Origin of the sequence: Photorhabdus sp. P32 (assembly GCF_038085095.1) — a bacterium.
GTDB lineage: Bacteria > Pseudomonadota > Gammaproteobacteria > Enterobacterales > Enterobacteriaceae > Photorhabdus > Photorhabdus luminescens.
This window is the reverse complement of the sequence record NZ_JAZGJN010000259.1, coordinates 1-43,596: the sequence shown is the minus strand read 5'-3', so window position 1 is coordinate 43,596 and position 43,596 is coordinate 1. Positions and strand designations below refer to the sequence as shown.

Below are 43,596 nucleotides of genomic sequence, written 5' to 3'. Positions count from 1 at the left end.
ATATAAATCATAGTTTTTAAAAATAAATTATCTATATATTTACAGCAATTATTTAATATATAAATAAATTTCACATTATATCGAAACGAAAAATTATTATCAGTATTTCGTCACCATTTGCAAACATGAGTAATTAAACATTCTCTCTTGCGTTAAAGTTATATTATTATGATATTTAACGATAAAATCAAACTTTCATTATTAATGATAAAAACACTTAGCAAATAAATTATTAAATGATTAATTCAACTATAAGTTTCTAGTTTCATAATAAAATTAAAATGAATTTAATATATTTAGTAAGTAATATGGCAGTGAAACTTTTAATTTTTATATTAAATGTAATTCTGCCTATCCTTGGCGTAACACGTATATTAATTCAGCAAACTAAAATACTAAGTTACATTAGTTATGTTTAATAATTAGATTATAATTAATCATCAGAAATAACAATGCTAGTTAATGGAGTATGATAGCAATAACCAACAAGTTTATTTAAGTGATCATAAATAGCTAGATACCATGCATATTGAGCTACACCTGGCTTACGCAGCGTAGATTTTTGATAGTAAATATGTCTTTTTTCATAAACAAAATCGGATAAAGGAGCTTGTGGCAATTCAATAACATTCTCTTCCGGAGGAGTCATCTCTTTTTTAAGCTTGGGGACAACAACATTAGTTAATGTATATACAGTCGTTGGTTGAGAAATATAATCATTAGCATCTCTTTTTTCCAGGCGATATAAAAACACCTTATAGTTAAATTGAGCAGATATGCTAGAAGATTGCCATCTAACTGAATCACCTACCTTACCTGTAACTTTAAGTGAATTTGTAGCGTTTTTCTCGGGAGCATAGGCTTGATTCTCAGTGGTAATATAATATAACAAGTTATCATCAATTTTAGTCGGTTTTTTATAATCCTGGCTCAGGCGGTCAAACTTATTTAAGATAGATTGCACATCAATACAAATTAAAATATCTATACTCTTAGAGAATTCAGCAATATCATCAGTATTCATAATGTTGGCCCTATTATCTTATATTGATTTTGTAATTTACAAAACGTGAACAAAAGAGCTATGAGAAATATACCCAATTAACTCAAGGTTATCATGTATGCTTATTATAAAAGTCAATTTTTCTTTACCTGATTTCTTACCTTCTGACTCTATATAAGATTGTGTTGCAGATTCTACTCCATATTTAAATGGTGTACCGGGTAACTGCTTATCATCTTGTTCTGGGTAATTGACCTTTGTGACTTCCTGAATATATTTTATCGGTGTTATCGCTTTATAGGTATTTTCTTTAGTTTTTTTGTATAAGTTTACTGAATGTATTAATTGTTGAGTTAAAGATATTACTCTCCACCTGACAGTATCGCCGACACCCACTTTTACTATCAATTCACCCGTAGCATTATCTTCAGGTATATAAGCATTTTCATTATTAGTAATGTAATGAAAATATTTATTATCTACCATTGTAGGGTTGTCTGGATTTGTTCCCAATTTATTGTAATTACTAATAATGCTATCAACATCCACACAAATAAGAACATCTATAGTTTCATTCATTTTTGTACCCCTTCATTGGATTAAGTTGCACTAAGAGTCCTCTATCATTCTAATAATTAACTACTAAACCTGAAATAACTACTGGTATAAATCACAGTTTAGATAAGAAAATTACTTATATATTTATCAGAAATCTTTTTAGATACAGCCAAATCCTACCGATAATTTATTGTTTTAAAAAAACAATTTATATTAAATTAATATCATAATGATATTAGCTCATAAACAAATTAGTATTCTTTTTAGATATAATTGCTTGTGTTATTTAACTTAATTTCAAAGATATTAATTTTATCGATTTGAAAGTTTGACACTATAATATATACCCTATGGATTTCAAGATGCATCGCGACGGCAAGGGAGCGAATCCCCGGGAACATAGCGAACTATGTGACCGGGGTGAGTGAGTGCAGCCAACAAAGAGGCAACTTGAAAGATAACGGGTATACTCCTGGATTCATTATCAATATTCTCACACAAGACAAAACAGTACATGTCTCAGGACTTAGCTAAAGTGTGAGGGATTGTAAAAGGGATTTCCTCAAAGAGGAAATCCCTTACTTTCATTCAATTTTACTCAATGATTAAATTATCAATTGATATTCTTCGACAAGAATTGTGTATCGGGGAAATCTTCATTTAATTCATCATAATCTTTAACTTCATTTTCAAAGGTAATAATCTTATTTTGATCATTGCATTGACTATTAGACATCATATTACAATCATCGGGAATATTTCTTTCTCTTATTCCAAGCCATTCAGAAAACAGAGTCAGAAAATGCAATCCACTTCTTTGTGCCGTTATCTCTTCACGATAAGAATAATCACTGCCGGTAATAAAAAACGGCACCTGAAAACTCTGTTTATTTTCATCATCATGTGTCAGGTTTTCTTGATCGGTTCCTTTATTAACATAAGAAAGCCCATGATCTGAAAAATAAAGCATTGTCCATCTTACATGATGCTTATTAGCCTCAGATGCAATTTCAGAAAGCAGCTCATCTGTATTCGATATACTTTTTACATAACAAGAAATTTCTTCCGATTGTAAGAACAGATCATATTTTCCATTCGTTCTAACGCACGCCTGTGGGTGAGATCCCATCAGGTGAATAACAATCAGCTTTTTCTTCTTTTCTGGTATTAATGCCTGTTTAATGTAAGGCACCAATTTATCATCAGGCAAATAACGCCGGTCATCAGAATTTCCACTTTTCAGGAAGTGGACACTATCTGCCTGTTGTCCAATCAACGCAACCGGAGAATCAAAAGCACTCTTCATCCCCTGATTAGATATCCAATAAGTATAAAACCCGGCTTTTTTCGCCAACGTTATGACACTATCATTCAAATTGATCGCATTCTCACCTTTCAGAGCCAGTGAGTTAGTCAAAGATAACTGGGTAGATGCCGCTGATGAGATATAATTTGTAAATATCTTGCCATTAGCCTTGTCCAACCACGGCGTATTGTTATAAGGAAAACCATACGCATTCATAAAGTCCTTTCTAACACTTTCACCAATGACCATGATATAAGTTTCATATTTATCCTCTTTTACCACAGGCTGCCAAGAATCTTTCTGCTTTATTATTTCAGCGAACCTGATTCTTTCTGAATTAACTTCTTTATAGCTTTCAACGACATCACTAAAAAACCTAATTTCAGGTAATCCTGATGCCAATAAATTAAAATCAGGATTGAAATCGGAATTTATATACCCTTTTACCGGTGACCAGAAAGCTGATAATACAGAAAATAGTGATAAAAATATTATACTCTTTCTCTTCAGCGTTACTCTTACCTTAAAAGATAAAATCATTAATATAATAGTAGCCAACACCACTAAATAGGTAAAAATAGGTAACCCGCTGATATATTCTAACGCTTCATTTTTATTAGTATAAATTAAAGACCCTACTGAATTGACATCGGGAAAACCATAATTCAATCCTACAGGAGAATAGATCACGCCAATGAATCCAATCATGAACACCAAGATATAATATATATATTTGTTAAGGTTGGACAATAATATCAGAATTGAAAAAGCACTAAATACATATATAAACTTTAGCTGATATCCAAGGCTTAAATGGGCCAATGAAATAAAACCAAATAAGCATATCAAAGTGAACTTTTCTTGGATTTTTTTACTCAACAACATACTTACTCATTTCCTTTAAATAAATCGATAACAATAAAACACCAAAAAATTCATAACCTTCTCTTATCAATAGGAGTGGTTTTACAATAAGAAAATCTGCGGCTAGTCAGCTACCATCATGACATTCAGATTGCTACACGGAACCATTAAACTAACGCATAAAAAAACACCTTACTCATTTCATTTATCTGTAACTTTAGTTAAGGATTTCCTCAGCCAGGACAGTTATTAATCTTCAATATTTGATTAATAGTATGTAAATAATATGCGTTTTTTTTGTTAATAGCAAAAACTCTGAATATATCGATCCTGATCGTGATTTTAAACTATACTTAATGAGTAGCTTATGCACGAAGACATATATCCGAGAACAACGATAACTAACTGAAAGATAGTTAAAATATCTACCTTGAGCACTGTGTATCTCAAAGAAACATTATTCTCTTAATCGATATTCAGTAAAGAGAAAGCTAGTCAGGTCAAGTTATTGGTTGTTAAAAGCTATTATGAACATTAACCACTAAAATTGATGACCTAGCCCAAGCTTTTCATACGGCAGCGACTATGTCGATATTCCAGTAAATCCAGCCAGGAAAATTCAATAAAATATTGACAATAGACGGCACACATGGAAAGAATCATCTCAAAACCATTAGGAGATTAGTGATGAATGAAAAATTCTATCAATTAAAAATAACGCTTATAGATTCAAAACCGGCTATTTGGCGGCAATTTGTCGTTCCAGCCTCTATTTCCTTTGACAGGCTGCATGACGTGATACAGATCGTGATGGGATGGCAGGATAGTCATCTACATGAATTCCGTATTGGCAAACTGCGACTAACAGAAATGCCAGAAAGCCCATCTGATGGCAAGGAAGAAGATTTATACCGTCTAACTGACCTGATAAAACAAAAAGGGCGATCTTTTACTTATATCTATGATTTTGGCGATGGATGGGAACACGAAATCACTTTAGAAAACAGCGATTATCCGGCAAATAACCTTCCACTTCCTTTTTATTGTCTTGATGGCGCTCGCACCTGTCCCCTGGAAGATACCGGTGGGATTGACGGTTATGAAAATTTAATCGCAATACTGAATGATCCTGACCATGAAGAATATGCAGAAACACGACAATGGGTAAGCGAATTACTTGATTTGGATGAGAATGAAGGTGAGAATTTCGACTTCGAACAATTTCCCATTAACAATATTAATGCCTTTTTGGCGCTCTATTATCGCTGGTCACGGGATCGTTACCATCTCTTGTGGGATTGGGAATGAATTTCATAATGGGATAAATCTATCATCATTGGGAAAAGTTTCAGATGAGTCACTATGACAAACATTGGTGCTTGATTTGAGTTAATCTTTCTCATGGAATTGGATGATACTTAATTCGGTATCGAGTGCAGTTTCTACGGTGCTTTCAGATCAGCCCTATCAAGCTGCACTGGTATTTATATAGCGATAAAATACCATTATCATCATCCATTTGATATTAAATATAGCAACTATCACGAGAGTGATTATTATTACAGACCACTCCTAAACAAAGCACGCATATAAGATTATCTTCTCTCATCACTCCTTTCCGGCTGTATTAACCAAGGCTTAATTATTAAAACAACGATTAAATAGATAATGCCATTAATCATCATAAAAGATTGTAATAAAAGTATTTTTTAATTAAAGATTAATATAGTGAATTCGAGATAACTTGATATAGCATTGATTCCATATCGAGTTTATAACACTTTCTTACAAATTCATATTTTTGTAAATTTGAAAAAAATCCTTGCTATCTGATGAATGTTTAATTATTAATTAAAGTTCCATCATATGGACTATATTTAAAAAATTTTACCCCCCTGTTCCCCTTATTCTTGGGGATTAACTGATTGGGATTGATCTCTATCTTCCTATACCTAATAGATTTCGAGTTGCAGCGCGGCGGCAAGTGAACGAATCCCCAGAAGCATAGATAACTATGTGACTGGGGTGAATGAAAGCAGCCAACAAAGCAGCAGCTTGAAAGATGAAGAGGATATCACTCAACTCGCCATTAATTCACTCTATAAGCGCTGCTTTTATCTGTGATGGTGGGATTTTTACTACGTTATTTCTTTGGCAAAAGAATTAATTATTTCAACGTCTGGACAAAATATGACGCTAAAAAATGTAATACGACAAGGGGACAAAACCTCTCACGGCGGCTCTGTCTTAGCCAGTGACGGCAGCTTTAAGGTTTTGGGTAAAGGCGTGGCGCGGATTAACGATCCGGTGTCGTGTCCAAAATGCGGCGGATGCCAAACCATTGCAGAGGGAACCTCAACCGTGATCGGAACCAATCAACAAGGGCTCGCTCTAGAGGGCATGAAAACCTCCTGTGGCGCCGCCTTGATCGCCTCTCAAACATCTTTTCAGATAAAAACCTTATAGGACCGTGTGTTATGAATAAAAAAGAGTCTCTATTCCTACAAGAATTGCATTATATGCAGCAATTGGCGCAGGAAGCCGCAAAAGAACATCCGCACCTGGCAGATTTTTTATCTGATCCGGATGTCGGGCGAGTGATGCAGGGCTTTGCGCTGTTAATTACCCGTCTTCGCTACAAGATCGAGGATGATTTTCCTGAACTTTACTTAGGGATACTGGCACACGTCTGGCCATACGCCATGTGCCCAATCCCTCCCACGAGTATCGTTCAATTTTCACCCACCGGGAAACATCACCTGGGCGCGATAACGCTACCAGAAGGGATGCCGGTTTTTGCCGGCGAAGGAGAAGAGGAAGTCAGTTTTGAAACCTGCTGTCCTCTGCATATTGAGCCACTGATGGTGATTGATCGACAACTGAATACAACCCCAGAGTACAGTGAGATAACGCTGACACTGCAATGTTCGGAGAATATCTTAGAGTGGCGAAGCCGACCGCTACATTTCTTTCTGGGCAGCGATCGTCTGCAAGCCGCTGAATTAGCCTTATGGCTTGACTTTAATCTGTGTGATGTCTTGTTACGGACGCAGGACAAAACCATCACGCTCGATCGCTGTTACCCAGTCCCGGCATTGTGGGGAACCGAGCGGCAGGTTGCCATCCTTCCCACAATGAAAACCACGCCATACTCTATCTTGCAACTGATGGCAGAGTACTATTATCTGCCCCATGTGCATGATTTTGTGACGATTGATATCAAGAATGATTGTCCATTGGTGACGTTGAACACAGACCGAACATTCGAGCTGATTTTTCGGTTTGATGGTCATCTGATGCTAAACGATATTTCCCAAACCTTTCTGTTGGACTGCGTGCCGGTAAGACATCTGGAGCCGATGAGTGCGAATATCTCGGTAAACAGTGAAGCCAACCATTATCAAATCCCATTGGATTCGACAAAGCAACTGTTCAAGCTGAACCACGTTTACACATCCACTGAACCGAAGCTAGAGCGAGGGCAGCCATACCGCTATCTGCCGATTGAGAAATTCTCCCTAACCGCTCATTTTCTGCCGGAGGCTGAGTTTCTTTACTATTATCAGCTTAAGACGGAATGCGATATGTCGCAGAATAATCTGCAACATCTCCACTTCTTTGACTGTCATGGCGAACCAGCGAATAACCTGCCGCCACAATCCATTTTTTGTCAATTTACCGGTTATCAGACCCGGGCCTCTAACCTGGGTATCGGCGAGATTAATCTACCGGGAGAATATGCCTCGGGGCTGAAGGTGAGCAATATCACCCCAGTTTCCGCTGCCTGTCACTCAACAATGACGGAGGATCAGACAGGTAGATCGGCCTGGTCACTCATCTCTTTCCTTTCCGTATCACCCTGGATGGCTTTTCAAACCCACTCGTTAAAAGACCTGATCAAGCTATTCGATTTCTCTTCCGATCGGTCATTAAGCAAACGTATTCAGGAACATATCGACGGGATCATTCGGCTGGATAACATCCCAATAGATCGCCTCGACAAAGGGGTTCCAGTGCGGGGCCATCAACTCGTCCTGACATTGAACCCGGATTGTTATGCCAATCAGGGGGAGATGCATCAGTTCAGTCTGGTGGTGACACGCCTGATGACGCTTTTCATCAGCATGGGCGCTTTTGTGATGATGAAAGTTATTGATGGTCAGACGGGAGAAATCCTGTGGGATTTTCACCACATGATGTTCGGATTGCGTCCTTATATCTAACGTTAATCGCAAGGAGATAGTATCAATGAGCAAATTAAGCCCACTCGATTGTCTTGATTGTAAAGACATGCTGAAAAACTGGTTGGAATTTCAGTTGGTGGATGAACAGGGGAAACCCTTAGTCAATATGCCTTATCGTTTGAAAATCCGAGGAAATCCTCGGCTAGGACGTAAAGGCGTTACCGATGGCAATGGTTTATTAAGGGAAGAAGATATGCCTCCCCATCCGGTAACCCTGTATATCGGCGCCCAACCACTGGCCGACGAAATGGAACAGCGTCCGTTGCGGGAAATACGCGGTGAAGAGGCTTCGGTGGTGAAGCCAAAAGCGGAAGCCGAAGGCTATCAATATCGCTATGTGACCATCGGGCAAATTAGTGATGGGTTGCCGGAGATTAAGGATTGGAAAGATCCTAAAGACATTCCACCCCCTTATCATTTCCCGGACCCGGAACCACAAGGCTATGAGGTCTATCCGATGAATCGACGGTATGTTCTGGAAGTATGCCCTTTCCGGGCTTGGGTTTTGCTACTACATCATCAAAAAGAGTATTCCATTGTGAATGCTTATAACCAGTGCTTGATGAGCGTGCTGGCCTATGCCGATGAGGATGTTGATATTGAAGGTTCGGTTAAACATTTTTTTAACCGGCAAATGGTGGATGTTTCAACGTTTCCCTATAAAGTGGAAACATTATCGGCAACGCCTGTAGTTTACGATGTTCCGTTTAGTGAACGTTATACGCGGGTGGAATTTATTGATTCATCAAACATTGATGGGGTACAAGGTGACACCCAACTATTTTATGTAGCCAGTAAAAATGATGTGATTGTCAGTTGGCGAGGGACAGCCAGCAAGGAAGATGTCTTGACCGATGCTACGTACCAGCCTTTGGTGCTAGGTTGCGATGAAAAAGCACTGTGCAATGGGTTTATCCATAGTGGTAAGGTGCATAAAGGTTTTTGGGAAGCATTTAACCTAGTTAGCAAGTTAAGAGTTCCCAGTGATAAAGCTCAAGACGTATTTAGCGATATCATTAATTTAGCTAACAACAAAAGGTTGTTTGTTTGCGGTCATAGCTTAGGAGGAGCACTTGCATTACTACATTGCGCACAACTGAAAGAATATGATCCGTGTTTTTACAGCTATGGAATGCCTCGGGTGTTAACTGCCAGTGCAGTACGGGAACTGGCAGATATCACCCATTACCGCCATGTGAATGAAGATGACCCAATCCCTTCATTACCACCGGAAAAAAATCTGGATAACTGGCTATATGATTGTTGGGGACCGCTCGGCTATCTATTCAGCCCTGTTGAATTGTTGGATGTTACCAAAAGCGGTGAAATTTTCCTGCATCACGGGAAAATAGTGCACTTTTGTAAAATCAATCTGGTTATTGAATGGCAGGAAGAGCGTAATCCAAGCAACCATATACGGCTCAGAACCACCTTACCTACCAAAACGAAATTATATTTAATTCCGTCATTAAGCCATGAAACGGAACACAATCTAAAGAATGCCGGGGAGATTCAGAAAGGATTTTTTAAACGGATAAGTGATGCGGATAAAGCCAAATGGTTTCCGCTGAATGAGAATCCGACCGAAAAAGATGCCTTAGGCTTCCCTGAGCATCGTTCAAGGAAATATGCCTGTTACATTGGCGCACGACTGGCAGAACTGATTGCACCGGATAGATACCATTTTTTCCAGGATCAGGAACAATTATTTGAAAAAACGTTGAATGAAAGGACCGATATTGTTGCTGATATTCGGCAACGCGATGCATTATTTTTACAAATGGACCATCAACTAAAACAAACGCTAATTTGCACTCAACAAGACCAACAGGGACCGTTGGCCTTAACACACTATGCAGATAATGCTGTAGGAATTGAGGAAAATTTACCATGATAAATATTAAACAATACTTATCGGTCTTATCAGTGATTTTAATATCAGGCTGTGCTGATCCTAATGAGCCGCTTTCTCCGCCCAAAGAGAATCAGTGGATCACAGTAGAAGGGGTAGTACCAAAATATACCGAACCATATGTGTCCGCTGTGTATATATCAAAAGATTGCCTTAAATATCGTTTCGATTCCAATATGTCGCCTTTTAAGGTACCGACTTATAACGGATTACGCTTGGAGAATGTAAAGGCTGATCCTAAGACTGGTTACTTTCAAGCGAAATTACCTTTTAATGGCGGTGGCCGATGTAAGTGGAAGATTGATCGAGCTTTTGTGTCTGTGCGCTATACTGACGTCAGCCATCTGATGAAGGATGTTGTTAATGAGGGAGGCAATGGAACAGGTTTAACCGCTTTTATCAACGATGCAACCCAAACAAGTCTCAGCGAAAATACGGTATTGAATACCCTAGATTTTAGACCGGTTATTTACCCTATTCTGGAAATAGTTGAAGGGTTTCCGAAACGCTTATTCTTACGAGGTGAAGTAGGTACGCGTTTCTTCCAATTAAAATTAACTCCGGGAGCTGAATGGAAAATTATCTTTAAGCCTAAGCTGGATGAAACCAAAATACCAAAAATCACCATTACTCATGGAAAAGGCGAGTGGGTTGAATATCCTGATGGGCTTATTAAAACCGATACTCAACAAGTCGACTTCCGATACATAAAATAAGTAAATTGCAATTTCAAAAGCAATCTAGCCTTAACACGCTATATAGATAATGCTGTAGGAATTGAGGAACAGTTACCATGATAAATATCAAGAAATACTTATCTGTCTTATCCGTGATTTTAATATCAGGCTGTGCTGACCCAAATGAGCCGCTTTCTCCGCCCAAAGAAAATCAGTGGCTCACCGTAGAAGGAGTGGCACCTAAATACACACAGCCGCATGTGTCCGCAGAGTATATCTCAAAAGATTGCCTTGAATATCGTTTCGATTCCAATATGTCTCCTTTTAAGGTACCGACCTACAACGGACTTCGTCTGAAAGTGACGACTGATCCACAAACCGGTTATTTTCAGACAAAGCTACCTTTTAATGGCGGCGGCCGGTGTAAATGGAAAATTAATCGGGCCTTTGTGTCGGTGAGTTATACCGATGTCCGCCATCTGGTGAAAGATGCTATTCCGTATTCGGCAACCGGTTTAATCGCATTTATCAATGATGCAGTCCAGACGAATATTAGCGAAATGCCCGCATCGAATACGATTGATTTTAGCCCGGTTATTTACCCTGTTTTGAAAGTCGTTGAAGGTCGACCAAACAGAATATTCTTACAAGGTGAAGTATTAAAAATGCGTCCTTTTCGACTCACATTAACTTCAGGAGCTAAATGGAAAATTATTTTTAAGCCTAAACTGGATGAAACCAAAATGGCGAAAGTCACGGTGACTAATAAGAAAGGCGGCGAGTGGGTTGAATATCCGGGCGGCAAGATTGATAACGGCACTCAAGAAGTCGATTTTCGATTCATGTATGGAAACATGAAATAACGCTATCAGCGTAGCTTATTTATTTTATTTCTAATCAGATTAACAAGGCTATATCTACTAATTTCTTAAACACCAACACCATAAATAAGGAGTCCATATGAACGATGGATTACACTTTCTTTGTCATATTATCGATTTACCGGAGAAAACTTTTGCGGTCGCTGAATTTTCACTACAGGAGGAATTATCCGAATTATTTACCCTATCCTTAACGCTGGTCAGTAAACGGGCCGATATTGATCTGGAATCACTGTTATTACAATCGGTGAAATTCCGGGTGGTCTTCAACGACGTTGAGCAACGCCAAGTGAGCGGCATTATTTCACAGGCTGTATTAGGCGACACTCACGCTCACCGCACCATTTATTACCTTACCGTCCGGCCTACTCTCTGGCGGATGAACCTGAATCAGGACAGCCGGATTTATCATCAGCAAAGCGTGCCGGAAATTCTCAACAGTTTGCTGAAAAAACATTGCATCCTGTTCGATTGCCAATTGGATGAATTTCATTACACGCGCGAATATGTGACGCAGAAACGGGAATCCGATTATGACTTTTTTGTCCGGTTAGTGGCCGAAGAAGGGCTGAATTTCTGGTTTGAAGACGACAAGCTGTTTTTCAGCGACAGCCATTTAGGGATGACGGCCAATCTGCCGCTGATCTACAACCCGCAGATAGAGACGGCCACAGAAATGAACGTGATGAATCAGGTGCGTCTGGGCGTCTCCACAACCCCGATGCGAATTATTTATAAGGACTACAATCCCCAAAATCCCGCTTACCGCCTGACACACCGGGCCAATATCGATGCCCGTGTCGAAGGGCAGGAGACCCTGTTTGCGCTCTTTGAAAGCTACGGCCGCTTTCAGAAAGACGCGGAGGCAAAACCCTTCGTCCAGCGTCAGCAGCAGGCCGTCCAGAATCAACGTCAGGCCGGTAGCGGGCAAAGCAACTGTTTTAAACTGATGCCCGGTAAAATCTTTGACCTCAGCGAACACCCGGTTGATACCATGAATACCCGCTGGCAAATCGTGTCTATTCGTCATCACGGCAAGTGCCCGCAGGCATGGCAAGAAAATAGCGGAGAGTCAGGCACTTATCTGCATAACGAATTCAGTTTTATTTCGGGCTATAGAGATTGGCGAGCGCTATATCGTTACAAACCGCTGGCGGATGGCGATGAAGTGGCGACTGTGGTCGGCCCGGAAGGAGAAGAGATTTATGTCAATGAAGAGGGTTGTATCCGCATTCATTTTCACTGGGATCGTTATGATAAAGCCAACGAAAATGCCGCCTGTTGGGTACGGTTCACTCAGGGTTGGAATGGCAGTGGTTACGGTTTTATGGCTATCCCCCGTATCGGTCAGGAGGTGATTGTCTCCTACCTGAACGGCGATATTGATCGCCCGATTGTGACGGGTTGCACCTATAACAGATTAAACCGGCCGCCGCTAGATTTACCCGCCGAAAAGACCCGAACCACCTTCAAGACCCAGACTCACAAAGGGGAAGGTTTTAACGAGTTGCGCTTTGAAGATGCAAAAGATCAGGAAGAGATTTACCTGCACGGGCAGAAAGATCTGACCGCCCATATTCAGCATGATGCTTACTGGCATATTAAACACGACCATAAGCAGCGAATCGATAATAACCGCTATAGTGAAATTTCAGTGGATGATCATCAGCATATCAGAGGATCGGGGAAGTACAGCACTGATGGAGATGTTTCACACCGTATCTCAGGTAGTCAACATTTACAGACCGGGGATGCATTAGTCGCTGAAAGCGGTCAGGAAACGCATCTAAAAAGCGGTGGGAAGATTGTGTTGGAGGCGGCATCGGAAATCACTTTGCAAGCTGGCGGTCATTTTATCCGGATAACTCCCGGCGGTATTCTGACCTCGCCAAATTTATCAGTCGGGCAAGGTTCTGCCGGTACTGGCCGTGGGTTGTCTCTGCAACTGCCGGAAGGGGTTGCGCCTCTGCCCGGTGTTAAATTTCCTGCCAAACCGTTTTGTGCTGTGCTGGCTCAACAAGAAGAAAATTGGGTTATTAATAATCCGGAGGACAAATGAATACATCAATAAATTGGCAACAGTGGCTGAATATCCCTAATAAACCATCGGTTTTCTTTATGCTCAATTCGCTCGCGGAACCTGATCCGGTGGCGCTCTTTTATAGCAACGACTGGGTAGAGCAGGCTTTTCCGCTATACAGCAATACCCCGATGGATCACATGCTGGCGCAAAGTCCCTGGCTGGTTCAGCCCAAATCAGGCTGTCTGTCAACGATCGCTTATCTGCTTGATAACCATGCCCTAAGCGATAACAGTTGGGGTTGGGCTTACCGCAGTGATAAATCATGGATACAACAGCTTAATCATTGGCGTTCACGCCAGCAGGTAATTTTACAAGAGAAACCGGTGATTTTTCGCAGTATGGACCCGCGTATCCTCAGTCAATTATTACCGGCAATGATAGCCAGCGATTGGTCAGCATTTTTGACTCCGGTGAGTGAGTTGATGATCGATATGCCCGAACCGCAGATTTATTATCGGCCGGAAAATTGTGGTCAAGGCGGCAGTGAATTGCCCTTTATCCTGGGCAGTCATTTATTAGACGCCTGGCATCATTCTGATTGCGCCCTGCAAGGGATGGCATCTGCCATCAATTATAATTGCTGGGAAAACCACGGAGAATTAGCTTATAAACTGGATAATCCAGAGGGACAGTTAATGGAAGGAATTATCAATTGGTTAAAATACCGTTTAGCAAACGGGGATAATATTAGCAAGCTTACCTGTGTAGATTATTTACAAACACTGACTGATGACTCCCCTTCCCAAGGGTTTATTGAAAGCTGAGAGTTGATATCCTCCCCTGTATGAATGCATCTCAGTTTACAAGGCTTTTGTTGTTCTGACATCGACGAGTAGTTGCAGCTCTGTATTCGGACATGGGCTCCCACGTATGGGCAAAAGAAATGTCTCTGGTTGAGGTCATGACTGCGCCCGTACATTCGGCTTCTTTTTTGCAGATTTTTCCCTGCATAACCATGATGGATATTGGCGCACCTGCTCCTTATCGGCCTTCAGACCTTTATTTATGATCGTCAGATATATGGTCGCAAACCGTATCAATTTAGTGCTTGCATAATCGGGGCGTCCATATATGGTTTTACGGTTTCAAATTACACTTGGTTGTCAATCATCAGGGGGAAATTTTGGCGCTTAAAGTCACTGCCGGTAATGTAGATGATCGGGAACCTGTTCGCGAATTAACAACAGAATTAACGGGTTCTCTGTACGGCGATAAAGGTTATCTCAGTCAGGAATTGGCTGACGACTTAGCTAAAGCGGGGTTCGCTTTCATCACCCAAAAGCGCCGAAATATGAAAGCTCACCTGCAAGCTGAGTGGGATAAAATAATGTTATCAAAGCGTTTTATCATTGAAACGATTAATGGGCAATTAAAAACTATTTCTCAAATAGCGCATTCCCGCCACCGAAGTATAAAAGGCTTTCTGTTGTGCGTTTTAGATGGATTGATTGCTTACAGCTTTAAATTGAAGAAGCCATCACTGAAAGTTTTCTACTCAGAAGAAGATTTTTCAATGACGGCTTAAGCAGAATTCAGGTTAATTATGTTGATGCCTTTTTGGAATCGTTTTCATCACAACAGAATCCAAGAAGACAATACGTTGGAGGGTATTTCCGAGAGTCTTAATGCTTAAGGTTCAGTGTATGATTGATTTATAAAGTAAATTACATAAACCACAATTCAAAGTTAATAGTAAGAAACATAAAAAATAGTGGTAAAAATAAGATTATGAAAAACAAATAATTAATTTTTATTTAATTAAAAATGTGAGTAATGTCAAAAAATAAATATTTATTACAATAAAATTGTTAGCAATTTAAATTTATTTAACTACTCTTAATTTTGGCGTTAAAAATATAAAAAACCGTTATCACAAGGCGGGGGGGAATTAGCACCTAAATTATAGTGAAATATAATTAAAATAAAGTAGTGAAAATATAATGATCATCTATTTTTTGAAATGAAATTTTATTCTGAGATATTTTTAAACTAAGTTTTTTATAAAAATGTGAACCTAATTTTTGGATAATAAACAAGCATTCATGCTCTCACCTTAACAATTATAGAGAATGAAAAATGAAAAAACTATCTAAAGTCACATTAGTAAAACGAGATCATATTCCATCGATTCGCACTATTGAAGTGAATGGTGTGGAACATTGGCTAGGACACGTAAAAGATTTCATGAAAAATAACCAATTGATCGATTTTTTACCAGATGATAACCGTATATCTATGGCATGGGTTCGTCTTGAAGCAGGTGAAGAATTAGAACCACATATTCATCCAGTAGAATCAATGATTTTGCTCTGTGAAGGTTCTGCTGAATCAACAGGAGATATACAAACAGCTATGGAAGCAGGTGATGCGCTTTTAGTTCCGCCTGGTCATCTCCACGGTTTCAAAGGTGGTTATCCAGATGGTTTCTGGGGGTTATCCATTCAATTCGATTCTCGTGGCCTTTACGAGGATTTTACTGACCCTTGGGCAACTTTCCTTGCTGAGCAAGTTAATAAAAATTTGGGTACTACAATTGCGGAACAATTATTTTTTCGTAATGAGACTTATATGGAACGTTTCGATAAACATAAACTTTTTGCCTTAGTAAATCGTGGACTATTAAAAAAAACACAAGCAAAGAAAAGATTTCTCGATTGTTTCCAAGTTTGGTCTGACCATTTTCAGAAAATGGTGTTAACTCGTGCCGCAACATTACACAACGATGCTTTCGAAGAACTTACAATGTCCCATCTAGAAGAAGAACTCGGACATAATCGTGATATCAAAAATAACCGTATAGATTTTGAACCTGTATTTGATCCCGTTCTTGAAGCAGCAAGCTCATGGTTCGCTTATAAAATGATAACAGCAACTGAATTAGAAAAAGTTGTTTTAGTTCATTTGGTGGTTGAAGCCTCAGCTACTTTCTTCTACAAACATATTAAACCTGTAATGGATGATACTACTCCTAAAGCCCACTTTGACGTCCATAGTATTCTAGATGATGAACATGTACGTATGGGCTATGAATTCATATCTAACTACAATATTGAAGATGGAAAGCCTTTATTTGAGATCCAAAATAAAGGCTGGGCTATGTTAATGACAGTCATGTCACGTATCGCTGATTTAACAGTATACGAAAGTAGTGCAACAGGAGACGAATCCCAGGAGTTGGTTAATGAATCTTCAATGGGCTAAAGAAGGCACCCGAAGGGTGCCCTCCAAAATTTATACATGCAACCAGATATATGAACAAGAAATTAAAAATATTTTTCTGGGAAACTCATGGAATTATGTTGGGCTTTCTTCAGAAGTTGAAAATCTTGGTGACTATATACAAACATTTGTGGGAAATGTTCCTGTCATTTTAATCCGTGATAGAAAAGGAATATTACGTGTATTTGTAAACCGCTGTCCCCACAGAGGAGCAAAGATTTGCCATAACCCTCAGGGTAATACTAAGCTACTTGTATGTCCTTATCATGAATGGGCATTTAGTTTAGAGGGTAATTTAGTTGGGATGCCTTTTAGAAAAGGTATTAATGGAAAAGGTGGAATGTCTGAATTTTTCCATCCTGAAGAACATGGTTTGCAAGCTCTTAATGTGACTGAAAGACATGGTGCTGTATTTGCTAGTTTTTCATATGATATTGAACCATTTGAAACATATTTAGATCCTGTCATGCTTTCATACTTTGATCGTGTTTGTGATGGCAGAAAACTAAAAGTTGTTGGGAGAATGCAGCATAGAGTTAACTGTAATTGGAAACTTCAAATTGAAAATGTAAAAGATCCATTTCATGCAGCACTTCTGCATTCATTTTTTAAAAATTTCGGGATTTGGCGTTCAGATCAAAAAACTAGTGTAAAAGTTTGTTCTTCTGGTAAAAGCAGTGTATTAGTGTCAACAGCAACTTTCACCAAAGCTGAAATTAAAAAAAATGCAGAGACAAAAGCAGAGCTATCACTTTTAGATCCGAGAATCATCGAACATCAACGTGAATATGACCACGGTACAGGCGCAATTATGACTGTTTTTCCAAATCTCATCCTGCTGCAACAACTTAATTGCTTAGCTATGCGTCATGTTATCCCTGATGGTACAGATCGTTGTATTAAAATTTGGACTTTTTTTGGCTATGAAAATGAATCTGAGGAGTTGACGAAACGGAGATTATTTCAGGCAAACCTACTTGGTCCTTCAGGATTGGTTACCATAGATGATAACGAGATTTTGGCTGTAACCCAAGAAGGCGCTAAAAGCATGCCAGACTCCGAAATCATTTTAGAAGCTAGTGTTGGTGAGTCAAGTGAAGACCACATGATGACAGAAGCGGCTATCCGTGGATTTTATAAATATTACCGAGGAGTGATGAATCTTGGATAATTATAAAATTTGGCTTACTATCAATAACTTGTATAGCTTATACAACAAAAATTTAGACTCAAAAATATTAGATAACTGGCCATCATATTTTACAGATGATTGTATATATCGAATTACTTCAAAACAGAATATAGATAATGGATGGGATCTATGCTTTGTTTTTTGTGAAGGAAAGAAAATGCTCATAGATCGCGCATCCGCTTTATCTGGGTCAATTTACTTTAGAGACAGAGTACAACAAAGGATAACATCTAATATATTATTGACAAATCTCGAACACTGCGGAGAGAAAATATTAGTCAATACAACAACAATATTTACAATTCATGAAAGCATATGTGGTCAAGAAAATAGGTTACTAATAAGTGGTATAACTAAGGATATTATCGAATACAAAAGTGGCGCTGCTTTATTTAAAGAACGTCTCTGTATTTGCACAGCAGATATTATTACAGATTCAATTGTGTATCCGATCTAAGTTGCACTTTATGTAATTGAATGAGAATGAATTTTTTTACCCTACATTTCGCGTCAATTTTGGGAATTCATTTCTCCGAGAGATGTAGACATGAACACGACCATTTTTGGTTTTTAGGCTTCTTTGAGAAATTATGATCCTGAAAAGGGAAATATCAGATTAACAGTTGGTATTTACTATAAAGCACATTAAAATTATTAAATTTAATTATATTAATTGAGATTTAAATCACAATAATGAGGTGCGGAATGACGGCTTTACCATTATCAGGAATAGTTGTTGTTGATTTAACGCGGCATAGAGCTGGCCCAGTCACATCACGACTACTGGGTGACTGGGGAGCCGAAATTATCAAGATTGAGGAACCTACCGATAAAGGTGACAGTATGGGGGGTACTCGTAAAGGTTTTGATTACCAAAACCTTCATAGAAATAAAAAAAGTTTATCAGTTAATTTGAAAACAAAGCAAGGACAAGGGATTCTCCAGCGTTTGGTTCGTAAGGCTGATATAGTGCTTGAAAATTTTAGACCTGAAGTTAAGTTTCGTTTAGGTGTCGATTATGAATCTTTGAAAAAAATTAATCCTCGTATTATATGCGGCAGCATTAGCGGCTTTGGGCAAAATGGCCCTTATAGTTCTCGACCAGCTGTTGATCAAATAGTACAAGGCATGTCAGGACTTATGTCTGTGACAGGTACTCAAGAAAGCGGCGCACTCAGGACTGGTGTTGCTATTGCTGATATTAGCTCAGGCATGAATCTAGCTCAGGCAGTTTTACTGGCACTATATCATCGAGAAAAAACAGGTGAAGGACAGTGGGTATATACTTCACTTCTTGAATCAACTTTAGCTATCATGGACTTCCAAGTCGCTCGATGGCTTGCCGATGGCAAAACACCGGAGCTTATGGGTAATGACCATCCGACATTAATGCCCACTGGTGTCGTAAGAACTAAGGATAGCGAAATAAATATCGCTGCCGCAGAAGATGAAAAATTCCAAAAGTTATGTCATCTACTTGATATAGAGGAAGTTTATTTGAATCCTCAATATTCAGATATCCATAATCGTTCAAAAAACAGAAAGCAGCTTATGGATGAAATTCAAGCTGTAACACGGAAATTCGAGAGTCAACAGCTAATACAAATTCTAAACGATAATGGGATACCAAGTGGTTACATCTATGATGTAGCACAAGCTATGTCCGATCCGCAAATTCAGTATTTGAAGATGAAATGTTCTATTAAACACCCATTATTAGGTGATTTGACTCTGGTAGGTCAACCTATGCATCTAAGCGCCTTTTCTGACTTTGATACAGTACGCAATCCTGCCCCAGAACATGGGCAACATACAGAAAATTTATTAAAAAATTTCCTTGGTTTTGATAATGATGAAATTGCATCGTTTCGCAAAATAGAAGTTATCTAGAAACAATAAGATAGTAAATATATACCCTATGGATTTCAAGATGCATCGCGACGGCAAGGGAACGAATCCCCGGGAGCATAGATAACTATGTGACTGGGGTGAGCGAGCGCAGCCAACAAAGAGGCAACTTGAAAGATGACAGGTATATTTAATTAATAGAGATGAGACAATGAATGCAACGTACAGTGAAATATATAGTTTTTGGTCAATAAAATCTTTTATAAAGCTATTTTTATTATGGCTAGCTGGCGCAGGAACGCGTTTGACAATATTGGCGACTCCACCAATCATTTCTGACATCCATCACGATCTAAATCTAACTGAAACTCAAGTTGGGATTATTTCTGGATTGCCAGCAGTCTTATTTTCAGGTACCGCAATTCTCGGTTCTCTATTAATTGCAAGAACGAGCGCAATAAAGACTCTTATCATTGGTTTGCTGATTACCAGTTTAGGTTCTGCATTCCGTGGAGCAGCAAATGATATAATTATCATGTATACGGCGACAATGATAACAGGGTTGGGGGTTGCTTTTATGCAACCTGCATTACCTTCCATTGTGAAGGATTGGTTTCCAAAACATATTGTGATTGCAACGGCTATTTATGTTAATGGCCTTCTTCTTGGAGGAGAAGTTATTCCTGTTGCAGTGACAAAATCTATTTTATTACCCATGTTAGGATCTTGGCGACTTACATATGTTTTTTGGGCTGCGATAACATTAATAATTGCAATTTTCATATACCAATTAGCACCTAAAAATAAACATGAAACAATATCGATAAATAAAAATATAAAGTGGGCTCCAGAATGGAATAACATTATATTATGGAAGTTAGGATTAATGATGGGATGTGTAAATGCAGCATATTTTGCAACCAATTTTTTTATTCCACGTTACTTACATGAAGCTAATTTTGAGGATTTAACATCTATTTCTTTGGTTGCTTTAAATTTAGGACAAATCCCGGCCTCTATTATTCTTATGATAACAAGTTCCACCGTAGCAAAACTACGATATCCATATTTGATATCAGGAATAGGATTAATTGCATCTTTTAGCAGCATTATGTACTTTGGTACTGAATATATAATTATCAGTTCAGCATTCATCGGCTTTTTTTCTGCTATCGTTTTAATACTCATGTTAGGACTACCTAGTATGATTAGCGAGCCACATGAGGTACATAGATCTACTTCACTAATGTTAACAATTGGTTATACTTGTGCGGTTATAACACCAGTCATTAGTGGTTTATCATGGGATATTTCAGGAAATCCAAGTTATGTATTTCTTCCTATGATGATATGTTCAATCATCTTGTTTATTTCAGCAATAAAAAGACCAATAATAAACAAAGTTATAAAAAATAAAATTTAAAACCTGTAAGTGATAATTTTGGAGATAAAATAAAATGAGTGATAGAATTAAATATACCATACGTAAATTAACTCCATACTTTTGTGCAGAAATACGTGATATCAAACTAAATGAGCCATTAAATAAAGATATAATAAAAACCATTGAATCAGATCTTGAAGAACATGAAGTATTGGTATTTCCGGATCAAGATCTCACATCAGAAGATTTAATGCGTATAGGGAGATATTTTGGCCAGTTAACTGTACACCCTTTTGCAGAGAACAGTGAAAAAAATCCAGAATTAATAGTATTTGATTATAAGGATGGTAATCCTCCTGTATTAACAGATCGCTGGCATTCAGATGAAACATATAAACTTTGCCCCCCTATGGCTACAATGCTCTATTCAAGAATTGTTCCTGAAATAGGCGGCGATACTTGTTTTAGCAGTATGACAACTGCTTATGATTTTCTTTCAATAAAAACTCAAGATTTCATCCGAGGGTTGGAAGCTATACATGATTTTTCATCGTATAAATATCTTTTTCCAGACACAGAAGAAGGTAAAAAACTATTGCAAAAGAAAGAGTTGGAATATCCTCCAATCGCCCATCCAGTTGTTCGAATTCATCCAAAAACGAAAAAGAAAACCCTATTTGTTAACCAAAATTACACTCGTTATATCAGAAATATGGATCAACGAGATAGTGATGCGCTACTGACACAATTATTTAATACAACATCAGTACTTGAATATCAATATAGGCACCATTGGAAACCAAACATGTTAGTCATGTGGGATAATCGCTCTGTACAGCATGCTGCTGTTCATGATTACTATCCAAATCACCGATATATGGAGCGGGTGACTATCGCAGGCGATCAACCAATTAGTGAGTCGGAACCTGCAAGTGCTGAACAATTGCGTAAATTTAAAGTACCAGCATATAACCATAACGATTCACGCCGTGCTAAACGTCAATTCGAGATTGAAAGTTAGTCCTAACTTAACAAAGGGATGCTTAAAGTCCCTTTTTACTTTTCACCTGATGTATTGGTTAATAAAATGAATTCTACAATAAAGTTGAGTGTCCAAGATACAATTAGATGTGCAAAGATATCATCTTTGCACATAAAAATATTACTTTTGTGTTTAAGCATTCTTATTTTAGATGGTTTCGATACTGCGCTGATCGGTTATATTTCTCCTGCTATTGTTGATAGTTGGGGGACTTCAAAAACAGACCTTGGAATTGCGATGAGTTCAGCATTGGTTGGTTTATCTGTGGGAGCCATAACATCAGGTCCTATATCAGACAAACTAGGGCGTAAACCTGTTATTGTAATTTCTGTTTTCATGCTTGGAATTTGTAGTATTGCAACGATATTTTCTACAACTGTCTACCAATTATCATTCTGGCGTTTATTAACCGGAATAGGTATTGGAGCTGCTATGTCTAATGCCTTGACATTGATTTCTGAATACGCGCCAGAAAATAGAAAGTCACTTATGGTTAACTCTGTATTTTGTGGGTTTCCCTTTGGAGCAGCTATGGGAGGTATTATTGGTTCCTTCATGATTCCCAATTTTGGTTGGGAGAGTATGCTAGTTATTGGCGGAATTATCCCTATACTTTTAGTTGTCCCACTTATTTTCATTCTTCCAGAATCAGTTTTATTTTTGATTAATAAAAACAAATCAGAAGAAAAAATAAATAAAATTTGCAAAAAAATAGCTGGTGAAAATTATAATAAAATAGATTTCTCAAAATTAAATCTTATCGAAAAACAAAAAATAAAACCTATTAATGAAATTTTATCCCATGAATATTTATCATCAACCTTGCTTCTTTGGAACGCATATTTTATGGGATTATTAATATTCTATGTTGTCACAAATTGGATGCCTACACTTATCAAAGACTCCGGTTTTGAATTAAGTTATGCAACTATTTTAACTGCTTTATTTCCTTTAGGTGGTGGAATTGGGACGATAATATCAGGAATTATCATGGATAAGTTATCTCCTCATAAGACAGTATCATTTAACTATCTTATGACTGGTATTTTGCTCTTCTCTATAGGGTATGTGGATAATATAATCAGTTTAGGAATATTAATCCTCTTAGCCGGAACGACAATGAATAGTGCGCAAGCATCTATGGGAACAATAGCTACACTTCATTACCCTACAACCTCCAGAGCGACAGGTGTATCATGGATGCTTGGAATTGGTCGTGCAGGAGGGATATTAGGTGCGATGTTTGGAGCATGGCTAATGCAACTAGGATTAGGCTATCGAGGGATACTTATGACTTTATTCATTCCATCTGCTATTGCATCTATTGCATTACTTAGTTTACTTATAGTATTAAACAATAAAAATACTAAAACATTTTCATCATAAATTATATTGTATTTATACCCAATGGATTTCAAGATGTCCTTATTGCCAATTTCTTCGTAGATTGAAATTATATCACTTTATACATAGGTAAAAATTTTTCCTACCAAATGTGCTTTTCTGGGACCAATTTCTTTGACATAACTCCCCTTCCCAAAGGTTTATCGAACGTTGAAAGAGAAACCACAATACAATATTGCAGTTATCCCTCAACAACACCATCATCATTTCCCCGTAATAACGGGGAGCATTTCTACTCCAGCTATCATCTAAAACCTGAATCTGGTTTATCTCCATATCACACATTCCATCATAACTACTCTCGATTGCTGGAGTTGAGAGGGATAATTTAGGAGTCAGAAATTTCGGCGGTTTCGGCTTAGAATCCCTTGATGATGCTCACTATCTGTCATAGACTTATGTGCATATTTTATACGCATAGATGAGGTGTCTGATGAAAATACAATACGTCTCAACCGTAGAACGAAAACGATCCGGTAAACGTGGTACAAATGTTTATTTAACCGCTGAATTGGTAGATCAAGCCCGTGATTTAGGGATCAACTTACCAGCGACACTAGACAAAATGTTGTCCGATGTTGTTCGTAAGAAAAGAAGACAGCAATGGAAAGCTGAAAACAAAGCCGGTATCCACGCTTTCAATGAATTTGAGCGTGATGCAGGGCTATTTACCGATGATGATGAATACAGGGTTATTTAATGGTCCTTTTGTTATATTAATTTTAATCTATTTTTTAACATTAATCCAAATAAAGGGTTATCAATAACAGGGAGAACGGCAATATCGAATTTGTCTGGCTCTGGCAAAAAATCAATATCCATTAATGCAGCAAATCGTGATATTGCTAAACAGACTTCTTCAATATCGTCGGCGTAAGCCACCCTCCCAAATTCGTGTTCATCCAGTATCACAAATCGGCGATTACGCGTGTTAAACAGCACATAACCGACCACATCTGGATCTTTTTCAATTAGCCCCAATGTATCAAGTTCTTTCTGAAATTTTCTTAGTTGCTTCTTTTTCATTACAAATTTCCATTAGTTATCCGAAGCCATTCTATTACGTATCAAAGCTCGATAAACCGTTGGCCTCAATATCGAAAAAAGCTCTGCCAAATCACTGATCGAATACTGCCCGGTATCGATATGCCCAAACCTCAGATTTATTAATCTGCCTGAAAATTGTCGTCAAGATGGCAGTGAATTGCCCTTTCCCCGTAATAACGGGGAGCATTTCTACTCCAGCTATCATCTAAAACCTGAATCTGGTTTATCCCCGTCAATTCAGGGAGCTCTAAGCCTTTATGTCAATGACCTTTCCGGATGACGGTTGATCCCCGTAGATTACGGGGAACAAGTTGTAACAAATGACGATAGCTCTGTATTTAGCGGTTTACCCCCGTAGAAACAGGGAACAAGTCTATCTTCTGCCAGCTAAAACGCTAGCTGTTCGGTTTATCCCCGTCAATAACAGGGAACACGCTTCCAACCTCTAAAACACAACAGTATCAGTTTGGTTCACCCCCGTGAAACACAAGGAACACCGCTTACTACCGATTTTATCACTGTTACTGTCCGGTTTATCCCCATAGAGGCAGGGAGCATCAGGAAAGCCGATTTTCAGCGTCATTTTCACACGGTTTATCCCCGTTAATACAGGGAATACATCTTTAACTTTACAACTATTTGGAGCACTGCTAGGTCCATCCCCGTCAGTACAGGGAACATTTAGTCAACATGGTAAAACATCACTCATGCCGCGGTTTATCCCCGCAAATGCAGGGAACACTTAAATCCTCTCGTTGACAAGATACATCGAGTTTGGGTCACCCCGATAACGGAGGTCAGGAACATCCACTAACACGACATACCCGTTATCTTTCAAGTTGCCTCTTTGTTGGCTGCGCTCACTCACCCCAGTCACATAGTTCGCTATGCTCCTGGGGATTCGCTCCCTTGCCGTCGCGATGCATCTTGAAATCCATAGGGTACATCCTATCATTAATTATAGCGGTTTATCCCATTAAACACAGGGAACATATTCTGTCTGGTTCAAATGTGTACCAAAATTCAGGTTCATCCCCACAGACGTGAGGAACACGGTAATTATTTTATCCATATTTCCGTAAGTAGCGACTACTCCCTCTACTCTACAGAATGATATTCATTAGCAATATCACTTTTTACCATGCTTTTGGAATGTAACACAAACACTTAACAACCTCGAATGTGCCACCTTTACCTTTAACATCCATATCCCAATACAACAAAGAATATTGCATTACGAGCTCCGACAAAAATAAATTTCCATTACACTGATCTGATTAGCATCAATCCGCATCCCATCGCTTTAGCACGACCAAAGCCTTTTGCATACTGTTCCAAATATAGCTCACCATTGGTCACCGTCAAAAGTCCTTGGAAATCAACACTGGAAAATTGTATTTTCTGCCCCTGCTTTTTTACGCTTCGATGCTGGGTATAACCTTCAACATCCAGTAAATCATCAAACTGAATGCCCCACTGCTGCATACGACGACTATTCAACAACCAATTACGGGCAGCATTATCCATCATGGCTTTTATTTTCCCCTGCTCCGTTTCACCTTGCTGCCTTGCCAGAAACTTAGCATGCATCAAGACATCATGACGCTGACGTTTTCCAGAAGGATCGGTAATACAGATTGTTGGATTAACGCGTAATTTGAAAGCTAAACGTTGCCCCTCCTTCAATTGAGGATAAAATGCTTTCGTTTCCACCTCAAACAATGGCGACTCAGTTTGAGGTGATGTTTTAGATAAAACATAGAATACGGGTAATCCCATTATTCCCAGCTCTTCCCGAAATAAAAATTGACGTTTTTCGTCTGACGAAAACAATTTCCATAACAATTGATGAGAAGTATAAACGCCATTCGCACCCAGTTTTGCTAATATATTTGCTGTTTGACTCGATTGCCGAAGCACAACTTTAGACAAATACATCAACACCCTCCTCGACAGAAAGTTGATACATAGTACGTTGCCGGAATTGCCAACGCGCCCGATTAATCGGCTCATCCCAAGGATGGCTGATTAAGATATTTGAAGAGCTCATTTCATCTTTATTCCCCTCCCAAAAATAAGTCACAGTACCATTTGCGCCTAGCCATAATTTATCCTCTCTATCAGAATGAATCAGCGGTGGAAAAGGGATATCCAATGCTGTTTTTAATGCCGATGACGTAATGAGTTTAGGGCAGAGAGGTAAAGCAAGCGGGCAAGATTTACGTCCAAGATGCAAGATAAATACGGGTTTAAGCAAAGCATCCCGTAATTGTTCAAGCGTAAAACCAGTGTGTTCAGTTAATGTAATAGCCACGATCCAAATACCATCACAACGATAATCGCGATTAGACAGGATGGTATTCAGTTTATCTGACCTTAATTCACTTTTACGGTTCTGATGAACCACATTATTATTGTGCGTCGGCACTTGCGTCGTATGATAATCACGCATTAAAGAGCCAGGAACTGTCTGTTTAATTGCAATTAACACACTTTTTTGTAATTTTGCTAATTCAGACTCATTATCTCGTCGAATACCTAACGCTGCCCCTAATAATCCCAAAATCGCCGAGCGACCCGGATACAATTCCGTTGGCCGCTCTCCTCCAACCGCAGGTTGGCCCCAACTTGCCATCGGGCCATATAATCGGAAGACTAAATATGCTTTCATTCTGCCCCCATTACTGCACAACAAATTCAAGTAGCTCGGTCAAAGTTCCTTCCCCGGTGAATGTGTTGAATTTATAGCGGGCATCGGCACAAGTACCGTAAACCTGATCAATATTGTGCATTTGGCTTTCTAATGCATTAATTGCCGATGGCCCTTGGTCACTGTCATTAATAGGTTTTAAAAATGCGACAGATAAAGAACGAGGTTGTTGTTCGCCTTTTTCAGCGAGAGCAAAACTGGCATAAGCACGAGAAGCGAAACTATTTTGTTTACCCGCAGGCGATACTTTCACAGCGGCTTCTGTTAATGCTTTAATCGCTTTATTAGCAAGAGTTTCATCGCCATCCAAATTTCTTATTAATTGCGTTTTATTAATGCAGATATAACTGTAAAACAGCGCGGCGGCAAAACCCAATTCCCCGATATGGGCCGACCCGGTATCTTCCTTACCATCATTTAAATCATCTACCGCGGTAAAATAATCATCTTCAATAACCACACTATGCACACTAATAGCGTGAGCTACCTGACAGGCGGCCTCGACGTTAAACGCAGGACTTGAAGCTAACATCCGACCAAATAAAGCAATATCCACCGCCGCTTGCTTAGTTTTTAATAAATTAAGCTCTTCGGCTGTTGGCCCCCGGTTTTCTTCCGCCAGCATCTCAATTAACGACATGACAGATCGTTGCTCTGCCGGGCTGATATGCGCCAATTGTTCAATTTCTAAAGCATCTTTTTTCGTTTTTCCAAAAACGCCGGCAATCGTTGTAGCCAATGCTTTAGCGGATTTTTCTTTCATTCCAGCACTGACCAAAGCATCAAATACCTTAATACCAAATCGCTTGGTGCGAATACCAATATTCTCTGATAACACCTGTTCAAATAATTCAGAGGTACGCCAGTGGCGTTTTAAACTTTGAGAACTCACGCGTAAACGTTCAAAACCGCCCATTCTCGCTGTTTTAGGCCGGCCTAAATCATCTCGATTCAGATTAGATGGCGCATAGGAAGTTAATAAGTGTAATTGAATAAACTGACTCATAATAATCATCCTAAACTCAATTAATGAAAATCCGATAAATCAACCGATTTACCACTCGCTGCACGGTAATAATCCATAACCCACTTCACCTTGATACGCTTATCCGCCTTACATGGCCGTAATTGTCCATATTCAGCAAACCATTCCTCAATATCCCGCGCTAGAGCCAAAACAGAAATATTGCCTTTAACTTTCTGTAAAACTTGACGTAATCGACGTAGTAATTCGTTCGGTGTTTTAGCATTTTGTAATTGTGAAAATCTTAATTCACTGACAACCGGTTTATTTCCTCCTCCTTTCTTACCCGCCGCTACCGCCAATGTAATATCACTGTTGCTTTTAACATAAACTAATGTTGCCGCCATCGTGGCCCAATATTCTAATTTCACTGGATTATCCGATAAGCTAATTTCATCCGGCAAACTAAACCATAAATCCCGAAAACCTTCAGTTAACATAGCCATCTCAACGTTTTCACAGCGCTTTAACTGGGCTTTATAAGTAAAAGGAGCAGGAATAATACCTTTCTCCTTTAACTGCTTCGGTGACATAAACATACTTTGCCACCAACGCAACAATATGACTTCGATCTTACTGTCCATTACATTTCCTCTTGACCAGAGTGAATATGGTGATTGGTAATAAATGTGTTGATCTCTTTTAAAGCTTTTTGTCCATATAGCCCGCTGATTAGCTGTTGACGCGCTTTCATACGTTTTACCATTGAACGCTCATTACCCAATTCAGATAAAGCAACATATTCATCAAATAAATCTCTACAGAAACGACGCAAGGTATTAAGCCAATGTTTAGCCTGCTCTGGTGTCAGAAAAGGCGCCTCCAAACGTCTATTACTAATAAGTTGATGCACCACTGAAAAAAACAGGGATTCACTTTGTTGCCAAAAAGTCAGGTCAATAAAAGAAATGTCGCCTTTCACATCCGCAGGCTTTTCAAACCAAGCCGCTTTTATTTGATTTCGGCATAGCCAAATCATATTGGTTGCTAATTTTTGCAGTTCTTTGACTTGATATAGAATCTTTTCCTGCTGTTCTGGTAAGACAAAAAACAACGGCACAGTGACAGAATACCAACAACGTGCTTTCATATTATCCATATCGTAGCCAAACACCCACAGACGAGGCATTGCCCTTCGCAATTCAGCAAAATGACAACATAACGCGTAAAAATGGCTTACGACCGGCGCACAACGCTGCCCTCTCTCATGGCTGGTAAATACCAAAGCATCCCAAATTTTATACGTCACCCCTCCAGGTTGGCCTTTAATAGATAAATGTTGTGTCGATTTTTTCAGATCCCATTTATAGGGTGTTAACGGATGAGTCCAATTACCGGAATAATTGCCGCCATAGTTTTGTGTCCGGTATTCAGAAACAGTGAATGCAGAATATTTACCTGAAATTTTGCAAACATCTTCACCCTTTTCCACCACAAGACGTATACGTCTCGGCATTGCCCAATACATATGTAAGGGATGCACATCCTCAGCATAAATTTCTGTCCCTTCATTAACACTCACTTTTGTTGGCGCTAACCAGGGAAAAACCTGAGCACTGGTTAAATCAGGTTCTGAATAATGCCATTCACTTCGGCTAATAACGTTTAACCACAGTTTTTGCCATAATGTGGTATCCGTTTGTTGCGGCACTATTAACGTGGTTAATGGCCCTCCGCCTCGTAATCCTACCCGATGGCCCACTCCTCCTGACGGCGCATTAATTTGTAAGGTAAACAGCGCCAGAGCCGCCATTTCAAGAGACATCACGTCTCCGATGCCGCGCTTAACAAAATGATCCGTATTAAGTCTTAAACCATTCGCTCCCGGCGCTTCAATTAATAATCCAGCGACAGTAGTTGATTTTACTGTTTGCAGCGGATCAAAATCCTGCATAAAAAGGGGCCCTGTACCGGTAACATTGAAGGCATGCGTCACTTTATTAAAAGCTTGTTGTAATACCTTTTTATCAGGCGATGCTTCATATAGAGCATGCCATTGATATTTATCTTCTGGCGCAAAAACGGTTTGTAATAAACCAATGGCAAATTGACAAGCTGCTCCTTGAAAATCAGCTCGCGGTAAAGCAAAGTCCATAACATCATGATCACATATCGCATTAATGGACAGCACTTTTTCACTACCATCACGTAATCGAAAGGGCAACCACGGGTCCTGAACTAAGTTCATAACACCTCCTGCTTTTATCTTTCACAAAAGCCTATTGTTGAAGAATAAGTAAAATTCGGATCTTGCTCTGGCAACCAAGGTTGCAAATATCTAATTTGGTAATATCTCTGTTGCAAGGCATTGAGAGCGGGTATTAACTCTGTCGGAATTGGAGCTAATTTATTTGCATATTTATTTCTGGATAATTTAATCGTACTCAGCGACACTGAAAATTCGCCTGAATTTATCCAAGGCACCAGTTGCCTTACACCACTTTTTTTCAGTAATAACACCTCAACAGTTTCAATATCACTGTAGCGAGCATTAATATCAGCATCATCTTCATACCAATGATCAGCACTGCGATCACAATAACCATATAATTGCCACTGTAACCAAAAAGATTTAGCTTTAGTTGTCTGGCTTCGCTCCTCATTAATGAATTCATTATCTTGGTGTTTTAATACTTCAGGCGCTTGCTCATAAGCATGACCATAAACCGCTTCAATTAATTGGCGAGTTTCCGCAGGCATACGTATAGCCCCCAATTTTCTCAACACGCGCATGCTTAACCACAGACGTGCAGGCGAGCGATAAACACATTGCGTGTTACGGAAATTATAGCTTAGCCAATCTGATCCAGGTTGCTCCCGCCATTCAGGCGCGTGAACAAATAATATTGGCGCAGGGCGTGAATCTTTAATACCCCATCGATAAATACCATCGCTATCGCGAGTATGACGATGCAAACGCCCGGCTCGCTGAATAAGATCATCAATAGGACAAATATCTGAAATCATGATATCGGCATCAGTATCTAAACTTTCCTGAAATATTTGTGTGGCGATTAATGCTTTGCCCCGCCGCATTTCACCCTGACTATTTTTACCAAAAATAGTCATGACATGATTTTCAATCTCCTTTCGATGCTGAACAATAAACTGGCTATGAAATAATAAACAGCGCTCAGGTTCAGTCAGCAAACTTTGCAGTGTCTGATAAGCGTCAATAACATCATCAACGGTATTTCGTATCCAAACGACACATTGCCCTTGTACAATGGCGGCTAATACCTTTTCAACACAACTGCCAAAGCTATTTAAGAAATCAACTTTAACTTCCCGGCTAACATCTTTTCGGCTTGATAACGGTTGTTCAATAACCGGCGATATGGCATTTAAACTTATTTTTGTCGCTAAAGGAAAATTCGTTTTTTGCAATAATTGAGAACTTAGTCCACCCGCATTCAGCCAAATATCCGTTAAACGCTGACGCTGTTTAAAGGTCAATGTTGCTGTCAACAAAATGGCTGAACCACCCTGATAAAGATGCAGCGCTAATAAATTTTCCAATAAATTAAACATAAATTCATCAGCGGCATGGACTTCATCAACGATAAGCACTTTACGATTAAGCCCAAATAATCTCAGTGATTGATAACGCCTTGGTAATATCGCCAATAAAGCCTGATCAATCGCTCCGATGCCAACAGGCGCTAACAGAGCCTGTTTACGTGGATCAGCTAACCATTGATTGCACTGCGCTGAAGAAGGAATATCTGTTTTACCATAATTTCTATCTGGATAACCTAATGCTAAAACGGGCTCACGAAATTGATTATTCACCTCCCGCATACCATGAGCTAAAACGATATTGGGTTTACTGTCATCCTCTATCGATAGCATTTGCTGATAATGTTTAGCAATTCGGCTAAATATTGCATTAGAAGACGCCATTGTAGGCAAACCAAAATAAAAACCATCAGCGGCTTTTGCCTGCATCAAACGATGTGTCAGCGCAAGCGCCGCTTCTGTTTTACCTGCCCCAGTAACATCTTCCAAAATAAATAGTTGAGAAGAACTATCTACAGATATTGATTCGGCCCACTGTTGCAACGGTGTTGCGGCAAAACCGTAATATTCCTGGATAGAAATAAACGGCTTAACGACCGGCGCCTTACCTAAATTGGTCGCCATAACCGCTTTTTTTGCCATTGCTTGCGCATGTTGCCAATAATCTGCTAATGGCATAGGTTCGGATTGATAGGTAAAATAATGATTATCAGAACCAATCCAATCCGCCAATATTGCAATACCGGCAAACTGCCAACTCACTTGTTCCAATCGCCGTCGCCACTCTTTGGATTGTAATTTTTCAATGGGAAATTCAGGTTGAAATAATTCAACCAAATGATGGGCAAAGAGTGTGGCAGCATTAAGATTATGAGGCTCAATAAAATGTTTAATCGCTTTATAGTTTGTTTTATCAATGGGCTGGCCGTGATGCCCTAATACACAATCTATGAATACCATTAAGGTATCAAACATTTCTCGCTGTTCTCTTCGCTCGACACCTTCAATATTAACCAGCCTATTAAGTAACTCCGGTTTGATATTTTCCCAGAAATACAACCCTATACGATCATGACAAAAATAACGGCCGCCAGACTCTTTAGAGCAATCTGGTCGATGCAGACCGACCGCCAGACCGGGAAGTAATTTTTGAAAAGCAGATGCAAATTTACCAATATCGTGCAAAGCCAATATAAAAGAGACCATGCTTTGTAGCTGCTGGGTAGATAACGCTAGAAAATTAGCAAGATCTCTAGTTAACGATCTTTCTAAAGAGAGTAACTGCATTCCTACCGCAGCAACATCCAAACAATGGTAAGGAAGCAGATGATAATCCGCACTATCAACCTCTAAAACTCGCTTCGCCTTACCCCAGTATTGAAAATAAATTGGCATTTCCATCTGAAATCCTTACTTAAACATCTGTTTTACCTATTTTTAGAACATAATGCGAAAATTTAGATCAGAAAAATACTAGTTTCTGTTTTTTTAGGATAATTCTGTATAAAAACTCATTACCTAAACAGATGAATCTTTGGCCGACCTCTGAACATAAGCCAGAATTAAAGTGACATCATAGCGCAAGGAACAGTTTGAGCGGGTAGCCAACCTATATTCATCTATTTGATAAATAAAGGTAATTACATGTAATGTCGGTACCCGTTTTACCAAAGTTCATTTATACTGATAACCCTGCGTATATGATGTCAGGCCAAGGTGGGATGAAAATACTGGCGGGTGTTTAACGATGTCAATTACAATTATTTCGTAAATCGATTTTAATCCTCATCTTTACAAATTTAAGCCCTGATGCGACGACATAACGAAAGAACTAATTAATAGCTTTTCTAAGATAACGGCGTAATTAACCCGGAAATTTTTTATGGTCATTCGACCATTCAATAGCGAGAATACAAAGACTATCGGTGTTTTCCCTGCCATTTTTCAAATTGCGCAGGTCGGAGGCCATACCTTGCCAAAACACCTTCATGCAATCGCCGTACCAATGCTTTTACTGTGTGACGCTAAGAAGGATTACTTAAATGGATCTGAGATAGCTCGGGAAATTACCCGATCTATCCGTTACTGGATCTGATGTTTCCTCCGTAGTGATAACCTGGCAGCGACTTCGACCTTCACCCAATATCTGTACTTTCTTATTCTTCAACAAGTCACCCAACCAACATTGAACAGTCCTTCTAGGAATAAAGAGATGGAATGCTCTACCAAAAAACCTGAAACAGACATAGATTGTGATGCAACACACAAGGTCTCATAAATATCAGTTATTAAACTCATAGCGAACAATAGATTCTAGTAAAAATATGGCGCGATTATGGCTCAATTCAGATTAATCGCGCCACTTTTGTGCCACCAATATGGCGCGATTTAAAATCATCTTACTATTTCAAATAGATAGAGTAATTTTTTGTACCCGCATTATTAATCTCTCTTAGACTAATATATACTTGTTGGATATATTTAAGGATATTTACCTAAGCATAAATGTGAACACTCAAGCCATATTTATAGAAATAGAACAACAATATTGCTCTGCAATTATTAAGAAATATTAAAATAACTCCCAGTTTTTATACTAGTGTTCCTATAAATATTAATCACAAAGTTAACAATTACTCCTAATTCCAGCTTTATTAATTTTGCCATAATCTCTTTTTCCAAACCCCAAATTTAAAAAAGTTGCCTTTTTATTCGAATTGACTTATATTTAACTCATGCTAGCGACTAGGAGTATCTCCAGTCAGCAATGTTAGCCTCTACGAGCCTTTATGTAATGTTACTCTTGTACTGCCCTTCTTCATAAACCTGAAGAGGGTATGTACAGGTAGTAAATTTCAAAGAGAACGAGCCTTTTGTGAATACTCCTGATAATCCCATTATTCCTAAGAGTAAAAAAATACTTAAACTGGAAACAATTTTCAGCATCGCATTTCATGAAAAGACTAAATTAGATGATTTTTTATCCTTTAATATTAAAAGTGAATATAAAAAATTAGAATACAACGGACGTATAATTTATCATCCTTCAACTAAGCTTAAAAGTTACCACAAATTTATTAATGATTTTATTCTTTTCCATTTAAACATTAATAAAGAGGTAGTTTATTCATATAGAAAAGGAAGTAGTACTTACGAAGCAGTAAAAAAGCATTCTGATAAAAAATGGTTTTTCAACACAGACATTAATAATTTTTTCTCAAGCATCACTAAAAATTTCGCAAGAGAAGTGTTAGAAAATAACACCTCAGCGATCCCTATTATTGATATACAAGAATATTATGACAGAATATTGGAATTCATAATTGTCGATGATATATTACCAATTGGTTTTTCAACCTCACCAGCATTCAGCAATGCGTGTCTATACAAATTTGATAACAACATCCAAGATTATTGTTCAGAAAACAACTTAATTTATACTAGGTATTCTGATGACATAATAATATCATCAGATGATAAAGAAATAATTCATAGTATTTACACAACAGTATCCAGCTTCCTCAGCAAAGAGAATAATGGTAATTTTTCTTTAAATAAATACAAAACAAAGATCGTTAATAAAGGAAATAAAGTAAAACTTCTTGGTATGGTTGTGCTACCTTCCGGGAAGGTTACTGTTGATATAAAAATAAAGAAAAAAATTGAGCATTTAATTTACTTTTATATTACTGACAAAGATAAATTCAAAGATGCTATTGGTAAAGATATAGATAAAGGGATCGAGATGATTTCAGGAAACCTTAATCATATAAATACTATTGATAAAAACTATTTAAACAAGCTCAGAAAAAAATACGGCAATGTTATAATCGATATGTTTTTCCATAAGAATGTATTCTAAGATATGAACATTACAATTAATATTTCAAAAGTGCAACACATTAATGAAATGAGTTTTTCATTAGATTTAACAAAAAATAAAATTACATGTATTGTAGGAAAAAATGGTATTGGAAAAACCACATTTATAAAATCAATTAAAAATTTACAATCAGCCGATATATTCATAAAAACATCATCACGTTATATATTTAATCAAGAAAGCAGAATAGAATATTTGATAAATAATGATGTCATAACTTATATTTATAATAGTAACCTAAAAGTTATTGATACAAAATCAATTGTTCCTGAAGAAGTAAAATCTAACATATTTGTTGAATTGCCTATTCCCTATGGGGATAGATTCAATAGTTTTCCAACATTAAGTAAAATCGATACAGATTTAAGAAAGTGCATAGTTTTTCAAACCTATGAGGTTCCCTGTGAACTTATTAAAATGTTAAATTCAGTTTATAAAACTGATGTCTATAAAAACTTAAAATCTTTTAAAGTTAAAAAAAATAATTACTACTTTCGACTTAACGAAAATGGATATTATATACGGGAAGATTATTTTAGTTCAGGCGAATTTTTCATCATCAACCTTTATAGGATGATTGAATCTAAAAGAAAATGCATCATTATTGATGAAATTGATATTTCTTTAGATTCCTCAGCACAAGTAGAATTAGTAAATTTACTTAGAGAATTTTGCTATAAATATAACTTAAATATCATTTTTACAACCCACTCCTTAGCATTAATGAAAACACTTAATGATGATGAGCTTTATTATATGTATAGAGAAGGTAATAAGACCATGATATCAAAGAGATCTTATAACTTCATTAAAAGCTCTCTTTTTGCCTTTAAAGGCTGGGATAAATATATTCTAACTGAAGATGAAACTTTGCAAGATTACTTAGAATATATTATAGACAGAAATAATAACTCTTATTTTTATAAATATAAAATAATATATATTGGAGGAGCTACCAACGTTGTTAATCTTATGAAAAGGAATGAAAAAGAAGAATTTCTAACAAAACCTGAAAATGTAATTTGTGTTTTAGATGGCGATCAAGCCCATTTAAAGCACGTTTATAAGAATTCTAATGTGTATTGCATTCCATTTCAAAGTATTGAAAAAGATATCTATTCTGCTTATCAAACTGATCTAACAATTCCAAGAGTAACAGTCGACGCTACTAAAGAATTAGAAAAAAAAGTGTATAAAGCTCTTATAAAAACCTATAATAACGGTTGGTCAAAAGCTACTGTATTTAACTATTTAGATACAAAAATGCCACTTGAGAGTGAGATTTTTAAAAAAATAATCGTAGATTTTTTAAAAGCCAAATAATGCAAATTATTTATAAAAACATCAATATCATAAATGGACATTAAAATAGACACCTATCGATTTTCTATTTATACATAGAGGTATCCGTAATCCCTAACCAGATATATGAAGTCACCATATTATCATTAAAAAATCTGGAGTAAAAAGTGCGAATCTAACTAAATCTATATTCATAAATTTAATTTTTTATGATAAGAGCTACCTTTTTTCTCCAAGCTACAACCTTTTAACACAAAAGAAGAATATTCATAACATCACTATATTATATTGAACCGATCGCATATTATTTACAAACGAATACGAAACTGAACAGATACTGCAAATCTTGCGACAGAAAAAGTTTATGCTATCTATAACGATTAAATACCTTTGTATAATATACAACTAATCTTTAAAAGCTAACTTTCATCATCAATAATATTGTTATAAAAGCGATATTCAGGGACTTTAGCTTCATTAATCGTGCCAATTCTTACCGGTAAATGACCATACGAATGACATAATAATTTTATATAATTCCAATATTCCCTCTCTGTTTCTATATGCTCTATCAGTGGATCAAAAGCACCATCATAAAATTCAACATTTAATTCTCTATCATCATTACCTCCATTAATATTTCCACTATTACTTTCTTGTTGATCAATATACTCTTTATTATCCTTTTCGTGATTCATATTTCCGCGATCTATAATTTCTAGCATCTCTTTTATCATCTCTAAGCTATGGCAAGCTGTTTGCGGTGAATTGTAGAATAAGCCATCATTAAAAATAGCTTCCATCAATTCATAAAACGCGAACGAGGTTGTTCCCTGTATATATTTGATATTTCTATTATCATATATACCAAAACACTTATCATTCAAAATATCCGTATTATTATCATCATAGCCAATTAATATTTGCCTGTCACTGGCAATAACGGGAATGTTTTTAATTTCGTGGATATATTCACTGATACTGTAATGCTCTTTATCTCCTTTTCTATAACCCGATGCCATACAAACTGATTCAATATTAAAGTATTTTGTCGGCGTATGTTCACGATTAAAATATTCAGACAACTTTTCATTATCTTTCATATCTTTTCGCTGATATACCCGATGAACCGATGTAATTCTCTGAATACTGATCCAATCAAATATCGGTTCTTCTTGCGAAGGTTTTCTAATCTCTGCAATATAAGCGGCAATATCAATTTCTAACCAAGTGCTTAGCATAGCCTGCCACGGTTCTATCGCGAGAAATATATTTGATATTGTCACTCCCTTTTCTATTATGACTTTATTTCTAAAATATTTCAGGAAAAAGAACGGATCATTTTTCCCTAGCTGTTCCTGAACTGATAACATCGGTACAGCGATTGTCGTATCGTAATCTGAACGAAATCTCAGAATCGAATCAACACAAATAATTAAAGTACCTTCCATCTTATCCCTCGTTCATTTAAGCTTTTAATATATTAACCACCGTAATTCTTGTATATATAATCCTTTATTATAGTCATATATCTGGATTTTGCTATTTTTGAACGTCAGATTTTTTATTCTAGCTTCCTACATTACATCAATATTAAAAGATAGTTACATGATATATTAGGCACACATCAATAAACACGAAACCATATTAATTTATCCTAAACCTAAAATTATTAAAAATTTTTCCTTGTGAAAATATTTTTAATATTAAATTCAATCCGAAATTATTTAAATCCTCGATCTCTGTTTAAGGTTCTTATAATTTATCCCTGTCAATCACGATCAAAACTACAAATTAATTTATTAATTTGCTATAAAGCAAATAAAAATGTATTTGATCAGCCGCTTCGCATTCATTATTTATACCCAATGGATTTCAAGATGCATCGCGACGGCAAGGGAGCGAATCCCCGGGAGCATAGATAACTATGTGACCGGGGTGAGTGAGTGCAGCCAACAAAGAGGCAACTTGAAAGATGACGGGTATATTGGTAACGGAAAGCAATTACCTGTAACATACCAAAATGATAATGATTTGCATTTACATTGATAGCATGGCGTGAAAATGACCGTTAATGTTTCAGACACTCAACAGATCCAATGCATGTACATCCACAATCATGATTGGCTATTTCGTTGGCTTAAGCATCGTCTTAACTGTGATGAGACTGCCGCAGACCTGGCTCAAGATACTTTTGTTAAATTACTTTGTTCACCTTTACCACAGCAACTCAATGAACCCCGTGCCTACATCGTCACCATTGCTAAGGGGTTGATGGTTAACTGGTACCGTCGCCGCTCACTTGAACAGTCTTATCTGGATTTACTCGTTAGTCTGCCTGAACCGCTTATTCCCGCACCAGAGCAAAAACTTATCATCCTCGAAACACTTCAAGAAATTGATATCATGCTCAGTCAACTCCCCGCGCCAGTGCAAACTGTCTTTTTACTTTCCCAGATAGAAGGCATGAAGTATGAAGATATTGCAAATCAGATGAATATTTCGCTGTCCACAGTAAAACGTTATATGAAACAAGGCTTTTATCAATGCTTGATAGCAATGGCATAAGAGGAATTGGTATGGCTTCCACTGATACATCTTCCCCATCAAGAACACCTTCTGAAACGATACTTGCCGAAGCCGCAGAATGGCTGACCATTTTACATGATAATCATGCCAGCGAAGCTGATCGGAATGCCTGCGCTGCCTGGTGTGCACAAAGTCCAGAACATGCTCAAGCCTGGGAGCGGGCACAATGTCTGTTAGCACGGTTACACCACCTACCACCGCATATCGCCTCACCTCTGTTAAACAACAAACAAGCCCTTTCCCGTCGAGAAGCCATCAGAAAACTCACACTTATGTTGTTAATACCGGCTGGCGCATCATCACTCTTCTGGCAATCTGATCAGTTTCAGCTTCTCACTGGCGATTATCACACCAAAACAGGGCAGATTCAGCGCTGGTCATTGCCAGACAACAGTCAACTGACGTTAAATACCCAAAGCTCAACAGATATTCATTATGACGATACCCAACGGCTTATTCGTCTAAAGCTAGGGGAAATCTATATTGAAACCCATAAAGATAGCCGTCATCCGACTCGCCCATTCAAAGTACAAACCAAACAAGGCGTTATTGTGGCATTGGGCACAAAATTCAGCGTCCGCCAACAAGCCTCCCATACTCAGGTGGAAATAGTAGAAGGAACAGTTCGCATTACGCCAGATAACGGTTTGCCACACATACTCTATGCTGGAGAAGCAACCCATTTCACTCAATTTGCCGTTGCCCCACAACATCTCCGGTCAGTAACTTCATTGAGCTGGCTACAGGGCATGATAGTCGCTGATAACTTGCCGCTGGCAACGGTGGTTAACGAACTGAACCGCTATCGTTCCGGTATCATTCGTTGTGACGATGCAGTCGCTAATTTGCGGGTCTCTGGCGCTTTTCCCATACGAGATACGGATCTGGCCCTGCATATGCTATTACAAACCCATCCGCTCTCAATACGCAGCCTGACCCGCTATTGGATTACCCTCTATTCGCCCGGTTAATAAAAATAATCATTTTTACTGACACTTTTTTCAATCTCATACGGCATAGAAATAAAAGAAGCTTAAAAAGTTATGGGGAACTTACTATGCCATATCATGTTGACTGCCAAGATTCACAACCACGTTGGCAGAAAAAGTATTTAGTCGCACTGTTATTGCCTTTAATACTGCTACCGGCACGTCCCCTTTATGCCGCCACACCAGCAGATACACTTTATTCCGTTCATATTCCACCAGGTTCATTAGGCAATTCTTTGTCCCACTTTGCAGCTCAAACCGGTACAGCGCTCTCCTTCGATCCGAATTTAACCAACGGGCTAACAGCGCCTTCATTAAACGGCAGTTTTACTGCTCATCAAGGTTTAGTACAACTGCTCACAGGCAGTCATTTACAACTGTCCCAACGTGCCGATGGCAGTTATACCTTGGTAAAAATGACAAAGAATATGACCAACAAAGGGGTAATCGTCCTAAATCCCCTTACGGTAGCAGGCAATCGCGGATACGCAGGTAATGAACCATTACGGTTCGACAGTACCACCATCCAAGGCAAAGATATTGAAAAATTCGGTGTGATTCACCCCGTTGATATTTTCAAAACAACACCGGGGGTATTATCCGGCGAAGCACGTAGTTCAGGCAGTCTCGATGTGAATATCCGGGGCCTACAAGGACAAGGCCGAGTCCTAACCACTGTTGATGGCGCATCTAACCAGACCGCGCTCTACCGCGGTTATCAAGGTGTTTCCAACCGTTCTTTTATTGATCCCGATTTCATTGGCCGGGTAGATATCAGTAAAGGTCCGACAGGAAAAGGTGGTATGGGAGCCATTGGCGGCACTGTGGAGATAAAAACCATTGAAGCCAGTGATATCTTACTTGATGGACAAAAGGCAGGACTGCGCCTGAAAGGAAGTCTGTTGAGCAACCATTCCAATCCTGACGATTATGAGCGCAACGACTGGCCTTCCCCATCAAGAACCTCTCTTTTCGACACTAAGAACCGCACCGGGAGTATTGTTTTCGCGATAGCCGAACCTTCCTATGAATTGCTGTTTGGCGCTTCTCAGCGCAAGCGGGGCAATTACCATTCTGGCAAACACGGACCGGGCGCGAAGGAACGTGGCATGCCAGGCTATTTGTGTGAAAGTGATCCACAAGATTGCCACATTCCACAATTCAGTGAACAGATGGCAGGTTATTCGTTGTATGCAATGGGAGATGCCGTCCCAAATACTTCTGAAAATAGCCAGTCATTACTGGGTAAAGGAAAAGTTCGTTTTGGCGATGGTCATGAAATCTCCGCTATCATTAGCCATTATCAAAATCTCTACGGAGAATCCTATGTCGCGGATATGGCAAACCTGAGCCAAACATTTATGATCCTGGAACAGGGGCCGCTGACACGGCTCAACATGAACAGGCACAGCCTCAATTATAAATGGGAACCTGCATCAAACCCCTGGATTAATTTGGATATCGGAGTATGGCAAACACGAGTTAACGATCGCCCTCGAACCGCAAATAATACCCTCGGTGATAAAAAATTCATGCGCACAGTTGGGGTGAATTTGAGTAACACTTCATTATTTGCGCTTTCAATGCAAGATATTGAGTTGAACTACGGCGCCAGCTTTATTCGTGAACGCACTGGCCCAAGCGCAGGTAAATGGGAATATGCCGTTAATCGGGAAGGAGAGCGTAAAGAAAGCCGTTTTTTCCTGAACGGGAACTATATACTTGCCGACCGTCTGACCCTAATGGGCGGATGGGATTACAAATCCTATCAGATCGAAGATGACAGTCCAGTTCGTCCGGGTAGCTCTTGGTTACCACAGCTCACCTCTGGGAAAGTAAACCATAAGCGAGATCATGCTCATGGCTATTGGGTAGGCGTTAAGTTTGATCTTAATAATGAAACAGCGCTACATACCAAATATGCCTATGCACCACGTTTTCCATCAATGGTTGAAGGTATTCGTGGCTACATGATGAGTGTTGACGACCATATAAAACCTGAAATTTCAAAAAATATCGAAGTCGGACTGACATCACGCTTCCAAAATGTCATTGCTCAAAATGATAGCTTCGATATCGCAATGTCCTACTTTGATAACCGGGTAAAGGATTATATCAACCGAGCATGGATGGATGATTATTGGAGTATGTACATCAGTAATATTAAAGAAGCAAAATTTGCCGGATTGGAATTGGCGAGTGTTTACCATAGCGATCACTTTGATGCGCGTTTATCGATGAATTACTACACAAAAGTCAGATTCTGTACGGAAAATGAAGGGTGCGTCGCACGTAGCCTCCCTTCGGATTATGCAACTAATCACATTCCGCCTAAATATGCGGTATCACTCGATCTGACACAGCGATTTTTAAATGACAATGTATCTGCTAACGTCAGAGTTTCTCATTATGGTCAAAGATCTGTCCCGGCAGCAAAACCGGGCAGAGGTTCTGCGCCCCTGCTAGCACCCATTATCTGGCGGCCTGCAACTGTGGCAGATATCTCTCTGACTGCCCGTATAAATAAGCATGTCGAGTTTGAGTTTGGTGTAGATAATGTGTTCGACAAATATTATATCCAGCCTCTCAGCCTCGGCTATATTCCTTCACCGGGCAGAACATTTCGGGCCGGAATCACGACTTATTTTTGAATCCATTCGTTAAGCTGGCGGCATATCCACGATATGCCACCTCCCAGACAAATAATGTAATTATAGTGAAAGCAACATGTTAATATAAATTATTATTTCTTTTCGTCGAAGTTAATATAATTTAAACAATGAAATCTCAGTACTGGTTTAAATTATCGCATAAATATAATATGCCATCAGGTATTTTTAATAAAATTAAATCAACCATAAAAAATATATTTAAAACAGACAATAAAATGAAATTTTAAAACAATGAAATAGTTTA

At 38.4% G+C, this 43,596-nt stretch carries 33 protein-coding genes and 1 pseudogene; 23 read left to right on the top strand and 11 right to left on the bottom strand.

The annotated features are described in order from the left end of the window. Nucleotides 1–433: 433 nt before the first annotated feature. From V2H77_RS11155 to V2H77_RS11145, 3 genes are all read right to left on the bottom strand, one after another. Nucleotides 434–1,024, bottom strand: coding sequence for an AidA/PixA family protein (locus V2H77_RS11155; RefSeq protein WP_341498837.1), 591 nt, complete (start codon nt 1,022–1,024; stop codon nt 434–436). Between the two features lie 36 nt (nt 1,025–1,060). Further along, nucleotides 1,061–1,582 (bottom strand): AidA/PixA family protein, encoded by a 522-nt coding sequence (locus V2H77_RS11150; RefSeq protein WP_265379686.1) that lies wholly within the window; start codon nt 1,580–1,582, stop codon nt 1,061–1,063. Nucleotides 1,583–2,174: 592 nt separating this feature from the next. Further along, nucleotides 2,175–3,752, bottom strand: coding sequence for a phosphoethanolamine transferase (locus V2H77_RS11145; protein WP_341498836.1), 1,578 nt, complete (start codon nt 3,750–3,752; stop codon nt 2,175–2,177). 666 nt (nt 3,753–4,418) lie between these two features. Here V2H77_RS11145 and V2H77_RS11140 point away from each other — a divergent pair. From V2H77_RS11140 to V2H77_RS11060, 17 genes and pseudogenes are all read left to right on the top strand, one after another. After that, nucleotides 4,419–5,039: a plasmid pRiA4b ORF-3 family protein gene (locus V2H77_RS11140; protein ID WP_341498835.1), complete on the top strand. Its 621-nt coding sequence runs from the start codon at nt 4,419–4,421 to the stop codon at nt 5,037–5,039. Between the two features lie 843 nt (nt 5,040–5,882). Next, a complete protein-coding gene (locus tag V2H77_RS11135) occupies nt 5,883–6,197 on the top strand; it encodes a PAAR domain-containing protein (RefSeq protein ID WP_445935477.1) in 315 nt (104 codons plus the stop codon). Nucleotides 6,198–6,208: 11 nt separating this feature from the next. Continuing rightward, nucleotides 6,209–7,954 carry a type VI secretion system baseplate subunit TssF gene (locus tag V2H77_RS11130; RefSeq protein ID WP_341498834.1) on the top strand — a complete coding sequence of 582 codons (1,746 nt, stop codon included), beginning with the start codon at nt 6,209–6,211 and terminating at the stop codon, nt 7,952–7,954. Nucleotides 7,955–7,979: 25 nt separating this feature from the next. Continuing rightward, nucleotides 7,980–9,869 carry a lipase family protein gene (locus V2H77_RS11125; RefSeq protein ID WP_341498833.1) on the top strand — a complete coding sequence of 630 codons (1,890 nt, stop codon included), beginning with the start codon at nt 7,980–7,982 and terminating at the stop codon, nt 9,867–9,869. Beyond that, a complete protein-coding gene (locus V2H77_RS11120; protein ID WP_341498832.1) occupies nt 9,866–10,603 on the top strand; it encodes a hypothetical protein in 738 nt (245 codons plus the stop codon). Before V2H77_RS11125 ends, V2H77_RS11120 begins: the two co-directional genes overlap by 4 nt. Nucleotides 10,604–10,680: 77 nt before the next feature. Then, complete coding sequence (locus V2H77_RS11115; RefSeq protein WP_341498831.1) at nt 10,681–11,427, top strand: hypothetical protein; 747 nt, start codon at nt 10,681–10,683, stop codon at nt 11,425–11,427. 97 nt (nt 11,428–11,524) lie between these two features. Next, a complete protein-coding gene (tssI, locus tag V2H77_RS11110; RefSeq protein ID WP_341498830.1) occupies nt 11,525–13,504 on the top strand; it encodes a type VI secretion system tip protein TssI/VgrG in 1,980 nt (659 codons plus the stop codon). Continuing rightward, on the top strand, nt 13,501–14,292 hold the full coding sequence (locus tag V2H77_RS11105; RefSeq protein WP_341498829.1) for a DUF4123 domain-containing protein: 792 nt from the start codon (nt 13,501–13,503) through the stop codon (nt 14,290–14,292). The genes tssI and V2H77_RS11105 overlap by 4 nt, the downstream gene beginning before the upstream one ends. 308 nt (nt 14,293–14,600) lie before the next feature. After that, a pseudogene (locus tag V2H77_RS11100) lies at nt 14,601–15,053 on the top strand (IS982 family transposase); the annotation flags it as partial. Between the two features lie 551 nt (nt 15,054–15,604). Then, complete coding sequence (locus V2H77_RS11095; RefSeq protein ID WP_341498828.1) at nt 15,605–16,729, top strand: cupin domain-containing protein; 1,125 nt, start codon at nt 15,605–15,607, stop codon at nt 16,727–16,729. After that, a complete protein-coding gene (locus V2H77_RS11090) occupies nt 16,710–17,918 on the top strand; it encodes an aromatic ring-hydroxylating oxygenase subunit alpha (protein WP_265379699.1) in 1,209 nt (402 codons plus the stop codon). Before V2H77_RS11095 ends, V2H77_RS11090 begins: the two co-directional genes overlap by 20 nt. After that, complete coding sequence (locus tag V2H77_RS11085) at nt 17,911–18,396, top strand: hypothetical protein (protein ID WP_341498827.1); 486 nt, start codon at nt 17,911–17,913, stop codon at nt 18,394–18,396. Before V2H77_RS11090 ends, V2H77_RS11085 begins: the two co-directional genes overlap by 8 nt. A gap of 248 nt (nt 18,397–18,644) precedes the next feature. Continuing rightward, nucleotides 18,645–19,829 carry a CaiB/BaiF CoA transferase family protein gene (locus V2H77_RS11080; protein WP_341498826.1) on the top strand — a complete coding sequence of 395 codons (1,185 nt, stop codon included), beginning with the start codon at nt 18,645–18,647 and terminating at the stop codon, nt 19,827–19,829. Between the two features lie 169 nt (nt 19,830–19,998). Continuing rightward, the gene (locus V2H77_RS11075; protein ID WP_341498825.1) at nt 19,999–21,210 is read left to right on the top strand and encodes an MFS transporter; all 1,212 of its coding nucleotides are present in this window, start codon (nt 19,999–20,001) and stop codon (nt 21,208–21,210) included. A 34-nt stretch (nt 21,211–21,244) separates the two neighbouring features. After that, on the top strand, nt 21,245–22,192 hold the full coding sequence (locus V2H77_RS11070; protein ID WP_341498824.1) for a TauD/TfdA dioxygenase family protein: 948 nt from the start codon (nt 21,245–21,247) through the stop codon (nt 22,190–22,192). Between the two features lie 66 nt (nt 22,193–22,258). Beyond that, a complete protein-coding gene (locus tag V2H77_RS11065) occupies nt 22,259–23,599 on the top strand; it encodes an MFS transporter (protein WP_341498823.1) in 1,341 nt (446 codons plus the stop codon). 451 nt (nt 23,600–24,050) lie between these two features. After that, entirely contained in the window at nt 24,051–24,317 is a 267-nt protein-coding gene (locus tag V2H77_RS11060) for a type II toxin-antitoxin system CcdA family antitoxin (protein ID WP_341498822.1), read from the top strand. An 11-nt stretch (nt 24,318–24,328) separates the two neighbouring features. Here V2H77_RS11060 and V2H77_RS11055 read toward each other — a convergent pair whose 3' ends face one another. The 7 genes from V2H77_RS11055 to cas3 form a co-directional block, all read right to left on the bottom strand. Beyond that, nucleotides 24,329–24,643, bottom strand: a complete 315-nt coding sequence (locus V2H77_RS11055; RefSeq protein ID WP_341498821.1) for a hypothetical protein — start codon at nt 24,641–24,643, stop codon at nt 24,329–24,331. A gap of 1,284 nt (nt 24,644–25,927) precedes the next feature. Beyond that, nucleotides 25,928–26,602, bottom strand: a complete 675-nt coding sequence (gene cas6e, locus V2H77_RS11050; RefSeq protein WP_265379706.1) for a type I-E CRISPR-associated protein Cas6/Cse3/CasE — start codon at nt 26,600–26,602, stop codon at nt 25,928–25,930. Further along, nucleotides 26,589–27,335: a type I-E CRISPR-associated protein Cas5/CasD gene (gene cas5e, locus V2H77_RS11045; protein ID WP_049585509.1), complete on the bottom strand. Its 747-nt coding sequence runs from the start codon at nt 27,333–27,335 to the stop codon at nt 26,589–26,591. Before cas5e ends, cas6e begins: the two co-directional genes overlap by 14 nt. A 10-nt stretch (nt 27,336–27,345) precedes the next feature. After that, complete coding sequence (gene cas7e, locus V2H77_RS11040) at nt 27,346–28,380, bottom strand: type I-E CRISPR-associated protein Cas7/Cse4/CasC (protein ID WP_341498820.1); 1,035 nt, start codon at nt 28,378–28,380, stop codon at nt 27,346–27,348. A 20-nt stretch (nt 28,381–28,400) separates the two neighbouring features. Next, nucleotides 28,401–28,982 (bottom strand): type I-E CRISPR-associated protein Cse2/CasB, encoded by a 582-nt coding sequence (gene casB / locus V2H77_RS11035; RefSeq protein WP_341498819.1) that lies wholly within the window; start codon nt 28,980–28,982, stop codon nt 28,401–28,403. Beyond that, complete coding sequence (gene casA / locus V2H77_RS11030; protein WP_341498818.1) at nt 28,982–30,586, bottom strand: type I-E CRISPR-associated protein Cse1/CasA; 1,605 nt, start codon at nt 30,584–30,586, stop codon at nt 28,982–28,984. The genes casB and casA overlap by 1 nt, the downstream gene beginning before the upstream one ends. A 14-nt stretch (nt 30,587–30,600) precedes the next feature. Further along, nucleotides 30,601–33,318 (bottom strand): CRISPR-associated helicase Cas3', encoded by a 2,718-nt coding sequence (gene cas3, locus V2H77_RS11025; RefSeq protein WP_341498817.1) that lies wholly within the window; start codon nt 33,316–33,318, stop codon nt 30,601–30,603. Between the two features lie 481 nt (nt 33,319–33,799). On the opposite strand from cas3, the gene V2H77_RS11020 reads away from it, so the two are divergent. The 3 genes from V2H77_RS11020 to V2H77_RS11010 all read left to right on the top strand — a co-directional run bounded on the left by V2H77_RS11020 (nt 33,800) and on the right by V2H77_RS11010 (nt 37,123). Then, nucleotides 33,800–34,012 (top strand): hypothetical protein, encoded by a 213-nt coding sequence (locus tag V2H77_RS11020; RefSeq protein WP_341498816.1) that lies wholly within the window; start codon nt 33,800–33,802, stop codon nt 34,010–34,012. A 780-nt stretch (nt 34,013–34,792) separates the two neighbouring features. Next, entirely contained in the window at nt 34,793–35,779 is a 987-nt protein-coding gene (locus V2H77_RS11015) for a reverse transcriptase domain-containing protein (protein WP_341498815.1), read from the top strand. 3 nt (nt 35,780–35,782) lie between these two features. After that, on the top strand, nt 35,783–37,123 hold the full coding sequence (locus tag V2H77_RS11010; protein ID WP_341498814.1) for an ATP-dependent nuclease: 1,341 nt from the start codon (nt 35,783–35,785) through the stop codon (nt 37,121–37,123). Between the two features lie 398 nt (nt 37,124–37,521). Here V2H77_RS11010 and V2H77_RS11005 read toward each other — a convergent pair whose 3' ends face one another. After that, on the bottom strand, nt 37,522–38,553 hold the full coding sequence (locus V2H77_RS11005; RefSeq protein WP_341498813.1) for a hypothetical protein: 1,032 nt from the start codon (nt 38,551–38,553) through the stop codon (nt 37,522–37,524). Between the two features lie 613 nt (nt 38,554–39,166). Between V2H77_RS11005 and V2H77_RS11000 the strand changes: the two genes are divergently transcribed. The 3 genes from V2H77_RS11000 (at nt 39,167) to V2H77_RS10990 (ending at nt 43,331) form a co-directional block, all read left to right on the top strand. After that, the gene (locus V2H77_RS11000; RefSeq protein ID WP_341498812.1) at nt 39,167–39,670 is read left to right on the top strand and encodes a sigma-70 family RNA polymerase sigma factor; all 504 of its coding nucleotides are present in this window, start codon (nt 39,167–39,169) and stop codon (nt 39,668–39,670) included. A gap of 11 nt (nt 39,671–39,681) precedes the next feature. After that, nucleotides 39,682–40,662, top strand: a complete 981-nt coding sequence (locus V2H77_RS10995; RefSeq protein WP_341498811.1) for a FecR domain-containing protein — start codon at nt 39,682–39,684, stop codon at nt 40,660–40,662. Nucleotides 40,663–40,748: 86 nt separating this feature from the next. Beyond that, entirely contained in the window at nt 40,749–43,331 is a 2,583-nt protein-coding gene (locus V2H77_RS10990; RefSeq protein ID WP_341498810.1) for a TonB-dependent receptor, read from the top strand. Nucleotides 43,332–43,596 lie beyond the last annotated feature (265 nt).

Excerpts from the sequence above, each read along its gene's own strand:
- V2H77_RS11010 (WP_341498814.1), top strand. The coding sequence starts at position 35,783 with ATGAACATTACAATTAATATTTCAAAAGTGCAACACATTAATGAAATG.
- V2H77_RS11130 (WP_341498834.1), top strand. The coding sequence starts at position 6,209 with ATGAATAAAAAAGAGTCTCTATTCCTACAAGAATTGCATTATATGCAG.
- V2H77_RS11070 (WP_341498824.1), top strand. The coding sequence starts at position 21,245 with ATGAGTGATAGAATTAAATATACCATACGTAAATTAACTCCATACTTT.
- V2H77_RS11140 (WP_341498835.1), top strand. The coding sequence starts at position 4,419 with ATGAATGAAAAATTCTATCAATTAAAAATAACGCTTATAGATTCAAAA.
- V2H77_RS11055 (WP_341498821.1), bottom strand. The coding sequence starts at position 24,643 with ATGAAAAAGAAGCAACTAAGAAAATTTCAGAAAGAACTTGATACATTG.
- V2H77_RS11080 (WP_341498826.1), top strand. The coding sequence starts at position 18,645 with ATGACGGCTTTACCATTATCAGGAATAGTTGTTGTTGATTTAACGCGG.
- cas3 (WP_341498817.1), bottom strand. The coding sequence starts at position 33,318 with ATGGAAATGCCAATTTATTTTCAATACTGGGGTAAGGCGAAGCGAGTT.
- V2H77_RS11105 (WP_341498829.1), top strand. The coding sequence starts at position 13,501 with ATGAATACATCAATAAATTGGCAACAGTGGCTGAATATCCCTAATAAA.
- casB (WP_341498819.1), bottom strand. The coding sequence starts at position 28,982 with ATGGACAGTAAGATCGAAGTCATATTGTTGCGTTGGTGGCAAAGTATG.
- V2H77_RS11095 (WP_341498828.1), top strand. The coding sequence starts at position 15,605 with ATGAAAAAACTATCTAAAGTCACATTAGTAAAACGAGATCATATTCCA.
- V2H77_RS11155 (WP_341498837.1), bottom strand. The coding sequence starts at position 1,024 with ATGAATACTGATGATATTGCTGAATTCTCTAAGAGTATAGATATTTTA.
- V2H77_RS11065 (WP_341498823.1), top strand. The coding sequence starts at position 22,259 with ATGAATTCTACAATAAAGTTGAGTGTCCAAGATACAATTAGATGTGCA.
- tssI (WP_341498830.1), top strand. The coding sequence starts at position 11,525 with ATGAACGATGGATTACACTTTCTTTGTCATATTATCGATTTACCGGAG.
- V2H77_RS10990 (WP_341498810.1), top strand. The coding sequence starts at position 40,749 with ATGCCATATCATGTTGACTGCCAAGATTCACAACCACGTTGGCAGAAA.
- cas5e (WP_049585509.1), bottom strand. The coding sequence starts at position 27,335 with ATGAAAGCATATTTAGTCTTCCGATTATATGGCCCGATGGCAAGTTGG.
- V2H77_RS11000 (WP_341498812.1), top strand. The coding sequence starts at position 39,167 with ATGACCGTTAATGTTTCAGACACTCAACAGATCCAATGCATGTACATC.
- V2H77_RS11145 (WP_341498836.1), bottom strand. The coding sequence starts at position 3,752 with ATGTTGTTGAGTAAAAAAATCCAAGAAAAGTTCACTTTGATATGCTTA.
- V2H77_RS11060 (WP_341498822.1), top strand. The coding sequence starts at position 24,051 with ATGAAAATACAATACGTCTCAACCGTAGAACGAAAACGATCCGGTAAA.
- V2H77_RS11120 (WP_341498832.1), top strand. The coding sequence starts at position 9,866 with ATGATAAATATTAAACAATACTTATCGGTCTTATCAGTGATTTTAATA.
- V2H77_RS11090 (WP_265379699.1), top strand. The coding sequence starts at position 16,710 with ATGAATCTTCAATGGGCTAAAGAAGGCACCCGAAGGGTGCCCTCCAAA.
- V2H77_RS11005 (WP_341498813.1), bottom strand. The coding sequence starts at position 38,553 with ATGGAAGGTACTTTAATTATTTGTGTTGATTCGATTCTGAGATTTCGT.
- V2H77_RS11075 (WP_341498825.1), top strand. The coding sequence starts at position 19,999 with ATGAATGCAACGTACAGTGAAATATATAGTTTTTGGTCAATAAAATCT.
- cas6e (WP_265379706.1), bottom strand. The coding sequence starts at position 26,602 with ATGTATTTGTCTAAAGTTGTGCTTCGGCAATCGAGTCAAACAGCAAAT.
- V2H77_RS11125 (WP_341498833.1), top strand. The coding sequence starts at position 7,980 with ATGAGCAAATTAAGCCCACTCGATTGTCTTGATTGTAAAGACATGCTG.
- V2H77_RS11020 (WP_341498816.1), top strand. The coding sequence starts at position 33,800 with ATGGTCATTCGACCATTCAATAGCGAGAATACAAAGACTATCGGTGTT.
- casA (WP_341498818.1), bottom strand. The coding sequence starts at position 30,586 with ATGAACTTAGTTCAGGACCCGTGGTTGCCCTTTCGATTACGTGATGGT.
- V2H77_RS11150 (WP_265379686.1), bottom strand. The coding sequence starts at position 1,582 with ATGAATGAAACTATAGATGTTCTTATTTGTGTGGATGTTGATAGCATT.
- V2H77_RS11115 (WP_341498831.1), top strand. The coding sequence starts at position 10,681 with ATGATAAATATCAAGAAATACTTATCTGTCTTATCCGTGATTTTAATA.
- V2H77_RS10995 (WP_341498811.1), top strand. The coding sequence starts at position 39,682 with ATGGCTTCCACTGATACATCTTCCCCATCAAGAACACCTTCTGAAACG.
- cas7e (WP_341498820.1), bottom strand. The coding sequence starts at position 28,380 with ATGAGTCAGTTTATTCAATTACACTTATTAACTTCCTATGCGCCATCT.